Origin of the sequence: Ensifer sp. BR816, from assembly GCF_000378985.1 — a bacterium.
In the GTDB taxonomy this organism is placed as follows: domain Bacteria; phylum Pseudomonadota; class Alphaproteobacteria; order Rhizobiales; family Rhizobiaceae; genus Sinorhizobium.
This window is the reverse complement of the sequence record NZ_KB905370.1, coordinates 2,803,684-2,859,016: the sequence shown is the minus strand read 5'-3', so window position 1 is coordinate 2,859,016 and position 55,333 is coordinate 2,803,684. Positions and strand designations below refer to the sequence as shown.

Annotated in this window: 56 protein-coding genes (2 of these 56 running past the window's edge); 24 read left to right on the top strand and 32 right to left on the bottom strand. The window is 62.5% G+C overall.

The genetic code is table 11. The features are described from left to right. On the bottom strand, nucleotides 1-587 hold the 5' portion of the coding sequence (locus RHIBR816_RS0113810) for a DUF475 domain-containing protein (RefSeq protein WP_018237145.1). Its footprint begins 511 nt before the window's first position; 587 of the gene's 1,098 nt are visible here — the first part of the coding sequence; it begins with the start codon at nucleotides 585-587; its stop codon lies beyond the left edge, outside the window. 377 nt (nucleotides 588-964) lie between these two features. Between RHIBR816_RS0113810 and RHIBR816_RS37105 the strand changes: the two genes are divergently transcribed. The 6 genes from RHIBR816_RS37105 (at nucleotide 965) to RHIBR816_RS0113780 (ending at nucleotide 4,170) form a co-directional block, all read left to right on the top strand. After that, the gene (locus tag RHIBR816_RS37105) at nucleotides 965-1,216 is read left to right on the top strand and encodes a DUF982 domain-containing protein (protein WP_018237144.1); all 252 of its coding nucleotides are present in this window, start codon (nucleotides 965-967) and stop codon (nucleotides 1,214-1,216) included. 172 nt (nucleotides 1,217-1,388) lie between these two features. After that, a complete protein-coding gene (locus RHIBR816_RS0113800) occupies nucleotides 1,389-1,676 on the top strand; it encodes a DUF982 domain-containing protein (protein WP_018237143.1) in 288 nt (95 codons plus the stop codon). 165 nt (nucleotides 1,677-1,841) lie between these two features. After that, nucleotides 1,842-2,264 (top strand): low affinity iron permease family protein, encoded by a 423-nt coding sequence (locus RHIBR816_RS0113795; RefSeq protein ID WP_018237142.1) that lies wholly within the window; start codon nucleotides 1,842-1,844, stop codon nucleotides 2,262-2,264. Nucleotides 2,265-2,414: 150 nt separating this feature from the next. Beyond that, a complete protein-coding gene (locus tag RHIBR816_RS0113790) occupies nucleotides 2,415-2,789 on the top strand; it encodes a hypothetical protein (RefSeq protein WP_018237141.1) in 375 nt (124 codons plus the stop codon). Nucleotides 2,790-2,791: 2 nt separating this feature from the next. After that, entirely contained in the window at nucleotides 2,792-3,574 is a 783-nt protein-coding gene (locus RHIBR816_RS0113785; RefSeq protein WP_018237140.1) for an SDR family NAD(P)-dependent oxidoreductase, read from the top strand. A gap of 287 nt (nucleotides 3,575-3,861) precedes the next feature. After that, a complete protein-coding gene (locus RHIBR816_RS0113780; protein ID WP_026186972.1) occupies nucleotides 3,862-4,170 on the top strand; it encodes a DUF6074 family protein in 309 nt (102 codons plus the stop codon). 26 nt (nucleotides 4,171-4,196) lie between these two features. On the opposite strand, the gene RHIBR816_RS0113775 is transcribed toward RHIBR816_RS0113780, so the two are convergent. The 3 genes from RHIBR816_RS0113775 to RHIBR816_RS0113760 all read right to left on the bottom strand — a co-directional run bounded on the left by RHIBR816_RS0113775 (nucleotide 4,197) and on the right by RHIBR816_RS0113760 (nucleotide 5,617). Next, on the bottom strand, nucleotides 4,197-4,478 hold the full coding sequence (locus RHIBR816_RS0113775) for a DUF982 domain-containing protein (RefSeq protein WP_018237138.1): 282 nt from the start codon (nucleotides 4,476-4,478) through the stop codon (nucleotides 4,197-4,199). Further along, a complete protein-coding gene (locus RHIBR816_RS0113770; RefSeq protein WP_018237137.1) occupies nucleotides 4,466-4,948 on the bottom strand; it encodes a CBS domain-containing protein in 483 nt (160 codons plus the stop codon). Before RHIBR816_RS0113770 ends, RHIBR816_RS0113775 begins: the two co-directional genes overlap by 13 nt. 390 nt (nucleotides 4,949-5,338) lie before the next feature. Then, nucleotides 5,339-5,617 (bottom strand): DUF1236 domain-containing protein, encoded by a 279-nt coding sequence (locus RHIBR816_RS0113760; protein WP_018237135.1) that lies wholly within the window; start codon nucleotides 5,615-5,617, stop codon nucleotides 5,339-5,341. A gap of 148 nt (nucleotides 5,618-5,765) precedes the next feature. On the opposite strand from RHIBR816_RS0113760, the gene RHIBR816_RS0113755 reads away from it, so the two are divergent. After that, on the top strand, nucleotides 5,766-6,287 hold the full coding sequence (locus RHIBR816_RS0113755) for a sigma-70 family RNA polymerase sigma factor (protein WP_018237134.1): 522 nt from the start codon (nucleotides 5,766-5,768) through the stop codon (nucleotides 6,285-6,287). 25 nt (nucleotides 6,288-6,312) lie between these two features. Here RHIBR816_RS0113755 and RHIBR816_RS35920 read toward each other — a convergent pair whose 3' ends face one another. The 4 genes from RHIBR816_RS35920 to RHIBR816_RS0113735 form a co-directional block, all read right to left on the bottom strand. Further along, the gene (locus tag RHIBR816_RS35920) at nucleotides 6,313-6,471 is read right to left on the bottom strand and encodes a hypothetical protein (RefSeq protein WP_018237133.1); all 159 of its coding nucleotides are present in this window, start codon (nucleotides 6,469-6,471) and stop codon (nucleotides 6,313-6,315) included. 194 nt (nucleotides 6,472-6,665) lie between these two features. After that, a complete protein-coding gene (locus RHIBR816_RS0113745; protein WP_018237132.1) occupies nucleotides 6,666-6,854 on the bottom strand; it encodes a DUF3008 family protein in 189 nt (62 codons plus the stop codon). Between the two features lie 132 nt (nucleotides 6,855-6,986). Further along, nucleotides 6,987-8,315 (bottom strand): hemolysin family protein, encoded by a 1,329-nt coding sequence (locus RHIBR816_RS0113740; RefSeq protein WP_018237131.1) that lies wholly within the window; start codon nucleotides 8,313-8,315, stop codon nucleotides 6,987-6,989. Between the two features lie 129 nt (nucleotides 8,316-8,444). Then, nucleotides 8,445-9,785, bottom strand: a complete 1,341-nt coding sequence (locus tag RHIBR816_RS0113735; RefSeq protein ID WP_026186970.1) for an MFS transporter — start codon at nucleotides 9,783-9,785, stop codon at nucleotides 8,445-8,447. Between the two features lie 269 nt (nucleotides 9,786-10,054). On the opposite strand from RHIBR816_RS0113735, the gene cyoA reads away from it, so the two are divergent. From cyoA to RHIBR816_RS0113710, 5 genes are all read left to right on the top strand, one after another. Next, entirely contained in the window at nucleotides 10,055-11,212 is a 1,158-nt protein-coding gene (gene cyoA / locus RHIBR816_RS0113730) for a ubiquinol oxidase subunit II (RefSeq protein WP_026186969.1), read from the top strand. 47 nt (nucleotides 11,213-11,259) lie between these two features. Next, entirely contained in the window at nucleotides 11,260-13,263 is a 2,004-nt protein-coding gene (cyoB, locus tag RHIBR816_RS0113725) for a cytochrome o ubiquinol oxidase subunit I (RefSeq protein ID WP_018237128.1), read from the top strand. 4 nt (nucleotides 13,264-13,267) lie between these two features. Further along, on the top strand, nucleotides 13,268-13,897 hold the full coding sequence (gene cyoC, locus RHIBR816_RS0113720) for a cytochrome o ubiquinol oxidase subunit III (RefSeq protein WP_018237127.1): 630 nt from the start codon (nucleotides 13,268-13,270) through the stop codon (nucleotides 13,895-13,897). After that, a complete protein-coding gene (gene cyoD / locus RHIBR816_RS0113715) occupies nucleotides 13,894-14,295 on the top strand; it encodes a cytochrome o ubiquinol oxidase subunit IV (RefSeq protein WP_018237126.1) in 402 nt (133 codons plus the stop codon). The genes cyoC and cyoD overlap by 4 nt, the downstream gene beginning before the upstream one ends. Nucleotides 14,296-14,498: 203 nt before the next feature. After that, entirely contained in the window at nucleotides 14,499-15,257 is a 759-nt protein-coding gene (locus RHIBR816_RS0113710; protein ID WP_026186968.1) for an SURF1 family protein, read from the top strand. A gap of 25 nt (nucleotides 15,258-15,282) precedes the next feature. On the opposite strand, the gene RHIBR816_RS0113705 is transcribed toward RHIBR816_RS0113710, so the two are convergent. The 3 genes from RHIBR816_RS0113705 to RHIBR816_RS0113695 form a co-directional block, all read right to left on the bottom strand. Then, nucleotides 15,283-15,813 (bottom strand): DUF992 domain-containing protein, encoded by a 531-nt coding sequence (locus RHIBR816_RS0113705; protein ID WP_018237124.1) that lies wholly within the window; start codon nucleotides 15,811-15,813, stop codon nucleotides 15,283-15,285. Between the two features lie 226 nt (nucleotides 15,814-16,039). After that, on the bottom strand, nucleotides 16,040-16,636 hold the full coding sequence (locus RHIBR816_RS0113700; RefSeq protein WP_018237123.1) for a DUF922 domain-containing Zn-dependent protease: 597 nt from the start codon (nucleotides 16,634-16,636) through the stop codon (nucleotides 16,040-16,042). Between the two features lie 86 nt (nucleotides 16,637-16,722). Next, nucleotides 16,723-17,175, bottom strand: a complete 453-nt coding sequence (locus tag RHIBR816_RS0113695) for an Lrp/AsnC family transcriptional regulator (RefSeq protein ID WP_018237122.1) — start codon at nucleotides 17,173-17,175, stop codon at nucleotides 16,723-16,725. Nucleotides 17,176-17,308: 133 nt separating this feature from the next. On the opposite strand from RHIBR816_RS0113695, the gene RHIBR816_RS0113690 reads away from it, so the two are divergent. After that, nucleotides 17,309-18,358 carry an ornithine cyclodeaminase gene (locus RHIBR816_RS0113690; RefSeq protein WP_018237121.1) on the top strand — a complete coding sequence of 350 codons (1,050 nt, stop codon included), beginning with the start codon at nucleotides 17,309-17,311 and terminating at the stop codon, nucleotides 18,356-18,358. Between the two features lie 14 nt (nucleotides 18,359-18,372). Next, the gene (gene ctlX / locus RHIBR816_RS0113685) at nucleotides 18,373-19,395 is read left to right on the top strand and encodes a citrulline utilization hydrolase CtlX (protein WP_018237120.1); all 1,023 of its coding nucleotides are present in this window, start codon (nucleotides 18,373-18,375) and stop codon (nucleotides 19,393-19,395) included. Here ctlX and RHIBR816_RS35915 read toward each other — a convergent pair. After that, nucleotides 19,341-19,502 (bottom strand): hypothetical protein, encoded by a 162-nt coding sequence (locus tag RHIBR816_RS35915; protein WP_084811065.1) that lies wholly within the window; start codon nucleotides 19,500-19,502, stop codon nucleotides 19,341-19,343. The two genes, ctlX and RHIBR816_RS35915, sit on opposite strands and share 55 nt — an antisense overlap. A 228-nt stretch (nucleotides 19,503-19,730) precedes the next feature. Here RHIBR816_RS35915 and RHIBR816_RS0113675 point away from each other — a divergent pair, with 228 nt between their 5' ends. The 4 genes from RHIBR816_RS0113675 (at nucleotide 19,731) to RHIBR816_RS0113660 (ending at nucleotide 26,480) form a co-directional block, all read left to right on the top strand. Then, nucleotides 19,731-21,266, top strand: coding sequence for a M10 family metallopeptidase C-terminal domain-containing protein (locus RHIBR816_RS0113675; protein ID WP_018237118.1), 1,536 nt, complete (start codon nucleotides 19,731-19,733; stop codon nucleotides 21,264-21,266). Between the two features lie 242 nt (nucleotides 21,267-21,508). Continuing rightward, nucleotides 21,509-22,117 (top strand): TetR family transcriptional regulator, encoded by a 609-nt coding sequence (locus RHIBR816_RS0113670; RefSeq protein WP_018237117.1) that lies wholly within the window; start codon nucleotides 21,509-21,511, stop codon nucleotides 22,115-22,117. Nucleotides 22,118-22,159: 42 nt separating this feature from the next. After that, nucleotides 22,160-23,299 carry an efflux RND transporter periplasmic adaptor subunit gene (locus RHIBR816_RS0113665; protein ID WP_018237116.1) on the top strand — a complete coding sequence of 380 codons (1,140 nt, stop codon included), beginning with the start codon at nucleotides 22,160-22,162 and terminating at the stop codon, nucleotides 23,297-23,299. A 28-nt stretch (nucleotides 23,300-23,327) separates the two neighbouring features. Beyond that, nucleotides 23,328-26,480 carry an efflux RND transporter permease subunit gene (locus RHIBR816_RS0113660; RefSeq protein ID WP_018237115.1) on the top strand — a complete coding sequence of 1,051 codons (3,153 nt, stop codon included), beginning with the start codon at nucleotides 23,328-23,330 and terminating at the stop codon, nucleotides 26,478-26,480. 142 nt (nucleotides 26,481-26,622) lie between these two features. Here RHIBR816_RS0113660 and RHIBR816_RS0113655 read toward each other — a convergent pair whose 3' ends face one another. Next, nucleotides 26,623-27,060: a helix-turn-helix domain-containing protein gene (locus tag RHIBR816_RS0113655; protein ID WP_018237114.1), complete on the bottom strand. Its 438-nt coding sequence runs from the start codon at nucleotides 27,058-27,060 to the stop codon at nucleotides 26,623-26,625. A gap of 758 nt (nucleotides 27,061-27,818) precedes the next feature. On the opposite strand from RHIBR816_RS0113655, the gene RHIBR816_RS0113650 reads away from it, so the two are divergent. The 4 genes from RHIBR816_RS0113650 (at nucleotide 27,819) to RHIBR816_RS0113635 (ending at nucleotide 31,533) form a co-directional block, all read left to right on the top strand. Beyond that, nucleotides 27,819-28,832, top strand: coding sequence for an AraC family transcriptional regulator (locus RHIBR816_RS0113650; RefSeq protein WP_018237113.1), 1,014 nt, complete (start codon nucleotides 27,819-27,821; stop codon nucleotides 28,830-28,832). 175 nt (nucleotides 28,833-29,007) lie between these two features. After that, entirely contained in the window at nucleotides 29,008-30,426 is a 1,419-nt protein-coding gene (locus RHIBR816_RS0113645; RefSeq protein WP_018237112.1) for a TadE/TadG family type IV pilus assembly protein, read from the top strand. Beyond that, nucleotides 30,423-30,953 (top strand): TadE/TadG family type IV pilus assembly protein, encoded by a 531-nt coding sequence (locus RHIBR816_RS0113640; RefSeq protein WP_018237111.1) that lies wholly within the window; start codon nucleotides 30,423-30,425, stop codon nucleotides 30,951-30,953. Before RHIBR816_RS0113645 ends, RHIBR816_RS0113640 begins: the two co-directional genes overlap by 4 nt. A 10-nt stretch (nucleotides 30,954-30,963) precedes the next feature. Next, on the top strand, nucleotides 30,964-31,533 hold the full coding sequence (locus RHIBR816_RS0113635; protein ID WP_018237110.1) for a TadE/TadG family type IV pilus assembly protein: 570 nt from the start codon (nucleotides 30,964-30,966) through the stop codon (nucleotides 31,531-31,533). A 545-nt stretch (nucleotides 31,534-32,078) separates the two neighbouring features. Here RHIBR816_RS0113635 and RHIBR816_RS0113630 read toward each other — a convergent pair. The 12 genes from RHIBR816_RS0113630 to RHIBR816_RS0113575 form a co-directional block, all read right to left on the bottom strand. Continuing rightward, a complete protein-coding gene (locus tag RHIBR816_RS0113630) occupies nucleotides 32,079-33,884 on the bottom strand; it encodes a methyl-accepting chemotaxis protein (RefSeq protein WP_026186967.1) in 1,806 nt (601 codons plus the stop codon). A gap of 297 nt (nucleotides 33,885-34,181) precedes the next feature. Then, nucleotides 34,182-35,204 (bottom strand): capsular polysaccharide biosynthesis protein, encoded by a 1,023-nt coding sequence (locus RHIBR816_RS0113625; RefSeq protein WP_018237108.1) that lies wholly within the window; start codon nucleotides 35,202-35,204, stop codon nucleotides 34,182-34,184. A 118-nt stretch (nucleotides 35,205-35,322) separates the two neighbouring features. Beyond that, entirely contained in the window at nucleotides 35,323-37,494 is a 2,172-nt protein-coding gene (locus RHIBR816_RS0113620) for a glycoside hydrolase (protein ID WP_026186966.1), read from the bottom strand. 2 nt (nucleotides 37,495-37,496) lie between these two features. After that, on the bottom strand, nucleotides 37,497-38,495 hold the full coding sequence (locus RHIBR816_RS0113615) for a glycosyltransferase family 2 protein (protein WP_018237106.1): 999 nt from the start codon (nucleotides 38,493-38,495) through the stop codon (nucleotides 37,497-37,499). 59 nt (nucleotides 38,496-38,554) lie between these two features. After that, nucleotides 38,555-38,992 carry a VanZ family protein gene (locus tag RHIBR816_RS0113610; protein ID WP_371259054.1) on the bottom strand — a complete coding sequence of 146 codons (438 nt, stop codon included), beginning with the start codon at nucleotides 38,990-38,992 and terminating at the stop codon, nucleotides 38,555-38,557. Beyond that, the gene (locus RHIBR816_RS0113605) at nucleotides 38,989-40,335 is read right to left on the bottom strand and encodes a glycosyltransferase family 4 protein (protein WP_018237104.1); all 1,347 of its coding nucleotides are present in this window, start codon (nucleotides 40,333-40,335) and stop codon (nucleotides 38,989-38,991) included. Before RHIBR816_RS0113605 ends, RHIBR816_RS0113610 begins: the two co-directional genes overlap by 4 nt. Before the next feature lie 127 nt (nucleotides 40,336-40,462). Then, complete coding sequence (locus RHIBR816_RS0113600) at nucleotides 40,463-41,707, bottom strand: glycosyltransferase family 4 protein (protein ID WP_018237103.1); 1,245 nt, start codon at nucleotides 41,705-41,707, stop codon at nucleotides 40,463-40,465. 9 nt (nucleotides 41,708-41,716) lie between these two features. Beyond that, on the bottom strand, nucleotides 41,717-42,472 hold the full coding sequence (locus RHIBR816_RS0113595; protein WP_018237102.1) for a polysaccharide deacetylase family protein: 756 nt from the start codon (nucleotides 42,470-42,472) through the stop codon (nucleotides 41,717-41,719). After that, nucleotides 42,465-43,793 carry an O-antigen ligase gene (locus tag RHIBR816_RS0113590; protein ID WP_026186965.1) on the bottom strand — a complete coding sequence of 443 codons (1,329 nt, stop codon included), beginning with the start codon at nucleotides 43,791-43,793 and terminating at the stop codon, nucleotides 42,465-42,467. Before RHIBR816_RS0113590 ends, RHIBR816_RS0113595 begins: the two co-directional genes overlap by 8 nt. Nucleotides 43,794-43,808: 15 nt before the next feature. Next, on the bottom strand, nucleotides 43,809-45,401 hold the full coding sequence (locus RHIBR816_RS0113585; protein ID WP_018237100.1) for a GumC family protein: 1,593 nt from the start codon (nucleotides 45,399-45,401) through the stop codon (nucleotides 43,809-43,811). A gap of 133 nt (nucleotides 45,402-45,534) precedes the next feature. Next, on the bottom strand, nucleotides 45,535-46,644 hold the full coding sequence (locus RHIBR816_RS0113580; protein WP_018237099.1) for a hypothetical protein: 1,110 nt from the start codon (nucleotides 46,642-46,644) through the stop codon (nucleotides 45,535-45,537). After that, complete coding sequence (locus RHIBR816_RS0113575) at nucleotides 46,634-47,941, bottom strand: lipopolysaccharide biosynthesis protein (protein ID WP_026186963.1); 1,308 nt, start codon at nucleotides 47,939-47,941, stop codon at nucleotides 46,634-46,636. Before RHIBR816_RS0113575 ends, RHIBR816_RS0113580 begins: the two co-directional genes overlap by 11 nt. A 211-nt stretch (nucleotides 47,942-48,152) precedes the next feature. Between RHIBR816_RS0113575 and RHIBR816_RS0113570 the strand changes: the two genes are divergently transcribed. Further along, nucleotides 48,153-48,866 carry a class I SAM-dependent methyltransferase gene (locus RHIBR816_RS0113570; protein ID WP_018237097.1) on the top strand — a complete coding sequence of 238 codons (714 nt, stop codon included), beginning with the start codon at nucleotides 48,153-48,155 and terminating at the stop codon, nucleotides 48,864-48,866. A 1-nt stretch (nucleotide 48,867) separates the two neighbouring features. Then, complete coding sequence (locus RHIBR816_RS0113565) at nucleotides 48,868-49,986, top strand: hypothetical protein (RefSeq protein ID WP_018237096.1); 1,119 nt, start codon at nucleotides 48,868-48,870, stop codon at nucleotides 49,984-49,986. 19 nt (nucleotides 49,987-50,005) lie between these two features. Here RHIBR816_RS0113565 and minE read toward each other — a convergent pair whose 3' ends face one another. The 7 genes from minE to asnB form a co-directional block, all read right to left on the bottom strand. Beyond that, nucleotides 50,006-50,266: a cell division topological specificity factor MinE gene (gene minE / locus RHIBR816_RS0113560; protein ID WP_015887983.1), complete on the bottom strand. Its 261-nt coding sequence runs from the start codon at nucleotides 50,264-50,266 to the stop codon at nucleotides 50,006-50,008. Then, nucleotides 50,263-51,078 carry a septum site-determining protein MinD gene (gene minD, locus RHIBR816_RS0113555; RefSeq protein WP_018237095.1) on the bottom strand — a complete coding sequence of 272 codons (816 nt, stop codon included), beginning with the start codon at nucleotides 51,076-51,078 and terminating at the stop codon, nucleotides 50,263-50,265. Before minD ends, minE begins: the two co-directional genes overlap by 4 nt. A 33-nt stretch (nucleotides 51,079-51,111) precedes the next feature. After that, nucleotides 51,112-51,861 (bottom strand): septum site-determining protein MinC, encoded by a 750-nt coding sequence (gene minC, locus RHIBR816_RS34120; protein WP_018237094.1) that lies wholly within the window; start codon nucleotides 51,859-51,861, stop codon nucleotides 51,112-51,114. A 294-nt stretch (nucleotides 51,862-52,155) separates the two neighbouring features. After that, a complete protein-coding gene (nadE, locus tag RHIBR816_RS0113535) occupies nucleotides 52,156-53,163 on the bottom strand; it encodes an NAD(+) synthase (RefSeq protein ID WP_018237092.1) in 1,008 nt (335 codons plus the stop codon). Then, the gene (locus tag RHIBR816_RS0113530; protein WP_018237091.1) at nucleotides 53,160-54,707 is read right to left on the bottom strand and encodes a class I adenylate-forming enzyme family protein; all 1,548 of its coding nucleotides are present in this window, start codon (nucleotides 54,705-54,707) and stop codon (nucleotides 53,160-53,162) included. Before RHIBR816_RS0113530 ends, nadE begins: the two co-directional genes overlap by 4 nt. Before the next feature lie 28 nt (nucleotides 54,708-54,735). After that, complete coding sequence (locus tag RHIBR816_RS0113525; RefSeq protein ID WP_018237090.1) at nucleotides 54,736-54,999, bottom strand: acyl carrier protein; 264 nt, start codon at nucleotides 54,997-54,999, stop codon at nucleotides 54,736-54,738. A 22-nt stretch (nucleotides 55,000-55,021) separates the two neighbouring features. Beyond that, nucleotides 55,022-55,333: the 3' portion of an asparagine synthase (glutamine-hydrolyzing) gene (asnB, locus tag RHIBR816_RS0113520; RefSeq protein ID WP_018237089.1), read on the bottom strand. The gene runs 1,626 nt beyond the window's last position; 312 of the gene's 1,938 nt are visible here — the last part of the coding sequence; its start codon lies beyond the right edge, outside the window — the gene reads right to left on this strand; it ends in the stop codon at nucleotides 55,022-55,024.

Below are 55,333 nucleotides of genomic sequence, written 5' to 3'. Positions count from 1 at the left end.
CCCTCGAGCAAGGTCGAGAAGCCGAGAATGAGAGCGAGGACGAAAGCGATCTCGATGCCCTTGATGGTCGCAAAGCGCGCCATCTTGCGTTCGATCCAGGCAATCCAGTGCACGTCCTTCTCATGATCGAAGAAGTAATTCAGACCGACCATCATCAGGAAGGTTCCGCCGAAAGCGGCGATCGGCAGATGCGCATCGTGCATGATGCGGGCATACTCTTCTGGACGAGCCGCAGCGAGGATGATCGCGTCGATCGGTCCGATATTTGCCGCGATCACCACGATCAACAGCGGAAAGACGATGCGCATGCCGAAGACGGCGATGATAATGCCCCAGGTGAGGAACCGATGCTGCCAGACCGGCGTCATGTCCTTGAGCTTGTTGGCGTTGACGATTGCGTTGTCGAAAGACAGGGAGATTTCAAGCACCGCGAGGACGGCACAGACGAAAAAGACCGTCATCATGCCGCTGAGAGTACCGGTCGATTGCCAACCGACCCAGGCGCCGAGGATCAGACCGGCAGCTGTGGTGAGAAAGGCCCACTTGAAGTAATCAAGGGCGCCTGTTTGCGAGTTCGAGTGTGTCATGGGCGGGCCTCTCCTGTCCGCGAGCAAGTCGCGTTTGCGAATGGGAGGCTGTTGGAAAGGAAAGAACGCACGGCCGAACGGGCACATGCGTGAGGCATGGGTTGAATTTTCATGGTAGCGTTTTTCCGCCGGCTGATTTGCTGGCGGTACCGACATCACGAGAGCGCCGTAAAAAACTCTCGCCAGAGGGGCCCGGCACCAATGTTCCTCCCGCGATCTGATGTCTGAAGACGGGAGCGCTTCTTTACTTAGCGACATCGTGTTCCACGTCAAGGGGAGAGCCACCTGTTCACGCGCGTCATTACCGTTGGAAGGGAACTAAAGGCCGGCTCGATCAGTTTGATGTCCACTGGCAACCAGCTGCGAGGCAAGGCGTCATGCACTGTTTCTGGTGGGATAAATGCGTCGAATTGGAGCTCGGCGAAACAGGCGGATACCGCGCCGTAAAGAGCACGCGGGAAGCCGTCGAATGCCTGTTGTCGCGCTGGCCGCAACCGGGTGGCCGGGCGCTCGCGGCCGCCAAACGCACTTGCCTCCAGGCCCTGGACGGCAAGGTCAAGTCTGAGAAAGCCCGCAGGGCATTCATCAAGGCGGCGGAAGAGGCACACCTATCGATTCGCAGCCAATAGAGGCGCATACTCAAGCGCCGGAAAAGAGCCGGCAGCCGCGACGCAGAGATAGCACCTACAGCGCCGTGCATCTGTTCAGACGCACAAAGACTCGCAGTAGCTCGTTGAATTGCTGCATGTTTATCCTTTGGCCGCTCCAAGGAAGCATGCAGGAGGATACGAAAGGACAGCCATGCGCGAGATCCCATGGGAGAAACCCGTCAGCATCACCATGCTGGACGGCAAATGCCGCACCATCATTGGACCGCTCGATGCGATCAAGTGTCTGCAAAGCGAGTGGCCGGTACGGCACGGCGCCTATTACGGCTGCGCCCTGCGCGCGTGCAATGCGGCGCTGAAGCAGCGGAAGAAACCTGAAGACGCCCGCGCCGCCTTCCTCTCCGCTTCCCGGGAGGCCTTCCTGACGATCGTCACGGAAACCGGACAGGACAGCGGAGGTGATGCATACGGGCTGGAGTGAGCCTGTGCCTGCTGCACCGGCGACCCTGCCTTCTCCCCCGCCGGGAACTCTTTTTTGGTTTCAGGCATTTACAGCAAACCAATGGGAAACTTCGCCTTCGGATTTCTCCGGCGACGGCGGCGTGACTATCCATGATCGTCAAAATGCAGTGGGCGGGTCTTTAGAATGGCGAATAGCTTCAGCAAGTTCTCGACAGCCGTCGCGAGATATGCCGGCAGGCCGGTCACCTTCGTCGTCGCAGTTGCCCTGATTGCCGTCTGGGGCATTTCCGGTCCGTTCTTCGGCTTTTCCGAGACATGGCAGCTCATCATCAACACCGGTACGACAATCGTCACCTTCCTGATGGTCTTCGTCCTGCAGAATTCCCAGAACCGCGATGGCACTGCGGTGCAGGCGAAGCTGGATGAGCTTATCCTGACGAGCGGCGCCGAGAACCGGTTCGTCGGGATCGAAAAACTCGACGAACGCGAGCTGAAGCGCCTCAGCGAAATTCTCAAGGAACACGCCGCGACAGAGGACGACCACGCGCTGCACAGGAAGATAACCAAGGCGGCCGGACGGCCGCAAAAAACGGGCGGCGCCCGTTGAGGCTGCGCGTCTCGGCCAGTGGAACCAAAACTACCCATGGCCGTTTGCCTGAGGCAAAGGCCCGCAGGAAAGGCAGCCGGCTTCCGCCCCGCGGATGCTCCCTGTCATCGTTCAAGTCGGGCCTGGAAGCGCGACCAGGAGGATGAGTTTATGCACGTTGTCGGCACACAGATTATCCCGGAACAGGGCGGACGGGCCGGTTTCACCGTGGAATTCGTCGGCGAGGGAGGTGAAATCGTCTCCGTGTCGCTTCGCAACGACTCCGACCGCAGCCTCAACCGCATGAATGCGCTGGAGCGGGCCAAGGCAGTCATGATGGAGCTTGCTAACACGGACACCAAGACGCTCGAAAACGGCGACACTGGTTCGGACCGGCCGAATATGCGCCGCAGTGCGCGCGCCACCAAGGACACGGACGAAATGGAAAGGCAGCTCGACGAAGGACTGGAGGACAGCTTCCCGGCCAGCGATCCCGTCTCGGTGACCGTTTCCACCATCCCGACCGACCGCGCGAAGAAGCAGTAGCCATGGTCGGTCGGTCGTCTGTCGCACTCGTCACGGGTGCCGGATCCGGCATCGGCAGGGCTACGGCATGCCTGCTCGCTGCAAAAGGTGCCAAGGTGGGGGTGCTGGGCCGCACGCGGTCTGAACTCGAAGAGGTCGCGACGCAGATCAGCGCCCAGGGCGGAGAGGCGCTGGTCCTCCCGGCAGACGTGGCTGACGAAATGCCGATGCGAGAGGCGGTGAAGCACCTTGTTTCGACGTTCGGTGGTCTCGATATCGTCGTTGCAAACGCCGGCATCAACGGCGTCTGGGCCCCCATCGACGATCTAAAGCCGTCCGAATGGGACGAGACCATTGCCGTCAACCTCCGCGGCACCTTTCTCACTCTTCACACGACAGTCCCCTATCTGAAACAGAACGGCGGCGGCGCCATCGTCGTCGTCTCGTCGATCAACGGCACGCGGACGTTCACGACGCCCGGCGCCACGGCCTACACGGCCACCAAGGCGGCCCAGGTCGCGATCGTCCAACAACTGGCCCTGGAACTGGCAAGGCACCACATCCGCGTCAACGCCGTCTGCCCGGGCGAGATCGACACCAGCATTGCTGAGAATACGAGCCTGCGCCACGAGCAGGAAACGGCGATACCGGTCGAGTGGCCGGAGGGCCAGGTTCCGATTACCGGCGGCCGGCCCGGATGCAGCGAGGATGTCGCCGACGTCATTGCCTTCCTCGTCTCGGACGAGGCGCGGCACATCACCGGCAGCCCCATCTGGATAGACGGTGGACAGGGGCTGCTGCGATAGATCTTTCCGACTTCTGATCGGCACAGACCAAAATGAAGCCCCGCCAGTTGGCGGGGCCCACTATTCGCATCATCATGGAATGCCCGGAACCTCAGGGGCTTGCGGAGAGGGAACTGTTCCAGGCATTCCGCTGGCTAAACCGGATGCAATCCGATTTGTTCCCCGTGACGAGAAATAATCGCGGACTTCGCCAGCGCGAACACAGTTGAGCGGACGGAGCGCCCAGCGAATGAATCGTTAACCATCTTGCCGATAGACCTTGCGTAATGCGAGTGCGGGGTGATTCGATGGAAGCTGAATTGAACGAGCGGAAGAGTATGTCCAAAGCAGGCAGGGTCATCGCATTTCCTGTTGAAGCGCGCACGGCCGAAATCGATCGTTGCGCCCGGGAGCTCGATCGGATTCATGGAAATTCCGCTTTGCAATTCTGGAAAGCAGAGTGCCGGAAGCTCGCCGACGAGCTTTCACAGCTCGGCCTCGCGGAAGACGAAATCCGCAGCCAGATCTTCGCCTTTCAGGCGGAAGTCCAGTCCGCCATGGCGCGCCGCTACGATACGCCTGCTGTCGGACGAAACCGTTCCGACAGCAGGTCTTGACCGCCCTTCTCCATTGAAAGACGGCATCAGCCGCCGTCGTTGCTTGTCCAACTATGGACGGAGAATTGAGCTTCCTCGGCTGCCTTCATGAAGGCAGCCCGGGCAGCATCCGGCTCGTCCTCACCGTCGATCACGCGGTCACAGGCGGCAAGTGCCTCTCGCCTTGCGCTGCCCTCTCCATCCGGGAGTGGCCAATGGTTCTTGAGGCAAAGATATGCGTCGCGCGTACTTTGCACGCGAAGCACACGGTTCGGTGCTTCCAGGATCACCGCTTCGCTCCACAGGCGATCCTGCGTCAAGCCGGGCATGACGTTATCCCTTCATGGTGCTCGTTTTCCGACCCCTGGCGGGACATGCCGTCAAGCACGAGGCCACCGAGTTCCGGGCTCACGCGAATGATGTCCGCCAGCGCGATGATGCCGGCGGCGTGACGCTTTTCGTCCACGACGACGAGCTGCCGTATCCTCAGATCATGCATCTTCTGGGCGGCGAGCAGGATGCTGTCTCCTTCCTCGCAGGATTCCGCCGCCACGGTCATGAATTCGAAGACCGCCGTCGATGTCGACAGTCCCTGGGCGACGACCGAGGTCAGGATGTCGCGATCGGTGACGATACCAAGAATCGTCCCCACCCCCGGAACTTCCACGGGCAAAGCGCCGACCCCAGTTTCCTTCATCAGGCGCGCGACGGACTGTGCGGTGTCCGTCGGCGAAACGGTATAGACTTGGCGAGTCATCACGTCGCGGACGCGGATCGCCTTGTCTTCAGGGCCGGCCATCAATGAGACTCCTGCCGTTGACCGAGGCCGGCACTGCGATTTCCTCGTCGGGTGTCTTCTTGAGGGTGAGGTCGACCCGGTGCGGCACGGTGACCTGCGGTTGCCATGAATTTCGCGGTGCCTTCTTGTTCGGATTTGGATTTTCGGGCGGGCGGGCAAACCTCGGACGCATTTTCTTCAGTCGTTGTCGCACGATTCAATCCCTTCTGTTGACGTGGACTGCGCGGCAAAAACCGCGGACTGTTCGTTAACGCGCCAACAGAGAGTGCGGTTCCTTACAAATTCGCTCGGCTTTTCTGGTGAGACGGTTCGCGGCGCGGCGCACATCATGCGTCGCGTTGAGGACAAAGGGCGGCATGGGAGGCAGTCCCCATGCCGCATTCTCCAAGTTTACTGGAGAACCTCCACCACCGTGTGGGTCTTCGGATTTATGATGACGCGTTTTTCGTTGACAATCGCATAGGCAAAATCCGGTTGATCCGGAATCGTATGTATCTCCACGGTTTCCGGCAGCGGCTGCCCGACGACGACCTCGCCCTCATATACGACGGACGGCGTCTGCTGCTCCATCACATAGGTCCTGACCTCGCCCGGAAGCACGACGGTCGTTTGAGCGATCGCCGATGCCGGCAGCAGCAGGGCGACACAAATCACGGCAAACTTCTTCATGGTTTTCTCCTCTTCAAGGCTTACCCAACCGACAGTGGGGCCTTTGGTTCCCGCGGCACTTTTGGCTCCCCTAGGAACCAAAGCCGCGGACAGGCATTTCCTTCGCGTCACCAGAAGAATACTCACGGCAAGAAGGGCGATATTCGATATGCCTGCCACCGCCGGTCACGCGTCGCAGCCATCACCGCAGATTGAAGAGCAGGTCGTCGACCTGATCCCGGCGTTGCGGGCCTTCGCCCGGACTTTCACGTCGGCGTCGTTCGAGGCGGACGATCTCGTGCAGGAAACGCTGCTTCGCGCCTTGCGCAGCATCCATCAGTTCGCGCCTGGCACGAGCCTCAAGTCGTGGCTGTTCACGATCATGCGCAACGCCTTCCGCACGCAATACAAGATCCGCACGCGCGAAAGCCCCGGGAGCACCAACTGCGCGGAATTGCCGATACCGACAGCGCCGTCCCAGGAGTGGTCCGTTCTCAACGGCGAGCTTCAGACGGCTTTGGGGTGTCTTTCCGCCGAACACCGCGAAGTTCTGGTGCTCGTCGCAGGGTTCGGGATGAGCTACAAGGAGGCGGCCGATATTTGCGATTGCGCGATCGGGACGATCAAGAGCCGGCTCAGCCGCGCTCGGAATGAATTAACTGTGCAGATGCACGGGAATCCCTTGAACTAAACAATGGTTGCGCGCCAAGGCCCGGTCACTTCCTGCGCGCATTGAGCGCTTCCTGCAGCTGCTGCGCCAGTTCAAGCAGACGTTGCGGCACCGGCTCCTGCTGTATCCTTCCCAACAGGAATGCGATCCGCTCCTCGACGGCACTGTCTGCGTCCGCATCTGCACGGGCTTTGGTTTCGCTCATTCCGTCCGTCCTTCTGACCGGGTGCCGATCCTAAAATATGGTCCCCGGTTGCTGGTGTAAATCACCAAAGCGAAGCCGACACGAAACCTATCCCTTTGAATTTGGGATGTCTTTGCCGCCCTGGCATGGATGGACCCTCGAGGGTTGAGGACTCGCGTCGCTTGCAGACAGTGGCAAATCGGCCTTGTGGGCACTCAAGACTTCGAAACGTGCTCCTTCTTACCCTTGCGCTTGGTCGAGGCCATTTCCTCGAGTTCCTTCTCGCTCATCGACTCGGCCATGCCCTTGGAAGCGCCCTTGAGATCGCTCTTCTTCATGTCGCCGCGCTTGGCGGCAAGGGCCGCGCCGGCGGCCTTCTGCTGCGCCTTCGATTTTGCAGGCATCTCTTTTCCTCCGCTCATGCGAGCCGGCGACGGACGAGCGTTTTTCGGCATTCCGCTCCGGCTATCGATGGACGCCCTCGGAACCGGCGAGACTCGAATATGTTCCGCGATCGCCGCCGGCATCGGAGCGGATTATTCCGCTTCGGCGAGGCTCGTCGCCAGGATCTTGTCTATCCGCCTGCCGTCCATATCGATGATCTCGAATCGCCAGCCGCCGAATTCGAAGCATTCCCCGACATCGGGCAGATGCCCGAGGATATGCAGCGCGAAACCTGCAATCGTGTGATAGCCGCCATCCTGCGGCCGTTCGTGCAGCTTCAGCCGGTCGAAGGCGTCATGCGCCGGCATCATGCCGTCGATGAGGAGAGAACCGTCCTCGCGTTCGATGACCGTCCGCTCATCCGCCTCCATATCCGGCAGTTCGCCGGCGATCGCCTCCAAGAGATCCGTCTGCGTGACGATCCCTTCGAGACTTCCATACTCGTCGACGATCGTCGCGAGGCGAACGGGCGCGGACTTGAACCGCTCCAAGACGCGGAAAACCGGCGTTGCCTCGTGCAGGATCAAGGGTTCGCATACGACGCTGAAGGGGTCGAGCGGCCTGCCGTCGAGCGATTGATCGAGCAGGTCCTTCTTCAGGACCATGCCGATCGGCTCGTCGATATTGCCCCTGGCGATCAGCAACTGCTCGTGTCGGCACTCCCGGATCGTTCTGAGTATCTCCGCCGGCGGATCGTCGGCATCGATCCAGTCGACATCGACACGCGGCGTCATGAAATCGGAAATGCGGCGATCGCCAATGCTGAAGATGCGCTGCACGAGTTCCTGCTGGGCGACATCGAGGAGCCCGGCCTGATGGCTTTCGGCGACGATGAGCTTCAGTTCCGCAGGCGAGTGCAGCGAGGCCTCCCCTGCTCCCGTCCGCAAGCCGGCCAGACGCAGGACCAAGTTGCCGAGGCCATTCAGCACCAGGATTGCCGGCCGGAGCAGAAACAGAAAAAGACCGAGCGGCCGGACGACTGCAAGCGCAGTGCCCTCGCTGCGCTGCAGCGCCAGGCTCTTGGGCGCCAATTCGCCGAGCACGATATGAAGCGCCGTGATGATCACGAAGGAAATGACCGAGGCGATGGCATGCGATCCGGCCGTGGCCCAGAACTGTGGCAGGATCGACAGCAAGGGCTCGATCAGATGGGCGAGAGCGGGCTCGCCGATCCAGCCGAGAGCAAGCGACGAGATGGTGATGCCGAGCTGCGTTGCGGCGAGATTGGCATCAAGATTGTCGACAGCGCGTCGAAGGGCGGTCGCATTCATCCGCTTCTGCGCCACCAGTTCCGTGACGCGACTGCGCCTAACCGAAACCAGCGAGAATTCGGCCGCGACGAAAAAACCATTCGCAGCCACGAGCAAGAACACCGCCATGATTCCGAGGAAATCGAACAGGCTACTGTCAGGGTTGGGCATGTGCTCCTTTCGGGCCGCGAGCGGACCCAGCCGTTTCACCGACAAGGAGTGTAACACGCCGCTTCCAGGCGGGCATGCCGTCAAATCGGCATGCCCTGCACCTCTAAACCGAACGGATAGGTCCTGACCTTAGTCGTTATGGATCTCGAGCGTCTTGCTAAAGATCAGCGCAGCAATGGTGCAGAGTGCGCCGGACAGGAGATAGTAGCCTGCAAAAGCCAATCCGAAGCGGCTGGTCAGGCCCAGTGCCACCAGCGGCGCGAAGCCGGCACCGATCAGCCACGACAGGTCCGAGGTGAGTGCCGCCCCCGTGTAGCGATAGGCCCGGCCGAAGCGGGATGCGACGGCACCGGCAGCCTGCCCGAAAGACAGGCCCAGGAGGCTGAAGCCGATGATCACGAATGCGTCCCGGCCGGTGGCGCCGGCCTCGAGCAGCATCGGGGCGACAAAGCTGAAAATCGCAATCAATACCGCGCAGACGCCGAGGTGATAGCGCCGGCCGATGCGATCGGCGACAAGCCCGGAGACCACAATGGCGACGATGGCGCAAATGGCGCCAAGGAACTGGACCATCAGGAACGAACTGGCGCCGTGGTCCGTGTAGATCTCTACCCAGCCGAGTGGAAAGACAGTGACAAGGTGGAAGAGTGCGAAGCTCGCAAGCGGCACGAAGGCGCCGATGAGGACGTTGCGCCCATGCAAGCGCAGCACTTCGGTGACCCGCCTTGCCTGCAGTTCGTGCTCTTCCAGCAAAGTTCCAAATTCCTTAGTCATCACGAGGCGCAACCGCGTGAAGAGGGCCACGACATTGATCGCGAAGGCTACGAAGAACGGATAGCGCCATCCCCAGCCGAGGAAATCAGCCTCGGAAAGAGACATGAGGAAATAGGCAAACAGCGCGCTCGCCAGCATGAAGCCGATCGGCGCACCGAGCTGCGGGATCATCGCATACCAGCCGCGGTGATGCTGCGGGGCGTTGAGCGCAAGCAGCGAAGCGAGCCCGTCCCAGGCGCCGCCGAGCGCAAATCCCTGCCCCAGCCGGAACACCGACAACAGCACTATCGACCACACCCCGAGCGTCGCATAGCCCGGCAGGAAGGCAATCGAAGCGGTCGAGCCGCCAAGGATGAAAAGGGCAATCGTCAACTTCACGCCGCGGCCGTAAGTTCGGTCTACCGCCATGAAGACGAGGGAGCCGACGGGCCGCGCGATGAAGGCCAGGGAGAAAATGGCGAAGGAATAAAGCGTTGCGGTCAGCCGGTCGGGCGCGAAGGGAAAGAAGAGTTGCGGGAAAACGACGACGGAGGCGATGCCATAGACGAAAAAGTCGAAAAACTCGGCGGCCCGACCGATGACGACGCCGATCGCGATGTTGCCGGCCGATACGGGCCTGTCGTCGTGGATGCGCCGCGCATCGCGCTCCATCGAAGAAGAAGACGGGCCCAGGGACTGTTGCGTGACACTGCTCATTGACGGCCTCCCACCACTCGGAGCCGCTTTGCCCTGCGCCTCTCAAGGTGGATGTTGATCAATCAATCGATCATATCAAGTGTTGAATTGCGAAATTGCGGCTTGCCGTTCTAAAAAATACGATCTCCCGGGGCATGGATACCGGCATCGGGCTGCACCGCTTCGCACCGCGATGCACAAGATTGCTGCGGTGCGACCAAAAACCTCATACCGTTTGCGCCACTCCTACTTTAGTCGCAGGGTGGTCGTCATCAGAAGGGCTCAGGGACGTGCCAGCATTTCTGAAGTTTACCCGCCGCCTCGCCGCCGTGTCGCCGTTCCTGCTCCTTGCGGGCTGTGACCTGGTGGTCATGGCACCCTCCGGCGACATTGCCGTGCAGCAACGCGACCTCATCGTCATTTCGACGATCCTGATGCTGCTGATCATCGTGCCGGTGATCTTCCTGACGCTTCTCTTTGCCTGGCGGTACCGCCGATCGAACAAGGATGCCACTTACGATCCGGACTGGCACCATTCGACGGCGCTCGAAGTGGTGATCTGGTCGGCGCCACTCGCCATCATCATTGCGCTCGGCGCGATCACCTGGATCAGCACCCACAAGCTTGATCCCTATCGCCCGCTCGACCGGCTCGATGCGGCGCGGCCGATACCGGCAGACGCAAAGCCGCTCACGGTCGAGGTGGTCGCACTCGACTGGAAATGGCTGTTCTTCTACCCGGACCAGGGAATCGCGACGGTCAACGAACTCGCCGCGCCGGTGGATGTGCCGATCAACTTCAAGATCACCGCCGCCTCCGTCATGAACTCGTTCTATGTCCCGGCGCTCGCCGGCCAGATCTATGCCATGCCGGGCATGCAGACGAAGCTGCACGCGGTCATCAACAAAGCGGGAGAATACGAAGGCTTTTCCGCGAACTACAGCGGCGACGGCTTCTCGCACATGCGCTTCAAATTCCACGGCGTCGACCAGCAGGGCTTTGACGCCTGGGTCGCCCGCGTCAAGTCGCAGGGAACGGCGCTCAACCGCGACGCCTATCTGAAGCTTGAAAAGCCGAGCGAGCGCGAACCGGTCCGCTACTTCGCCACCGTCGAGACGGGTCTCTACGACGCGATCCTCAACCTGTGCGCCACGCCCGGCAAGATGTGCATGCACGAGATGATGCACATCGACGCGATGGGCGGCGCGGGCGAGGAAAGCGCCGAAAACCACGAGCGTCTCGAATACGACAACAGGCACGCCCCCGAAGAGGGAGCGCCGGCGGCAACCTTCCCGGCAACCGGCACGCCTGCGCGCAGCGAGGAGCAACCGCAAGGCACGAACGAGCCGACGCAGCACAACATGCCGGGGATGGGAGGACACGAGGGACACTCGATGCCGGGCATGCAGGATGGTAGCGCCCCGGCACCGGCGCAGCCCAGCAACTGAATCCCGGCGCTCCAGCGTCGCAAAGACACCAACGAACGGGTTTCCCCATGTTCTCCGATCCAGATCTCCTGAAGTTCGTCTTTGGCCGGCTGACCCTCGAGGCGATCCCCTATCACGAGCCAATCCTCGTCGCGACGTTCGTCGCCGTGGCGATCGGCGGCATCGCCCTCGTCGGACTGATCAGCTACTACCGGTTCTGGGGAACGCTCTGGCGCGATTGGCTGACCAGCGTCGACCACAAGAAGATCGGCATCATGTATGTCATCCTGGCGCTGGTGATGCTGCTGCGCGGCTTCGCCGACGCGATCATGATGCGCCTGCAGCAGGCAATGGCCTTCGGTGGCTCGGAGGGCTATCTGCCGCCGCATCACTACGACCAGGTCTTCACCGCGCATGGCGTCATCATGATTTTCTTCATGGCGATGCCCTTCGTGACCGGACTCATGAACTTCGTCGTGCCGCTGCAGATCGGTGCCCGCGACGTGTCCTTCCCATTCCTCAACAATTTCAGCTTCTGGATGACCACCGCCGGGGCGATCATCATCATGCTGTCGCTCTTCGTCGGCGAATTCGCCCGCACCGGATGGCTCGCCTATCCGCCGCTGTCCGGCGTGGACTATAGTCCCGGCGTCGGTGTCGACTATTACATATGGGGACTGCAGATCGCCGGCATCGGAACGACGCTGTCCGGCATCAACCTCATCGCCACCATCGTCAAGATGCGTGCGCCCGGCATGACGATGATGAAGATGCCGGTCTTCACCTGGACGTCGCTCTGCACCAACGTGCTGATCGTCGCGACCTTCCCGGTTCTCACCGCGACGCTCGCCTTGCTTTCGCTCGACCGCTACGTCGGCACGCACTTCTTCACCAACGACCTCGGCGGCAATCCGATGATGTATGCGAACCTCATCTGGATCTGGGGCCACCCGGAAGTCTACATCCTCGTCCTGCCGGCCTTCGGCATCTTCTCGGAGGTGGTCGCCACCTTCTGCGGCAAGCGCCTCTTCGGCTACGCCTCGATGGTCTACGCGACGGTGGTCATCACCATCCTCTCCTACATCGTCTGGCTGCACCACTTCTTCACCATGGGTTCGGGCGCCAGCGTCAACGCCTTCTTCGGCATCACGACGATGATCATCTCGATCCCGACCGGCGCCAAGATGTTCAACTGGCTCTTCACCATGTATCGCGGGCGAATCCGCTACGAGGTACCCATGCTGTGGACGGTCGGCTTCATGGTGACCTTCGTCATCGGCGGCATGACCGGCGTCCTGCTCGCCGTTCCTCCCGCCGATTTCGTTCTGCACAACTCGCTGTTCCTCATCGCCCATTTCCACAACGTCATCATCGGCGGCGTCGTCTTCGGGTTGATGGCCGGCGTCGTCTACTGGTTCCCCAAGGCTTTCGGTTTCCGGCTCGATCCGTTCTGGGGCAAGATGTCCTTCTGGTTCTGGCTGACCGGCTTCTACTTCGCCTTCATGCCGCTCTATGTGCTCGGCCTGATGGGCGTTACCCGCCGCGTCAGCCAGTTCGAGGATCCGTCGCTGCAGATCTGGTTCGTGATCGCCGCCTTCGGCGCCTTCCTGATCGCGCTCGGCATCCTGTCGATGCTCGTCCAGATCGTCGTCAGCTTCATAAGGCGCGAGGAACTCCGCGATACGACCGGCGATCCGTGGGATGCCCGCACGCTCGAATGGTCGACCTCGTCGCCGCCGCCGGACTACAATTTCGCCTTCACGCCGGTCGTCCACGACCAGGATTCCTGGTGGGACATGAAGAAGCGTGGCCACAGCCGGCCGCTCGGCGGCTTCAAGCCGATCCACATGCCAAGGAACACCGGCACCGGCGTCATCCTCGGCGCCGTCAGCGTGGTCTTCGCCTTCGCCATGATCTGGTACATGTGGTGGCTCGTCGGCCTCTCCTTCCTCGCCATGGTCGTGATCGCCATCGGCCACACCTTCAACTACGACCGCGACTTCTACATCCCGGTCGAGGACGTCGTCGAAACGGAGGGCAAGCGCACCGAAATGCTTGCCGGCGAGGCGTGAGACAATGACCGAGCTTACCGATCATTCCCTACACGAAGGCCAGGCGCCCACCTTCTACCTGAAGGAGGAGCATCATCCCGAAGGGAGCACGATGCTCGGCTTCTGGCTCTATCTGATGAGCGACTGCCTGATCTTCGCCGTCCTTTTCGCCACGCATGCCGTCCTCGGCCGCAGCTACGCGGCCGGTCCCTCGCCCGCCGATCTCTTCGACCTGCCGCTGGTCGCCATAAACACGTCGATGCTGCTTTTCTCGTCCATTACCTATGGCTTCGCCATGCTGGAGATGGAGAAGGGGAACAGGAGAACGACGCTTGTCTGGATGGCGGTCACCGCCCTCTTCGGGATCGCCTTCGTCGGGCTCGAACTCTACGAGTTCGCGCATATGATCCACGAAGGCGCCGGGCCGCAGCGCAGCGCATTCCTGTCTTCTTTCTTCACGCTCGTCGGCACCCACGGCCTGCATGTGACCTCCGGCATCGTCTGGATGTTCGTGCTGATGGCCCAGGTCGCAAGACGCGGACTGATCCTGGAAAACAAGCGCCGGCTGATGTGCCTGTCGATGTTCTGGCACTTCCTCGACGTCGTCTGGATCGGCGTCTTTTCCTTCGTCTATCTGCTGGGAGTACTCGGATGAGCACGCACGCACCTTCGCACGAGGATGCATTTGAGGCGCATCACGGGCACAGCCACGGCCACGAAGCCGGCCACGGGTCGCTGAAAAGCTATGTGACCGGCTTTGTCCTCTCCGTCATCCTGACGGCCATTCCGTTCTGGCTGGTGATGGCCGATGTCCTCGATAGTCCCGTCCTGACGGCCGTCATCGTCATGGCGCTCGGCGCTATCCAGATCGTCGTGCACATGATCTTCTTCCTGCACATGAACACGCGATCGGAAGGAGGCTGGACGATGATGGCACTGATCTTCACCATCGTCCTCGTCGCCATCACGCTTTCCGGCTCGCTCTGGGTCATGCATCATCTCAACGTGAACATGATGCCGATGAGCCCGGAGATGATGAAAAATATGCCGTGATGACGGGCGGGAACGTCTCAGACCGGCCCCTCTCCTCGGGTTTAACCCGAGGACCAACCCTCTGGCCGCTCGCGGGGAGAGGGAAGCCCGGGCGGGCGCGGCGAGCCCCTTCTCCCCGCCTGCGGGGAGAAGGTCGCGGCAGCGGGATGAGCGGCAGAGCCGACGGAATGCCTTTCCGCCTCCCTTCAAATCGCTGATGCCTCATGAGCGATCCCAGGATGAAAGCTACGTCCCGGCCACGCTCCCGACGGTCACCCACCGTCATAAACGCCTTCGGGCTTCTCTTGATCGCCGGCCTGTTGGCGCTCGGTACATGGCAGGTCAAGCGGCTCTTCTGGAAGCTCGACCTCATCGCCCGGGTCGAGGCCCGGGTCCATGCCGCGCCGGTCGCCGCACCGGTTCGAGGCCAATGGTCCAGCATCAACGCCGCGGGTGACGAATATCGCCGCGTGCGGCTCCGCGGCCGGTTGCTGAACGACAAGGAGACCTTGGTCTATACGGCGACCGAACTCGGAGCCGGCTACTGGGTCATGACGCCGCTCGCGCGCGATGACGGCACGACCGTCCTCGTCAACCGCGGCTTCGTGCCAACGGAGAGGCGTGCGTCGGCGGCACGGTCGCAGGGTCAAATATCGGTCGAGACCGAGGTCATCGGCCTCATGCGCATGAGCGAGCCGGGCGGATCATTGCTCCGTTCGAACAGGCCGTCGGACGACCGGTGGTATTCGCGCGACGTCGCGGCGATCGCCGCGACGCGCGACCTATCGGACGTCGCGCCCTATTTCATCGACGCGGACGCTACGCCCAATCCGGGGGGATTGCCGGTCGGCGGCCTGACGCGTGTCGTGTTTGCCAACAACCATCTCGTCTATGCGGTCACCTGGTACTGCCTGTCCGCCATGGTCGCCGGCATGCTGATCCTTGTCTGGCGGTCCGGGCGAAGCGACGGATCGGACGGCTAAGCCGACCGGGCCGAGCCGCCGTGCGTCAATTGACGGAGTTGAGGGTCATCGAGGTGCCGGCCGCGGCGACGTTCAGCCCGAGCTGCCCAGTGACGCTGACCGTCTGAAGATGAATCGAGCCGGATGTCCCGCCGATCAGTACGTTGGCACCCACGCCGGCGCCGACGGTTGCCTCTGCGGTCGCACCCTTGTACAGCCCGCTCAGCGAGCCGTGATGATACCCGGCCGTCGGCGCGAAGACGGCCCAGAGAAGCCGGCTGCGCATCGTAAAACCGATATCGACGCCGAGCTTGCGAATTTCACCGGTATAGCGATCCTCGATCTCATCGCCGCCAAGCGACCGGAAAACGCATTCGATCTCCTTCGACGAACCGAGAACATAGCCGGCGCCACCGCCGATATCGCATTCGAGATAACCGATCTTGACGCCGTTCTGCTCGTCCAGCACCGGCGGCGGCGCTGGCTCGCGATAGGTCGTGAGGTCGGCGGCATTGGCGGCGATGCCGACCAGAGACAGGGACGCGGCGGAAAACGTCACGGCAAGAGATTTGTTCATGCATATTCTCCTTCTCGAACGTGCGAACGGCGCTCGCTCATCCGACAATAAATTCAGCAATCGATGGCCCGCATCGTCGCGAAGGATCGACGACCGCACGGGTGTAACGCCGCGGCACAGTTCAACTCCATTGAGACAATTCGGGGGCGTGTTTGTGGCCTTCACCAGCTTTTTGCGTGTATCTATTGGGGCCGACGGCACGCTCGCGGCCCACCCGCGAAAGCCCTTATCCTCCGTTCACCAGATCGAGGATGAGCTGATGAACCTGGCCGCCGTCGCTCAGTTCGGCGCGATCGAAATCGCGGCTCTGCTGGCGCTGCGCATTGGACAGCGCGCCGAGCCGCTTGGTCATTTCCGACTTGATCTTTCGGCATTGCGGATCGGAAGGGACAGTGAGCCCGACGGTGGCGCTCTCGATCTTCTTCACCATCTCCTTGATGAAATCGCCATGCACCAGCTCATGCTTATGGACGCCGGCGATGAAGGTTTCCCAATGGTCCCGGGTGGCGCCCGCCAGGGACTTGGCCGGTTCTGGCAGGGTGTAAGTGATCGCCAGCTTGGGCCGGGCCGAGACGAGAACGCAGGCATCGCCCTGGGTCTCGTATTTTCGCGACCAGGTGAGCTTGAAGCTCGTATGTGCGATGGCGCGCGTTGGCCCGAGCTTCGGCCCCCGCTCGCCGATCGAGGCATAGAGTTCCGGACCGGATTGCCCGGTGATCGCGTAGGTCTGCACCTTTTCGACCGCCTGCCAGTCCGCGTTGGCGGCCGAAGGCGTTGATGCCAGACAGGCCAGCGGGAGTAAAAATCGATGGCCTCTCTTCACGCGAATATCCCCGACCGAACCCAGTTGCGGCGGGAAACTAATCGGGACAGGCCTGGCTTTCAATTGCCGATTTCTCAGTGAGCCGATCAGACACTGCTCAGCAGAAGGCTGGTTTCGCTGTTGGCCACGCCGTCGATCATGCGCACCTCGCGCAGGATGCGGTCGAATTCGGAGAGGTTCGCGGCGCGAATATTGGCAACCAGATCCCAATTCCCGTTCGTCGTATGCAGCGTGTGGATTTCGGGGATGCCGCGCAGCCTGCGGATCACCTGCGTCGTCGACTTGCCCACGACTTCGATCATCATCACCGCATGGACGGTGTTGAGGTCATAGTCCTCGCGAACACGGACCGTGAACCCCATCAGCGTCCCGGTTTCGATCAGTCGGTCCAGGCGGTTCTGTACCGTGCCGCGCGCGACGCCGAGCGCATCCGAGAGCTTGGAAAGCGAGGCGCGTCCGTCGACGCGAAGATGGGCGATGATACGGCGGTCCAGGTCATCCGGCGTGTACTTCGCGATGATCGTATCTCTCGACGCCATATTGGATAACTTGCACAATCGAGTTGGTAAAACTGCTCAATTCGATGACGAAAATAGCACAGCTTTGCGCTTTCCACCAGCAGCTGCTGTCACTAACCTTTTGGGACATTCAGCACCTCCAGGAGGAACCTCGATGCTTTCACCGCTCCCGTCCGCCAAGGCCATGGTGCCCTTTGTCAGCGTCGAAAACATGATGCGCCTCGTCCACCATCTCGGGGTCGAGACCGTCCTGGGGGAGCTCACGGACGCGATCGAGGCCGATTTTCGCCGGTGGGAGAGCTTCGACAAGACGCCGCGCGTCGCCAGCCACTCTCGTGACGGCGTGATCGAGTTGATGCCGACCTCGGATGGTGCCGTCTACAGCTTCAAATATGTCAACGGCCATCCCAAGAACGTCGTCGACGGGCTGCAGACCGTGACCGCCTTCGGCCTGCTTGCCGAAGTTTCGACCGGCTATCCGGTGCTGCTGACGGAAATGACGATGTTGACGGCGCTCAGAACGGCCGCGACCTCGGCGATGGCTGCGCGCCACCTCGCGCCGAAAGGCGCGCGCACCATGGCGATGATCGGCAACGGTGCCCAGGCCGAATTCCAGGCGCTGGCGATGAAGGCCGTCTGCGGTATCGACACGGTTCGTCTCTACGACATCGACGCTCGCGCAACCGAGAAGACGGCGCGTAACCTGGCGGGCTCGAGCCTCGAGATCGTCTCCTGCGCGTCCGCTCAAGCCGCGATCGAGGGGGCCGAAATCATAACCACCTGCACCGCCGACAAGCAGTTCGCAACGATCCTCACCGACAACATGGTCGGGGCCGGCGTCCATATCAACGCGATCGGCGGCGACTGCCCCGGCAAGACGGAACTGCACCGTGACATCCTCACACGCTCCGACGTCTTCGTCGAATATCCGCCGCAGACCCGCATCGAAGGCGAGATCCAGCAGATGGCTGCGGATTTTCCGGTTACGGAAATGTGGAAGGTGGTCACAGGTGCGGCAACGGGCCGTCGCGACGCTCGTCAGATCACGCTCTTCGATAGCGTCGGCTTCGCCATCGAAGACTTTTCGGCGCTGCGTTACGTGCGCCACCGCCTGTCCGGCACCGACTTCTATCAGAATCTCGACATGATCGCCGATCCGGACGATCCGCGCGATCTGTTCGGCATGCTGCAGCGCGCGAAATAAGGGCGGACAATGCAATGCTTGGTCGCTCCACCTATTCCATACAGGCTCCCGCCGCGGTCGTGATGGTGCGGCCACATCATTTCACGGTGAACACGGCAACCGCGGCCGACAATCGCTTCCAGGCCGGAGCGGCGACAGGCGAGGACCTGGGGCCGCGGGCATTCGCCGAGATCACCCGCGCCGCGGAGACGCTGAAAGCCCATGGAGTGGAAGTCCATCTCTTCGACGATGCGAGCACCGAAACGCCGGATTCGGTCTTTCCCAACAATTGGTTCTCCACGCATGCCGGCGGCCACGTGGCGATCTATCCGATGAAGGCGGAAAGCCGCCGGCGGGAACGGCGCAGCGACGTTGTCGAGATGCTGAAGACCCGCTACCGGGTGCAGGAAGTGATCGACTATTCCGGTCTCGAGCCCGACGGGCTCTTCCTCGAAGGGACCGGCGCCATGGTTCTCGACCACATCGACCGGGTCGCCTATGCGGTCCGCTCCGACCGCACCAGCCCGATCGCGCTGGAACGCTTCTCGACCCACTTCAACTTCGAGCCGATGGTGTTCGACGCCTGCGACCGCGACGGCGTCCCGATCTATCACACCAATGTGCTGATGTGCATCGCCACCGATTTTGCGATGATCGGGCTCTGCATGCTGACGGATCCGGCAAGGCGCCGGGAGATCGTCGCCCGGCTGGAGCGCTCCGGCCGCCGGGTGATCGCTCTTACCAACGACCAGATCGCCCGCTTCGCCGGCAATGCACTTGAACTCCAAGGGCGGCAGGGGCGCGTCCTCGCCTTGTCGACGACGGCACTTGGGGCACTGGAGGAAGATCAGATCGCCGCGATCGAGGAGAGCGCGTCGCTTGTGGCCCTTGACATTCCGACCATCGAACGGGCTGGCGGATCGGTCCGCTGCACGCTCGCCGGCATCCACCTGACGCCGCGCGGAAAAGTCGGCCCAGTAAGGAGCGCGGTCTTGCCCCAGCGCTACTTCTTCTTGAGCCGCGCCAGCGCTTCTCGCGCCTCCTCGACCAGTGGATGATCCGGATGGCGCCGGATGAAGCGCTCGTAGGCTTCCACCGTATTCTCCGCCTTCACCTGCTCGAATTCCGCCCGGACGGCCGCCTGGTGATCCGGAGGCTTTTGCATATCCAACCCGCTTGCTTTTGCCGCGCCTGACGCTATAGGTGCAGCGCACATCGCCGCTACAATCACTGCGGCAAGGCACGACGGCAACCTGATGAACGGCACGATTCTTTCCAATCTTATCGAGTTCGTTACAGCAATCGTAGGTGCTCGGAGCCTAACGTCGCCGGCACAATCTGCATTTTCTGAGCGCGAGGCAACGGCCGCGGGCTTTTCTGGTGGGAATTTAGCATGAGCGGTACCGGCAAAACTGGCAAGATCTTGAATACGACGGGCAACAGTTTGATCGACGGCGTGCTGTCGGGCTACGCTTGGACAGGTACGATCACCTATGCCTTTCCGGCGTCGAAGAGCAGCTATAGCTACAGCGGCGAAAAGGACAACGGCTTTGCCGCGGTCTCACAGGCCCAAATAAACACTGCGCTCTTTGCGATGGAGCAAAGCTTCGGTTCGGCCGCCAATGACGGCTTTTCCGTCGAGGGCTTCACCAACGCTAATTTCACTGCCGGAAGCGCATCCAGCGCAACGATCCGGTTCGCGCAGTCGAACGAGCCGGATACGGCCTGGGCTTATCTGCCTGGCGCCTATGCCCAGGCCGGCGACATCTGGTTTGGCACCGAATATGCGGGCACGGTTGCCGACTATCGCAAGCCCGTCGCCGGCAACTATGCCTGGCATACGCTGATGCACGAACTCGGCCATGCGCTCGGCTTGAAGCATGGGCATGAGGCGGAGGGAGCCTTCAACGCTCTGCCGTCTCAATACGACTCTATTGAATATTCGATCATGAGCTACCGCGGCTATGTCGGCGGTTATGGCTACGCCTACGAACAATACGGCGCGCCGCAGACCTTCATGATGGCCGATATCGCCGCCCTGCAAGAAATGTACGGCGCCGATTTCAGCACCAACAGCGGCAACACTGTCTATAAGTGGACGCCCAACAGCGGGGCCACCCTTGTCAATGGAGCCGTCGGCATTTCTCCAGGCGCGAATCGGATCTTCGCCACCATATGGGACGGCGGCGGTAGCGACACCTATGATCTCTCAGCCTATGCGACCGGGCTCAAGATCGACTTGCGCCCGGGCAAGGCCTCGACCTTCAGCATAGACCAGCTTGCCTGGCTCGGCGGCGGCTCCAACAAGGGTTACGCCGCGGGGAATGTCTTCAACGCCCTGCTCTATCACGGCGACACCCGGTCGCTGATCGAGAACGTCAAGGGAGGCTCGGCCGGCGATGCGATTGTCGGCAATCAGGCCGCTAACAAGCTGTGGGGTAATAGCGGCAATGATACGCTCTCGGGCGAAACCGGGAACGACTTGCTCTATGGCGGGACTGGTAACGATAGGCTCTATGGTGGCAATGGGAACGATGCCTTGTACGGTGAATCGAGTAACGATTTGCTCTATGGCGGCGGCGGCGCTGACAAGCTAACCGGCGGCAGCGGTTCCGACACATTCCAGTTCAAGGCATTGACGGAAAGCAATGTCGCTTCAACCGGCCGCGACACGATCTATGACTTCCTCGCCTCGGAGTCCGATCGTATCGATCTTTCAGCGATCGACGCGAACACGACCGTGACCGGCGATCAGGCTTTTACCTTCGTCGGAACTGCCGCCTTCAGCGGCAAGAAGGGCGAACTGAGATACGACCGCGCCTCCTCCGATACCTACATCTATGGCGACGTCAACGGCGACAAGAAGGCCGATTTCGCGATCCACCTCGACGACGCGGTCACCCTGCAGAAGGGTTACTTCGTCCTTTAAGGCACCTGCCCCCTCGTGCACTACGCCGCGCCGACAACTCGTCGCGGCGACGTCAACGTGTGCACTCTTCGCTTGAGCTGCCCCCAGCCTGCTGCGGATCGCCACCAGCGTTGCTGTGGGCATGCCTGGAATGGAGTGCCCCTGGCGGCTCGATCGCACCTCGCTCGGTGCGATTGACAAATGTTGCTTGTCGGATTATGACTGACGAAATTCAAAAATCGTCAGTCATCATAGATGTAACCATGAGCGACACGACAGACAGCGGCATAGACACGACCCGGCAGGAAAATATTGCGCGGATTCTCGAAGCGGCAGAGCGGCTTTTCCGGCATTACGGCTACACCAAGACGAACGTGGCCGACATTGCGCGCGACCTCGGCATGTCGCCCGCCAACATCTACCGCTTCTTTAGCTCCAAGACGCAGATCCATCAGGCGCTTTGTGCGCGGATGCTGGAGGCGAGCTATCAGCAGGCCTACGAGATTTCCCGCCTCCCCGTGAGTGCTACCGAGCGCCTGCGGCGCTATGTGCTGGCGCAGCACAGGATGACCGTCGAAACCATGCTCGATCAGCAGAAGGTGCACGAGATGGTCGTCGTGGCGATCGAACAGGAATGGCACGTCATCGAGAAACATCTCGACCGCATCGACAGGCTTCTGGCCGGTGTCATTGCCGAGGGCATCGAGGCGGGCGAATTCGCCGAACAGGAACCGGAGGTTGCCGCCCGGTGCTTCGGGGCGAGCATCGTCACCCTCTGTCACCCGCAGATCGTCGCCCAGTGTCTGGCGAAGGAAAATCGCCCCACACCCGACGAGCTTGTCGAGTTCGCCATCAGAGCGCTGAAGAAATAAGAGCGGCCGCACACGCCAATTCCCGGATCAGGAGTCCGAACGATGTTTTCACTGACCGCTTTCAACCGGCCGTTCATTGCCCATGTCCTGGCCACGTTCGCTCTCACCGCCGTGCTATCGGGCTGCGCGGAAGAAAAAGCGGAAACCAAGGAGATCATACGGCCAGTCAAGGTCGTCGAGGTTGCCGGGACGGGTGAGGCACGTCGGCTCGACTATGCCGGCACGGTGAAGGCACGCACGGAGATGAATCTCGGCTTTCGCGTCGGCGGCAAGATCACCGAAAGGCTCGTCAATGTCGGCGACCGCGTGAAGCCGGGCGATTTTCTCGCGCGCATCGATTCGACCGACTATGAGCTTGCCGTCACGAGTGCCGAGGCGACGCTCTTCGCCGCCGAAAAGCAGGTGCAGACGACATCCTTGACGAAGCAGCGGGCCGAGCAGCTCTTCACCAGATCCTTCTCCTCCAAGGCCGAACTGGACCAGGCGGCTCTGCTCTACGATCAGGCAGTTTCCACGCGCGACGCGGCCGCCTCCAGCCTGAGCCAGGCGAAGAACCAGGTCGCCTATGCGGATCTCAAGTCCGACCAGAGCGGTATCGTCACGGCGATCAATGCCGATATCGGCCAGGTCGTCAGCACCGGCACGCCGGTCGTAACGGTCGCCGTCGAGGGCGAGAAGGAAATCGAAGTCGCCGTTCCGGAACTGGACATTATCGAGTTCAAGCCGGGCAAAGCCGTCAAGGCGCGCTTCTGGTCCAACGACATGCTGACGCTCGACGGCCACGTCCGTGAAGTCTCCGGCAGCGCGGAGCGGCAATCTCGGACATTCTCGGTGCGCATCAGCCTGCCCAGCGATCCGCGCGTGCTGCTCGGCATGACCGCAACGATCGAGGCGGCGGCTGCGAATTCCGAACCCCTCGTCGCCATTCCCTTGAGCGCGCTTGCGCGGAAGGACGGCAAGGACATCGTCTGGGTGGTCGATCGCAGCGCCTCGACCGTCCATGCCCGCCCGGTCCAGCTCGCCGACTATGCCGGCGATCAGGTACGCGTCGCCGAGGGGTTGAAGCCGGGTGATCTCGTCGTCGCCGCCGGCACGCAATTCATGGCCGAAGACCTGAAGGTCATGCTGCCCATCGCCGAGCAGCAGTCCGCCCGCGCCGATACGCGCGAAATCATCCGCTAAAACAAGTTCCAGCAGATCGGAAACGCCGATGCACGCCTCCACCGGGGACAAGAAGCCGTTCAACCTGTCGCGCTGGGCAATCGGTCATCCGAGCATCGCGCGTTTCCTGTTTGGTCTGATCATCATCACCGGCGCGCTCGGCCTCGTTCGTATGGGGCAGCGCGAAGATCCGGAGTTCACCTTCCGCACTATGGTCGTGCAGGCCGCCTGGCCCGGCGCATCGATAGAGGAGATGCAGGACCAGGTCGTCAACAAGATCGAGCGCAAGCTGCAGGAAACGCCGCATCTCGATTTCGTCCGCTCCTATACCCGCGCCGGCAGTGCTGTTATCACCGTGCAGATCGAGGGTGACACGAACGCCGACGACGTTGCCGATGCCTTCTACCAGGTGCGCAAGAAGGTGGGGGATATTGCCAATGAGCTGCCGGACGGCGTCCTCGGCCCCTATTTCAACGACGAGTTCGGCGATACTTTCATCACGCTGCACGCGATCAGCGGCGACGGCTACAGCTATCCCGAACTGAAGCGCTTCGCGACCGAAGGCCGCGACATGCTGTTGACGACGCCCGGCGTCGAGAAGGTCGTCATTCTCGGCGACCAGCCGCAGAAGATCTATATCGATGTCTCTTCCAAGCTGCTCGCCGCCCGTGGACTGACCCTCAACGATCTGCGCAACGCCGTCGCCGGCCAGAACAGCGTCGATCCCGCCGGCACCGTCGATACGGGCGTCCGCTCGGTTCGCATCTCCGTCGACGGCGATGTCGGGCGTGCCGAGGATATCCGCGAGCTCAGATTGCGCGCCGGCAACGAGACGATCCGGCTTGCCGACATCGCCACCGTCACCTCGGGGCTCGAAGATCCCTATTCGCGCAAGTACCGCTTCAACGGCCACGACAGCGTTCAGATCGGCGTGGTGATGGCCAAAGGGCACAAGGTCACCGATGTCGGCAAGGCAGTCGAAGCGACCTATGAGCGCTTCGAGTCCTCCCTTCCCTATGGCGTCTCGGTCGAACAGATCTCCAATCAGCCGGAGGTCGTGACCGAGGCGATCAGCGAATTCAGCCATGCGCTCGTCGAAGCCCTGCTCATCGTGCTCATCGTCTCGTTCCTGTCGATCGGCTGGCGTTCGGGCCTGGTTATCGCCATTGCCATCCCGCTGGTGCTCGCCGCCACCTTCGCGATCATGTACGAGCTCGGTATCGACCTGCAGCGCATCTCGCTTGGGGCGCTGATCATCGCGCTCGGCCTACTCGTCGACGACGCGATGATCGTCGTGGAACAGATGGAGCGGAAGCTCGAGGAAGGGCTGGTGAAGATCGAGGCGGCGAGCTTTGCCTATTCCTCCACCGCCTTCCCGATGCTGACGGGGACGCTGATCACCACGGCCGGCTTCATCCCGGTCGGCTTTGCGGAATCGACGGCGGGCGAATATGTCCGTTCGCTGTTCTACGTCGTCGGCATAGCGCTCGTCGTCTCGTGGTTCGTGGCGGTCTATTTCACCCCCTGGCTCGGCTACATGATCCTGAAGCAGCGCCACCATGCGGGCACCCATCACGATGCGTTCGATACCCGCTTCTACCGCCGTCTCCGCGCGACCGTCGGCTGGGCGGTGCGCCACCGCGTCATCGTCCTTGTCCTGACGCTTGCGACCTTCATGGGAAGCCTTTGGGCCTTCCAGTTCATTCCGAAGAACTTCTTCCCGCAGTCCTCGCGGCCGGAGATCCTGGTCGACCTTTGGCTGCCGGAGGGCACGAGCATCGCCGAAGTCGAAAAGCAGGCCAAGGCGCTCGAGGCGCGGATGATGGGCGACGAGGACAAGCGCTTCATCGCCACCTATATCGGCGAAGGCATACCGCGCTTCTTCCTGCCGCTCGACCAGCAGCTCCGCAATCCCAACTTCGCGCAACTCCTCGTCATGGCGAAGGACGAGCCGGCCCGCGAAAGACTGATTGTCAAGCTGCGCTCGATCCTCGCCGAAGATTTCCCATCGGTCCGTGCCAAGGTCGACCGGCTCTTCCTCGGCCCGCCGACCGGCTGGCCCGTGCAGATCCGGGTGATGGGGCCGGATCGGCAGGAAGTGCGGCGCATTGCCGATCAGGTGAAGGCGAAGTTCTATGAGAATCCGCTGCTCGGCGCGGTCCATGACGACTGGCTGGAGCCCGTGCCGGCGATGAAGCTGGTGATCGACCAGGACCGTGCCCGCGCCCTTGGCGTCACCTCGCAGCGCATTCGCCAGATGCTGCAGGCGGCGATGTCCGGCGTGCCGCTCGACGATTTCCGCGACGGCGAAGAAACCGTCTCGATCGTGGCACGCGAGCCGGACGGCAACCGCCAGCTGCTTTCGGCCGTCAACTCGGTCTATGTGCCGACGGATTTCGGCAGCTTCGTGCCGGTTTCCCAGGTGGCCAAGGTGGTCCCCGTCATGGAGCAGGGCATCGAATGGCGCCGCGATCGCCTGCCGACCATCGCCGTGCGGGCAACGCTGCCGGACGGTATCCAGCCGAACGACGTGACCCTCAAGCTCTATGACGAGCTCCAGGGCCTGCGCGACGGCCTCGCCCCCAGCTATAAGGTCGAGATCCAGGGCGGTGCGGAAGACAGCGCAGAAAGCCAGGCCTCGATCGCCGCCAAGGCGCCGATCATGCTGCTCGTCATCGTCATCCTGCTGATGGCGCAGCTCCAGCACTTCGGCAAGTCGATGCTGGTGCTCGCAACCGGGCCTCTCGGCATCATCGGCGCGGCGGCGGCCTTGCTCATCAGCGGCGCCCCGTTCGGCTTCGTCGCCATTCTCGGCGTCATCGCGCTGCTCGGCATCATCATCCGCAATTCGATCATTCTGGTCGACCAGATCGACCAGGACATTGGGGCGGGCATGGAACGCTCCGAGGCGATCATCGGCGCAGCGGTACGGCGCTTCCGGCCGATCGTGCTGACGGCGCTGACCGCCGTGCTCGCGCTGATCCCGATCTCGCGCGGCGTGTTCTGGGGACCGCTTGCCTATGCGATGATGGGCGGCATCCTCGTGGCAACGGTGCTGACGATCCTGGTGCTGCCGGCCGGCTACGCCCTGTTCTTCGGCAGGGAGCCCAAGGCAGGCGAGCCGGAAGGCGAAACCGCCGAGCCGCGCACGGAGGCGCCCGAGGGGCGCTCCGCCTATCCAGCGCCGATCGCCGCCGAATAACCTGCGGGCTCATCAGTGCCGCGCGCTCGGTATCGCGGCGGCAACCTCATCCAAGGCGAGCCGAAACGCCTGACTTGCGGTACGCATCTTCGATCGCGCGCAGTGCTCGATAGTGTCGTGATCGGCCGCCGTGGCGGTGGCCCTATTCCGCTGCGATCGGTGCCTCTTCCGCGGCCGGCACCAAGGCCTTCACGAGCGCCACGATCCGGCGGCGAACCTGCGGATCGCTGAGCCGGGCAAAGGCGCGATTGAGAGCAACGCCCTCCTCGGTCGCAAGAAACTGCAGCATTTCATCGCTGGAGGTCGCCGCGGCATACTGCTCCGAACCATTCGAGGTTTCGGGACCGCCTTCGAAGAAATAGGACACCGACACGCTCAGGACCTCGGCGGCGCGCTGAAGGCGGCTCGCCCCGACGCGGTTCAGGCCCTTTTCATATTTCTGCACCTGCTGGAAACTGACGTCGAGCGCCTCGCCAAGCCTTGTTTGACTCCAGTCCAGGGCCAATCGACGCAAACGGATGCGGTTGCCTACATGTATATCGATCGCGCGGGGTTCTTTCTTGTTCGGTCTGGCCTGCATTCGTTCTCGTTCCCACTTTTTTTCGGGCGCCCTGCGTTTATCACCCAAGCGCCGTCGATTGCCCCGCATGACACCACGCTCAGTAGAAAGCGGTGCCGGAGCGAGTAGTTTTCAACTTAAATTTACGACTTCCTTGAATATGTCGGGCGGCTTGCAAAAGACATATGCAAACAAGCTTTCCCGTATCCGCATAGCGCATGCCTTATCCCGAAGACGACGCTATCCTTCGGCGATGATCTCAGGCGGTCACCGGCAATGCTTCCCGCATGGGCACGGGCGTCATGCTCTGCCTCTTCGAACGGCCCGGAATGAGTCGCTGCCCCGCCCTATCCCACTCCCTGGCGGGCGCTCGTATTGAGGGTCGCTTCCGGCCCCCGGGGCCTCCGGATGGCGCCGAACCGTCCAACACGGCGAAGCTGCCGCCTGACGCAAATCAAGGTCCGTGAGCCCGCGTCGTTGCGCCGCCTCCTGCGGCAGACAGCAGATCTTATCTCGCCTAAGCGCAACCTAGGCGTGTTATACAGGCGCTTTCCACCGGGGCGGTACGTACATCAATTTGTGCGAGATACGGCTGCGTTTTTCGTTTTTTGGATAGTCTGGTCCACAATAACGCTTACGACAAAGCTAATATACGTTTATTTGTACGACAATTGCAGTCGCGGCAAACGCCCTAGAAAGGGAGGTGGCGTGAACCTGTTACGCACAAATACCGGATGGGGCGCCAGCCTGCTCAGCGCCTTCCTTTTTTTGAGGCTTGAATGAGGTACGCTCCTCATCGCCCAGCATTCCGCATCGTCGAAGCCGATGCGGACGAAATGTCCGAGCACTATGCCAGGACATTGTCACCCGCGACGGTTGAACCCTTGGAACGGGGCGGGAGCATATCCGTCGAGGATCGACACTACACTTCCGGGCCCTTCAGCATCTGGTCGGGCATGTGTCATTCGGGCATGAAGGTCACATTCTCCGAACCGTCCGATGCCTTCGTCCTCTACCTGCCCCATTCGAGCGCCATGGAGTTCGACGTCGGTCGCAAGCGCCTTACGTCAATCCCGGGAACCGCGATGGTCGGCAATATGGCGCGCTTCGATAAGATGACAATTCACGAGAACCGCGGCCATATCGGCATCGCCTTCGACAAATCGGCGATGGTCGGCCAACTCAGTCAATTGCTCGACGCCCCCGTTCTGGGAGACATCGACCTTTGTGCGACCTTGGAGACGGCCTCAGCCGCCGGCTCGCGGCTCGCCGCTGTCGGAAGCCTGCTCTGGGAGTGCTTCGACGTCGTCGGCGACGACCGTGTTTCCACCACGGCCACCGATCACCTTTTCCGGGCAGCAATGGTCATGATCCTTGAATCTTTTCCCCACAACTACAGCGCTCGCCTAAATCGGCCAATGTCGCCCGCCATGCCGCGAAACCTGAAAAGAGCGATCGAATATATGGTCGCCAATATCGCCCAGCCGATGGGCATTGCGGAGATCGCCGGCGCGGCAGGCACGAGCGTGCGGGCCCTACAGGCGGCCTTCCAGCAGTTCAAGGACACGACGCCCTTGAATTTTCTGCGCCAGATGCGACTGGAGGGGGTTCGCAAGACCCTATCCGACGATGCCAATACGCTCTCGATCGCACAGGTGGCGCGCGCCTGGGGCTTCACCCACATGGGTCGGTTTTCAGCGGTCTACCATGACGCCTTCGGCCAGACGCCGTCGGAAACCGCCAAGCTTCATAGCCGGCGCGGGATCGGTGTTTCGCCGGACCCGAGTCGCTGAGATAGCCGCCGGCCCGCCGTCTGTCGAAGCCGCGGCACCGGCAAGAGTCGCTTTCCTGCGTAAAGCGGATAGCGCCGCGCCAATCGGCTAGCAGAACGTGACGCTAATTTACGCACGAATAATATTTTCCCACGCACGATCGGCCCGTGAAGAAACTGAGCTGGTCAATAGAAACATGCATCTCGATTTCGGCTTTTTCCGTCAGCTGATTGCCAACCGAATGGCAGCCTTGGTCAGCGACAGGAGCGGCAATGTCGCCCTGACGGTGGCAATCTGCATCGTCCCCATGATCCTCGCCGTCGGCGCCGGCCTCGACTATGCGCGCGCCTACAACGTTCAGAGCCGGATGCAATCGGACCTCGACGCGGCACTGGTGGCCGCCATCAAGGAGATCGACGAATACGACGAGGACGAGATAGCCGCAAAGATCAAGAAGTGGTTCGACGCCCAGTCGGAGAAACAAAGCGCCACCTATGACCTGACCGAAATCACCGTGGACAAGAGCGGCCACACGATCCAGGCGTCCGCCAGCGGGACGGTGCCGACGACGCTAATGACGCTGGCGGACATCAAGACCGTCCCGGTCGGGGTCGTCAGCGCCATCGAGGGGCCTGCTACGTCTTACCTCGAGGTCTACATCGTCATCGACAAATCGCCTTCGATGCTGCTTGCGGCGACAAGCGAAGACCAAGCGATGCTGCGGGCTGACAAGAATATAAAGTGCGAGTTCGCCTGCCATAGCACGGCAGACCCCGTTCGCAAAAACAACAACAAGAAGAACGCTGTCATCGCGCCCACGTACTACGACTACATTGAAAACCTCGGCGTAAAGCTTCGCACCGACGTGGCACTCGACGCGGTCGAAGAGGTGCTCGACATGGTCGACGCGGCAGATGAGAACCATGCAAGGATCAAGGTCGGTCTCTACAGCCTGGGCGAAACCATTACCGAGGTTCTCAAGCCGACCTATTCCACCAGCACGGCGCGAAAGAAACTCTCCGACGACGACTCCGGACTGACGAGCGCAACGTCCATGACCTCGACCGACTTCGAGACAGCGCTGGAGGCTCTCCAGGACAAAGTTGGGAAGGCCGACGACGGCAGTTCGGCTGATAAGCCACTCAAGCTTGTACTGCTGCTGACCGATGGCGTGCAATCACATCGCAATTGGGTTATCGAGAACGTCACCTGGACCTGTACCGAATACAAGAATGGCACCTGCATCCGCTACAAATACGGCAAGGACTGGGGCATAGTCACGCCGCTCAATCCCACCTGGTGCGACGACATCAAGGGGGATGAGGCCACGATGGCGGTACTTTACACCGAGTATTTGGCCATCCCACTCGACTGGGGCTATAACGCAACCCTTGCCGACACGATGGCAAACAGCAAGTGGACCTCCACCTGGGGTGGCACGCTGCATAGCGGCGTCAGCGGCACAACGTCCAGGCTGGACTATATCCCGATCGCGCTGCAGGACTGCGCCTCTTCCTCCGATCTCTTCATCTCGGCCGCCTCGGAAGACGAGATCACCGCCGGCCTTTCCACCCTCTTCAACCAATATCTGACCTCGGTGCGGCTGACCCAATGATGAGACGCACGAGATTCAGGCAACTGCGCCGGCTGCTGCGCGACAGGTCCGGTGTCGCCGCGATCGAATTCGCGCTGCTCGCCCTGCCGCTGTTCACCATTATCTTCGGCATTCTCGAATGTGCGGCGATGTTCTTCATCGACTCGGCACTCGACGCTGCGGTTCACAAAGCCGCTCGCCTCATTCGGACCGGGCAGGCGGCCGAGGGCAATATGAGCCTCACCGGGTTCAAGACGGAGATCTGCGGCAACCTGCTCTATGTGCTTAACTGCGAAGACAAGCTGCTGGTGGCCGTCGATACGCTGACCGACACGTCCTCTTCCGGCGCAATGAAGGCGATCAACAGCAGCGGCGCCGTCTCGATCACCGAAGGCTTCGAGATTGGCAAAGGAAGCGATTACGTGATGGTCCAGGCTTTCCTCCCGTGGAAGCCGATCGTCAGCCTCTACTCGCTTTCGAGCTCCACGCTTGCGGACGGCAGCTACCTGATGGGCGCCTCGGTCCTGTCTCGCAATGAACCGTTCTGAGGATGCCCCGATGACACCGATCCACAAGAGAATAGGCGCCTTCATGCGGACTTTCTGCCGGGACCGCGATGGAGCGTCAGCGATCGAGTTCGCTTTCCTTTTTCCGCTCATGCTGCTGCTGCTCGCCGGGCTGGTCGACCTCGGCCAAGGCCTGACGGTGCGGAGAAAGATCAATCAGATCGCATCGACGAGCAGCGAGATCATCGCCATGCAGAGCAGCTGGACGGAGGCGAGCGTCGAGTCGATCCTCGACGGCGTCAGCTCCATCGTGCAGCCCTACGACACCGCCGAACTCTCGATCGTGCTCTGCGTTATCGACGTCGACAGCAAGGGCAAGGCGACTGTCAACTGGTCCGCCGCCTACGGCACGACGGCCCCTTCCGCAGGCCAGGATTCACCCGTGGAGGTGCCGGAAGAATTACGCATAGAGGATGTTCAGCTGGTGGTGACGCGTGTCCAATACAAACTGGATACGATCTTCTCCAGCCTGTTCGAAAGTTTCACCGGCGGTGGAACCTACGAATATGACCAGCACTTCTTTATCCGGCCACGAAACGGAGACACGATCACCTACAGCTAACAAACCGCGCTGTGACTGTCATGCGCATTGGACTTGAAGGGGATTCGTACGATGGTTCAATCCCGATATCACGAATAACCCATGCGCGGTGAGCGCTGTTCCGAACTGTGCCGGAGTATCAACGGATATTCCTGGGGCCACAATACAGACATAGACTGACCGCGTTTCCACCACATCTTTCTCGCGAAGAGATCAATTACACGATTTAATACGCGACAGGAAACATTGCATCCTATTGTTGATATTCTACTGCGCACTTCACGCCGACTGGGATAGACCACGCAATAATGCGTTAACCGTACACCTTCTTCGCAATGCGGATATGGATTTAATCTTCAACTGTAGCCTAGCGCCGGCCACTCCGCATACACTCCTTCTCGTGGGTGCAGGGCAGCCTTGGGCATGATGCCCTGGGTATCGTGCCAGCGGCTTGGCTTGCCGCTGGCACGTGCCGCTTTTGGCGGCTGGTGAACCAAGTCAAATACCCTCTCGCCGTTCTCGCTCTGACCTGCAAAACGCCAAGGGTTCCGCCGATACTGCGGCAATCAGGCAGCGCGGCACTCGCGTGCCGCCTTCACCTGAAACCGCTCGGCGATTTTGTCGAGGTCCAGCACTTCCTCACTCAGCGCGCGGCAGGCGGCATTCGTCTGCTCGACCATGGCCGCATTCTGCTGCGTGACCTGGTCCATCTGCTGCAGCGCCGCATTGATGCCGTCGAGTGCGGAGGATTGCTCATCGGCCGCGGTGACGATGGCGCCGATCAGACCACTGACCTGCAGCATATGCCCTTCAATACCCATCAGCGCCGAACCGGTCTGGTTGACGAGTTGGACGCCGTCCGCAACTTCGCGGGCCGAGGTCTCGATCAGCTGTTTGATCTCCCTTGCGGCAGTGGCCGAGCGGCCGGCAAGCTCGCGCACCTCCTGCGCGACGACCGCGAAGCCCTTGCCCGCTTCGCCCGCCCGGGCCGCCTCGACCCCTGCATTCAACGCGAGCAGGTTGGTCTGGAACGCTATCTCATCGATGACGTTGAGGATTTGTCGGATGCGTGTCGAAGAACCGGCAATGCGTTCCATCGCCGCGACGGCATCGCGGACGACAGCCGCGGAACGCTCGGCGCCATGCTTGGCAGTCCCCATCACCAGGCTCGCTTCGCGGGCGCGCTCCAGCGAACTGCGCACGGTCGCGGTGATCTCATCGCAGGCGGCGGCCGTCTGCTCCAGCGACACGGCCTGGTGCTCGGTACGTTTTGCCAGATCGTCGGTGGCGCTGGCGATCTCCGACGAGCCGGCGCGCAAGCGGCCGGTTGCCTGGAGCACACCGGAAATCGCTTCGGACAGTTGCTCGACGCTGCCGTTGAATTCGCGGCGTAGCTGCTCGAAATCCGGGGCGAAGCCAACGTCGATTTGCGCCGTGAGATCGCCGGCAGAAAGACGTCCCAGCCCCCCGCTGAGCAGTTCGATGACGTTTCTCCGGTCCCTCTCCTCGGACGCCCGCTGCTCGCGGAGAGCCGTCTCCTGCTCTTCACGCCGGCGACGCTCCTCCTCGGCGCGCTCACGAATATTGCGACGTTCGATAGCCGCCTCGCGAAAGATGGCGACGGATTTCGCCACCACGCCAATTTCGTCGGCGCGATCCGAAAAAGGCACGGACCGGCTGTAGTCGCCGCCGGCGAGTGTCTCCATGTAGGACGACATCGCCGCCAGAGGCTGGACCGCACGGCGGCGGAAATACCAGAGACCGCCGGCGAGCAGTGCGACGGAGATCACCGAGCTTGTCGTCGCCGCCATGGACAGACGGTTCGTATCGGCGGCAGCGGCGGCTTCCTCGCCGGTCTGGAAAGCAACGGCCATCTGCACCAGTTCGTTCACGGCAACCTCATGGTGATGGAAGCCGTCCTTCAGGGCGTTCAGCGACTGACCGGCGGCGGCAAGATCACTTGCCTGCAGCGCAGGCAGGAACTGCCTTTCCATCACCTGCCAAAAGAGATCTGCCCTCGCGAGTACCTCGTCCTCCAGCTTCTTCATCAGCGCACCTGGAGCGGATGAGGACTTCCAATAGGCCCGCCGCTCGTCATAGGCGCGCTTCAGGGCGACGATCTTTTCCTGGTTCTTGGCAGCGAGTTCCGTACTGGAGATCGCCTCCATTGCGAGCATGTAGGACTCGACCGTGTAGAGCGGCGGTGGCAGGATATCGGCGACGAGATCCTTGCCGTAGACGATTTGCGTATAGACCGGGCCGTTCACCCTGAGCTTGTCGAAAGCATAGGTCTTGATGCCGATCGAGACCAACAGCCCGGCCGCAATGATACCCCCGAAGACAATCATGCCGCGTGCAATATTAAGTTTCATCTGTCTGCCCCGATTGCACTTCCCAGTAGGGACGCCGTGCCAAGAAATATCGATTTGCTATGCGGATAGCCGACCTCGGCGCCCACAACTTTCTAAAATTGGTTGTGGCATCTCGCGTCGCCGAATGGCATTTCGGCCCAGGAACAACCATGCCTGCGCTACAATAAATAGTTGCATTCCATGATTGCGGAATGGTTAAGAGGCGCGGCAGCACCGACCCAAATCGATATTAGCTGCGTAAACCGGACAGTAAGGACGCTTTTGCGTAGGCTGGGACGCACGCCGAAGGGGGCGCGTTCAGGCTCTTTGCAATGCGGCGACGAGGAGATCGATTGCCGCAAAGACGTCCATCAGCTCCCAATTGGCCGGGTTGCGGTAGCTCGGATAAAGCCCAAGCGCCGCAGCGGTCAGTTGGTCTGCTGTCGGCCTCGCGACGGTACGACGCGCCAGTGCGGACACGGCCTTGGCATTCACGCGATCGTCCGTCAGCCCCCATCCGGCGTAGAAGGGCACCGCATAGCAGCGTACCGGTATTGCCCTCAGCAGGGCATCGAAGCCGACCTGACTGGAAACGGTCCAGACCTCGTCGACGACGTCGAGAATTGAGGCAACCGAGACTTTGTCGGCGAGCAGGATGACGCCGGGGGTGCTGGCGGCGCGCTCCGTCATGTAACCTTTGCGATAGCCCGCCATCACGTCCGGATGGGTGCGCACGACGCATTGCGCCCCGCTCGCCAGCGCGTCGTCCAGCATTCGATCGAACGAGCCGCGGTTGCCAAGGGCGCGCGGCACCGAGACATCGCCCAGGACCTGATCCACGAGAAGGATGCGCCGTCGGCTGCTCGACTCTATCGACGGCTCGCGATGCGGCAGGTTGTTATATTTGGAAAGCCTGTGTTCGACCATCTGCTCACGGATGCGTCGGCCGAAGGCGTCGTATCGGCCACCGGCCGCCTCGGCGATCAGCAACTCGAGCCGCGACGCCCTGCCGCCGTCGACCGGCAATGCCAGGTCGTCGGCGATGATCGAGACCGGCGCGTCTCCATCCTTGCCGAGACCGACCGAACGCAGGAAGCCGTCCTCGAGGTGCCAGTGCGGCAGCCGTCGCGCGCGGGCGACCGCCATCGCCGTCTTTGCGGGGATACGCCCGCCCCAGGAGACGATGCCCTCGAGACGGGGCGAGAGCGTCGAGGCGAGCGACTGGCCGCCGAAATGGTGTCCGAGCCAGGGAAAGGCCTGACGCACGAAGAATGTCGCACCGAGGCGGCTGCCGGGCTTCGGCCACCAGGTCTTGCCGCCGATCTCGGGCAAGCTGTCCATCGCTTCACAACACTCCATGCATCTCGCGGCCGATGCGCGTCGTTCGATCGCCTGCCGGCCTCGGACCAAAATCAGGTTGAGCCGGGAAATGCAATCGCTAACTCGGTGCGCGACGAACTCAGCCGTCCTCGAGCTCCAGGAGGAAATAGGTCGTCGGCCCATAGGGCGTGTCGTTCGACAGGCGGAAGGCGACTGGACCCGCGCCGCTGCGCACCGGCGGATAGACGGTGCCATCGAGGCCGACCGGCGATATCGTCCATCTGGCGGCCCCTCTCGAAAGCGCCAGATCGACATGGCCCTTGCGGATCAGCACAGGCAGGCTGCCGAAATCCTCGATGACCTTCTCCTCGCTGTCTCTGAAGATCATGCCGCTGTTCTGGGCGTCCGTGGCAAAGATCAGCAGCATGCGGCGGCTTTGCGCAAGCGAAGGCTGGCGATCGATCGCGGAAAGGGCGACGAGCCCGTCTCCATCCGCCTGCTCGATGCGGAGAACGCCGAGATCGATCGGCTCGCGCAGCGAGGAGAATGCCGCCGCCTCGGTTGCCGGCGTCGAGACCCGCAGCTGCCCGGAGCGGCGATCAAGCCGGATCTGGCCGGTGTCGCTCTCATAAAGGCCCGCCTCCGTGTCGGTCTGATTGCCGCGAGGGAGTGAGCCGCTGTCGCGAAGAGCCGCCAGCACGTCCTCCGCTGCCTCAGTCCGCGGCTGCGCGATACCGACACGGTCGTCGATGCTGTCCGCAGAAAAGAGGCCGATGCCGCCGATCAAGGCGAGTTCTGTGAGGCGCTGGGGCTCCCGCGCCTGCATGTCCTCGCCAAAGTCCGCCTCGCCGCGCACGGCAAAGGGGACGGTGATGCCGGAGGTCGCCACATCGCCGCGACGGTAGAGAAGCGCCGCCAGGGTTTCGCCGACCCGCGCCACCGGATCGAGCGCGATCGCGTAGGGAAGCATCGCCCTCTTGTGCGGATACGGCTCGCCATAGGCAAGCACGATCGGCCCATGGCCATGCCGACAAAGCACGTCCCAGCCCTGCAGCGACGCATAGGCCGGCATGACGAGACCCGCCTCGTAGCGGTAGCGGTTCCAGAACAGGTGATCGTATTCGCTGACGATGAAGGGCTTTCCGATCCAGCGCGCAGCGGCGATCATCCGCATGTAGTTGGCGCCGTCGGCAATGGAACTCACCTGCAGCAGGGCACTCCCTGGCGCATAGCCGCCGACCCAGTCGTGATAGGTATTCATGGTGACCGCTTCGAGATCGCGCCGGCTCAGCGCAGTCTGGACCGTCGGCCAATTGTTATAGGTGCTGATCAGTCCCCTATAGCCGAGATCGCGCAGCACCTTGCTCATCCGGGTGGCCGATGCGCGCTCCAGTTCGGTGAAGAATGCCTGCAGATCGCGCATGCGGGGGCTGTCGGCGTAGCGATCGGGTGGAAGCCTTACAGCCCCCGTTTCTAGCCGCTCATCGTCGCCAAGCGCTCCCCAAGCCTGCGCCAGCTCGTCGGTCGAGGCGTAGCGCTTCGCGAGCCACCGGTTGAAGGGTGCGGCAAGCGCCTCGTCATAGGCGGGTTCGCCCGGCCGCTCATGCACGACGCTGTCGAATTCGATGCCGTTTTCATTGGCGAGGATCACCAGCGCCAGGGCATCGTCACGAATGGGCGCGACGCCAGTATAGGGATTGTCCCTCCCCAGGAACGTCTTCTGCAGCGTCTTCCAATGGGCGAACGCCTCCTCATCCACATGCAGGCGCAGCTTGAGATCGCCATTGGCCTCCCAGCGGTCGTCATGACCGCCATAGGCGCCGCGCGGCGACGAAAGCCCGTCGAAGATCCAGTAGATGCCGTTGCGCTTCAGCGCCGCGAGCAGGTAGTGGATGCGGTCGAGGGTCTCCGGATCGAAGTCGAAATCCTTCTGCCGGCCGAACATCAGGCTCGCATCGGCAAAATGCAGCCGGGCGATGTTGTAGCCGTGCAGCGCCAGCTGGCGCGCGTAGCGCTCCGCCGTCGCGTGATCCGGGAAGCCGCCCGAAGCCGGGCTCCAGGCGAGCGAGGCGCAGAGCATCCTGAGCGGCTTTTCCGGCGATGCCGCATAGGCCAGGCGCCCGCCCTCCGCGGCGACGAGCCGGTGATCCGCGTCGATCACGCCGTTGGGCAAAAAGGCGGAAAAATCGAGTGGGCTCCCGGGCTGGACCTCAAGCGAGACGTCGCGGACAGGAACCCATTGGTCGAAGGCATTCGCCCGCGGCGTGAAGCAGCCGAGGAAGATCGCCGCGGCAGCGAGCAGTAAACGCATCGTCACGCCGGTTTCCCGAGGATTCTGCTCTCGATCGGCTCGCCCGGTTGCCGGCGGCTTCTGAGCATTCCGACGGGCAGCGCCGCCGCATGGAAGAACCAGGCGACGACCGTGTAAAGCCCCATGCCGAGGCTGCGTTTCTTGACGCTCGCCAGGGCAACGACACCGGCGGTCATGGCGAGCACGATGCCGGTCGCCACGAGCTTGTTCGGCAGGAAGACGATCAGTGCAAGGCAGAACAGCCACCAGAGATACACAAGCCCCCAAAGCCTGAGTTCCGGCAGTTCGCGCAGAAGCTGGAGGAAATAGGGTTTGCCGAGCGAGGCGCGTAGGAGCTCGCCGATACCGTAGAGATACTTGCTCTTCCAGCGACGCACGAGCAGCCGGTAGGAATTGACCGTGTGGCCGAAGTGCTGGACGAACCGTCGATCGAGGCGGTGAAGGCCCCAGCCAGCGCTTCTCAGGCGGATACCGAGGTCAAATTCCTCGTAGCCGTGCAGGTTTCGGTCCGACAAGTAACCGACATCCTCGATGGCGCTGCGCCGGTAGAGCCCGCCGCCATTCATCCGGTCGATCGGCCCCGTCCGGTTTTCAGGAGCGTTGCGTTTGACGCGCCGCGCAAATTCCAGGTTCGAGACGTGCATCTCCTCGACGTGACCGGTCACGCCCGCGATCGCCGGGTGGTCTTCGAGGAAGCGGACGGCCTCGTCGAGAAAGCCCGCATCCAGCAGCATGTCGCCATCGATGAGGCAGATATAGTCGTGACGCGAATGTTGAAAGCCGAGCTGCGGGCCGATGCCGCAACTTGGACGCGCCGGCGGCGTGATCTGCGCAATGACGGTCGGATATCGCGAGGCGATCTCGACCGTGGCGTCGGACGATCCGCTGTCGGCAACAATGACTTCGCCGCCGTGGCCCTGAAGTGCCGCCAATGCGCTCTCGATCGTCGCGGCAATGCGCTTTTCTTCATTCAAGGTCTTGATTATGACCGATATTGCCAAGGAGCCCTCCAGGAAGGTCGCGCCGTATTCCGGCCCGCTGCCTATGTCGCCGGATTGTTTTAGCCGCGATGATTTGAGTTTTGGTTTATGCGCGCCAGCCACGGGAAACGGTGCCAGTGGCGCCCGGCGGACAAGGCTGCGCCGACGCCGCATGCGGCACCCGCCACCTTGACCGCAAGATCCTCCACCCGCGCATGACGATCGGCCAGGAGCACCTGCAGCAGTTCGAAACCGACCGCCGCTCCAAGCACCATGCCAAGAACAAGACGGACCCGCTGCGGATAGGCAGTCGCGAGCAGCAAGCCCATCAGCCCGTAGGCGCCGAACCGCTCGACGTGAACCAAAGTCCCGATATGCGGGCGCATGCCGATCGGCGACAGCGTCGAATAGGCGATCAATGCCAACAGCAGCCATCCGAATACTGCAGCCGCACGCCTGAATTTCATGGCCCGCTTCCACTTTCCGTTGGCCCGATCGGCGCAATGCGGCGGGGTCATCTGGTAAGCGTTCGATAGACCGCAAGGGTCTTTTGCGCGACGCTTGCCCAGCTGTGGGTCGATGCCACATGGGCCATCTGTGAACGGACCTGGTCGTCCGTCGGCGGGTTCTCGATCTTCCTGGCGATCGCGATGGCAAGGGCGTCGATATCGCCAAGCGGGAAATAGTCGTCGGTGGACAGGCCGAGCTCGCGATTGGCGACGATGTCGCTTGCGAGGACCGGCAAGCCATGAGCCAGGGCCTCCAGAAGCGCGATCGGCATCCCTTCGTGGCTGGAGGGCAGGACAAAGAGAGCCGCATTGGCGAAGAGCTCCGCCAGCCGGTCACCGGACTGGAAGCCCGTCAGGACGACGTCGGGCACGCCGGCGGCCGTCGCCCTAACCTCATCAGCGTAGGGCGTTTCGAACTCGGCGCTCCCCGCCAGGACGAGTTTGACGCCGGTATCGCCGAGCCTTGCGAAAGCCTGGATGAGATCGGTCTGGCGCTTTTCCGGGACGAGGCGCGCCGCAAGAAGAATATAGCGGTGCCGCGTCAAGCCGAATTCGTCGAGAATGCCCGTTCCGCCCTGCCCTTGCGAAACGGCGACGCCGTTCGGGACGAAAGCCACCGGCACCTTGTAACGCTCACCCATCGTCTCGACGATTTCCTTCGAGATCGCGATGCGCCCATTCGCAAGCCTCATTCCCAGGCGTTCGCCGAGCTTCAGCATGAGCTTGGCGAAAGTGCTCCATTTCTGCCGGTCGTAGTCATAGCCGTGATGGGTGACCACGACCCTCATGCGCAAGATCCGCGCCAGTGGAACCAGCAATGCGGGACCGACCGCATGAATATGCAGGATATCCGGACGGCGGAGCGCAGCAAAACAGACGCCGACGAAGGTGTGGACGATGGCTTCCAGCGCCATCAGCCGCGGCGCCCAGAGCGGAAAAACGCGAATCCCGCCCCAAGAATAGGAAGAGGATTGCGAAAGATAGCGTCGCCGCCCGATGACGTCGACGCTCCAGCCGTGGGCCACCAGCCTGGCGGAGAGCATCTCGACATGCTTTTCCACGCCGCCCTGCACGTCGGGTATCCCGCGCAGGCCGAGCATCATCACGCGCGGACGGGCGGCCGTCTTCTCGATGGACTGATGAAAGCCGTCGAACTCTTCTGCCGACAGTGCCGGGCCGAGGCCGGAGGATGCCCCCGCGAGCAGCGCGGCCGCCGCAAGGGCCGGCGCGTCGACGGAGAGCAGCTTTTCCGGAAACCGCCCCTCCCCGCCACGAGCGGGGTTGACCGACGTCGCCGAACCCCTCGTCTGCTGCGGAGCGTGATCCCGCGAGACTGCCGTCTGACTGCTCATGGTTGTTTTGCCCCGGAAGTTCCCTTTCGACAGCTTTTACGGGCAGAACACTTTCGCCGGGCGTAAGAAGACCGCTAAAGTTTTACGAGACTGGCCGGAAATCGGTCGTTCCGGGCCTTGCTCCAGCCTAAGCGGCGCCGAGCGACGCGTAGAGGTCGAGGGTTCTTGCCCGATAGGCCGCGGCTGAAAACTCTCCGGATATCCAGGATCGGCCCTCTGCGCCCATGCGTCTTCGCGCGTGAGGCGAAAGCGCCGCCATTTCGCTGAGCGCCCTTGCAAGGTCCTCCGGCCTGCCGGCGGCAGCAAGCAGCCCGGTTTCGCCTTCCCTCACCATCTCCGGAATGCCGCCGATTGCTGCACCGATGACCGGCCGCTGCAGCGCATAGGTTTCGAGAACGCTGATCGGCGCATTCTCGTACCATTCCGACGGAAGCACGAGGGCGCGGGATTCTCCGATGACGCGATGCAGCTTCTCGCCGGAAAGATAACCGGCAAAGGTGGCGTCGGCGCCCAATTCGGCCGCCAATCGGCGAAGGCTCGCCTCTTCCGGGCCGGTCCCGGCAACGATCAGCCGCTCTCCCGAAAGCGCGATCGCCCGGATCAGCGTCGCCAGCCCCTTTTCCGGCGCCAGGCGGCCGGCGAAGACAAAGTAGTCGCCCTCCTGCCAGTCGGTGCGAAAAGTGGAAACATCGACGAAATTGGCTATGTGGACCATCTGTTCGCGCGGCCAGCCCCATTCGGCGAGCTTTTCCAGGTAGAAGCGGCTCGGCACGACGAGCCTATCGACCTTGTCGCGATAAAGGCCGAGCAGACGGTGCAGCATCGTTTCCGCCAGCACAACGGCGCTCAAGGGGACTGAGCCCTTGATGCAGCGATGGCGCAGAACGTTGTAGATTTTCCCGCCACGACAATCTTCACAGACGCTGCCGTCGCGGAGCATCTTGTAGGAGGGACAGGCGAGCTTGAGGTCGTGAACCGTCATGACCACCGGGATCCCGGCGGATTTCAGGGTGGAGAAGATCGCCGGCGACAAATGGTGGTAGACATTGTGGGCATGGGCGATCGAGGGGCGGCTCTGGTCGATCAGCCGGCGGATATTGCGCTGGGCTTCGAGCGAATAGATGACGCTCGCCGCTTGAACCGCCTTGCGCAGCAGGCCTGTCTTTCGGCCGTATTCGATCTCGGAGACGAAATAGTCCGACCAGGGCGAATGCTCGTTCAGATCGTGGCGCATGGCGAAGGGTACGACGTCCCAGCCGATTTCGCCTAACATCGCCATATGATCGAAGAACACCGCCTCTGCGCCGCCGCGGCGATAGAAGTAGTTGTTGATCGCCAGCAGGCGCTTCCCGGCATTCTTGACCTCAGCCACCGCGGACCCCTACCAATTGAACTCGTCGAGCGCCTCGTCGACCGGCAGCACGCGACAGCCCTTCTCGACGGCATGGCGGACGAGACGGTCGAAAGTCTCCGGCGTGCAGCCATAGGGCGTCGGCCGCGGCGCAATGTCATGCGTGAAGAAGATGAGCCAGCCGGGCTCACTGACGAGCGCGTCGATCCATCGGGTCAGCGTCTTGGCATGCTGCTCCGGCTGGCGGATTTCGACGGCCTTGAGCATCAGCGGATCCACGGATCCGCGGTTGATGGCCTCGCCGCCGGCGCGGCAGGACCGATAGCGGCTGCGCAGCTCGGAGCGCGCCAGGGGCCAGGCGGCGTTATAGGGAAAGGCGAAGTTCCTCACCGGGGAGGCCATTCCGACGCTCTTCAGGTAGTCCGCATTGCGGTCGAGGTCGGCAGCGAGACCGCCGGCGCTCCGAACTCTGCGATGCGCAAAGGTGTGGCAGCCGATCTCGTGCCCGCGCGCGAGCAGCTCCGCGCATCCTTCCGGAGTGATGAGCGTGCGGTCGTTTTCGACCCGTCCCGCCAGCCCGCCAGCGATATAGAAGGTGCCGCGTGAATCGTATCGCTCGAGAATCCGCGCTCCCTCGTAAAGGGCGCTGTCGGGTACGTCGTCGAAGGTGAAGGAGACGAGCGGTATGTCCGTTTTGGTATCCCGCCGCGTGCGGGCGAGCCGCCAGATTGCCCGGTTAGCCAGCCGGTCGACGAGCCCGCCGATCTTTTCCTGAACATCACGCATGAGCGACACGCTTCCTTTTTTCCGGGACGGCATCTTCCGCCAGCACGGCGCTCGATTGCAGGTGCAGTCCGTAGAGGGCGAAGACGAAAGTGAACCAGACAAAGCTCCCGCCCTCGAAGAAGAGGGTTTCCAGGCCGGCGTGGAAGATCGTGTAGAGCCAGATGCGGACGTAGAGCCGCGTCAGCGGCGCCTTCTCGCGGTCGGGTGTAATGCGCGAAATGTCGCGAAGCGGCAGCAGGATGAGCCAGACGAGCGTCAGCAGTAGCCCCGGGAAGCCGGTCGTCAGGGCAATGTCCAGATAGGAATTGTGGCCGTTCGCAGCCGCCACCGCCCAGGTCTCGACCGAGCCGCCGCTGTAAACCAGCTCCTCCGTCTGCCAGAACGCCCGGAAGCCGTAGCCGGTCAGCGGCCGCTCGGCGAGCGCCGAGAAAGCGAAACGCCAGATGTCGGAGCGGTTGGTGAATGTCGCGTCGATGCCAAGGCCGCTGATGAACTCGCCGAGCGGCCTGAAAACCGCCGAACCCACGGCGAACAGATTGAACAGGCCGACACCGCCGATGACGATCGGCACACGCAGCGGCCGCATTTTTTCGAAAAGCCAGCCGAGGATCAGGATCGCCGGGAGCATTGCGGTCGAGGTTTTCCCGCCGGTATTGACGAGAAAGAGGAACGAAAGCGCGAAGATCGCAAGGCCCGCTATGCGCGACCAGGCGCTCGCCACGAACAGCCCGAAGAAGGCCGAGAGAACCATCGCGGAGGCGGCGCTGTTCTTGTGCGGAAAATGGCCGCGCCACAGTCCGGCGTTCATCGGCTCACGCAATTCGGACGCCTGATGGATGGCGAGCGTCGGCTTGAACAGGATGCCGTAATAGGCGAAGGCCAGCATGATCAGGCTGCCGATCCCCAGCAACTTGGCGAAGTGGCGCTCCGATGCCGGAAGTAGCAGATAGATACTGGCATTCAGCGTCATGATCGTCGAGAGAACGACGCCCTTGATGCCGAGCATCGGATGGGCGGAGATCAGCGAGACGAGGAGGAACCAGAAGGAGAGAATGGCGAGCAGCAGGCGCGGCTGTAGGATGATCTCCCGCATTGGATGAAGCAGGCCATAGCCGAGAATGCCGGCGGAAAGCAGCAGCGCCAGAATCTGGTTCAGGCGGTTCGAGTTGCCGGCGGAAGGATCGAGGATCGCCTCGCCCGTCAGGTCGACATAGGGGGTGATCGACACCCATAGGAAAAGGAACATCGCCATGAAGAGGAAGGCGCCGACGCGCATCCTCAAGACGTCTGACGCACTGGTCGTGTAGGGAGCGCTGGTCATTGCCGGCGTCGCTCCCTATCCGGCGACAGGCCGCTGACCGCGAACATAGCCCCACAGGCCAAGCGCCAGCGCGATCCCGATACCTGCGGCGAGGCCGAGCGCGGCGCCTGCGACAAGCAGGATGGAAGTCCGGGGCGGCCAGCTGCGCGAATTTGGCGGCAGAGCGCGCGAAATGACGCGGATATTGGTCGTATCGATCTGCTGGCGCTCGGTGATCTGCTGGGCGCGTGCCAGATGCGTTTCGTAGATCGTCGCCTTGGTGCGCGCGTCGCGTTCGAGGTCGCGCAGGTGGACCTGCGCCTGGTTGTCGGTGAAGACATTCGACTGCTCGTCGTCGGCCTTGGCCTTCAATGCGCCGAGCGCCGAACGCTCCCGATCAAAATCCGCCCTGGCGCGCTCGGCTATGCGGCGTGCTTCCTGGTTTATTGCGGTCTCCAGCGTTGCGCGCTCGGAGCGCGCCGCGGCAAGACGCGGATGTCTTTCGCCATAGGTGAGCTGCATCGCGCCTATCTGCTGCTGCAGGGCGTTATACTGCTGGCGGAGGTTCGTCATGTCGACGGACTCGAAGACCGAGGCGCTGGTCGTCTGTCCCTCAGCGATCGCCGCACTCATCTGCTTGTAGCGCGTCTCGGCCTGGATGAAGCGCTGCTGGGCGTCGAGGACCTGGGTATTGAGTTCGCTCGAGAGCTGATTGCTGACGAGTTCGCCATTGGCGGACAGCAAGCCGTTCTCGCGCCGGAAATCCTCCACCTTCCCTTCGGCCTCGGTGACGTTCCGGCGCAGTTCGTCGAGGCGGGCATTGAGGTTCTGTGCCACACGGCCGGCACTTTCAGCCGCCGATTGGAAAAGCTCCGCCTCGAAAGCCTCGACGATCGCATCGGAGAGGGCGACGGCCTTTTCCGGTTGCTCGCTCCAGACTTCGAGAACGACGACGAAGGAGCGCTCCTCGCGACGCGCCTCGACCCTTTCCGAGAGCGCGCGAATGGCCGCCAATTCCTTGTCGGCCTTGCTGTCTCCTGCTGAAAACAACGCCATCAACGATGCAAGCGGCGACGCTTTGACGAATTCCGGATCGTCCGTGAGCTGTAACCTGTCGATGACGCGCTTCAAGACGTTTCGCGACGTCAGGATTCTGAGCTTGCTTTCGACCTCCAGCAACTGCGCGTCGCGCTGCGGGTTGCTGATAAAGACGTCGTCGCTGACGACATTGAGATTGGACGGGTCCACGACAAGATCCGTATAGACGGTGTAGCGCGGCGTCGCCGTGACCGCATAGGCGAACGCGCCGGCGATGCAAAGCATGAACGCCAGGGCGATCCACCTTATGCCATCGCGCAGCCAGAGAATGATGTCGTCTATGCCGACACTGCCGAGCCTGTGAAGGTCAGGAAAATACGCGCCGACGATCGGGGGATTGGGCTGAGCGACCAGCACCGGTGGGGGAGGATCCGGCTGGTTGCGGGCGGGAATCTCCTGCTGTTGCGGCAGAGGCGCCGTTTCCTCGTGCATCGCCGGAACGAGGTCCAGCAGCGAGCCGCCGGCGCCGCGCCGCGGGTAGCGCGTCTCCAGGCGCAATCCTTGCTCTAAGGGCTCGCTCCGCCGATACATCCGTCTTTCCCCACGTATGCTCTTGAAGCCACCGAAGAGCACTGCCCCTGCTTGCCGCACCGTCTGTTAAGACTTAGGAGCGCAGGGTGAATATTCCGTTAAGTCTTCCCAGCGATCGGCAACCTTTGCGGGCTCAGAAATCGGTCAACAACCGGCTCCAGCTTTCGGATGCGAGGCCGCCGATATAGATGTCGTTGCCGAGCGCCGCCGCCTTCACCTCCGCGTGGCGGGTGACCATGCAGAAATAGCCGCGGTGGCGGAAAAGCAGCCATCGCTGACGCGAAATCGCGTTCATCAGGAACGGCTGCGCCATGCCCCGGGCGGCGGCATAGCCTTCCGCATCGAGGCAGGCGAACATCGCCGCCGTGACCTCGGCCTCGCGTCCTTCCTCACAAAGCACATTAAGCACGCTGGCCATGCCTCTGGGTTTTCCGAAGAAAAGGAAAGCGCCGATGGTGCGACCGTCTTCATGGATGACCTTCCTGCACTGCAGCGTTCCGAGGCACTTGTTCATCGAGGCGACGTTAAAGAGCCAATCGAACTCGGATTTTGACCAGGAGGGGCGGATCGAAAAACGCCGCAGCATCGGTGCGGCGCACAGGCGAAATTCATCCAGACTTGCCGGCTTCACCTGGCATCCAGGCGCTGCCGTTGGCTTCGATGACAGGCTCAACCGCCGCAGCACGTGGTCGAACGACCGCAATACGCCGAGGACGACGCGCGTCCGGAGGATCGGGATGCGCCGGCCGGCGATAACGGCGGCTGCCGTCAGCGGCCGGAAAAAGCGCTGCCATTCGAGGCTCTGGATCGGCAGGATGACGCCGCCGCCGGCAACGCAATGATCGGCACTTACCGGAGAGGAACTGTCGGAAAAGCAGAGGTCCTGGCGAGCCGCGCGCACGGTGCGGGCGAGACGCGCCGCGCCGGCCGCGCCTGCCTTGCCGTCGACCATGAAGGCGCAGAGGAGGCGGGCCACGATCGGGCGGTCATTGACAGTGAATTCCATCGGGACCGACAGAATGGCGCTGTCGATCTCGCCGGCGCTGTTCTCATGCACGATGCTGCCCTGTTCAGGGGCATAGAACGGGCTCCCAAAAAAGACGGTCTCGATGTATCGGCCGAGATCCACCCCGGGCGCGCGATCGCGTCTACGAAAGACCTTGCTGAACAGCCGCCCGACCGCCGGGATATCGCTGCGTGCCATGGCGCGCGTGCCGGCAATCTCGCGCGGTTCAACTCCCATGCGTTATACCCGCCTCTGCCCGCTCCCGGTCGCGCCGCACGAAGCGCAGGAAAACGCTCCAGGTGGCGACGACCATGGCGATCTCGATGACATAGAAGGAGACGAAGGTGCCGGCCGGCGGCGCATACCAGCTCGCCCCGGCGGCAAGGCCGGCACCAAGAATACTTCCGAGCCCCATGACTGCGGCGCGCGCCGCGTGATAGCCCGAGGCGCCCAGGGCCTCCACCGCCACTGACCAGATGGCGAGCGGCACGACAACCCACGAGAGGTCTCGTACAAAGCCGACCAGGGAGACGTATTCGTGCCCGAACAGATAGGGCAGCACCGGCGCCAGCACGAAGACAGTCAGCGCCGCTGCAAGGCTGATGCCGGTCGCGGCGGCAAGTACGCGAAGAACCCGTTGCAAGGCGTGGTGCAGGCCCGCTGTCGTGAGGCGTGCCGAACCCGGATAGATGAGGCGATTGAGCGCCTCGACGGACAGGAAGCTGCTCTCGAGCATCCGCCGTGCGACGCTGTAGCTCGAAACGATCTCGGCTGTGGTGACGAGGCTCAGGACGAGCAGGTCTGCGTTCTGCCTGAGGGCGCGCAGAATAAACGGAATGCTGAAATAGAGGCCCTGCGGCAATTCTTCCCGGACGATCCGGTAGCGCGGTGCGCCGAGATCCTTGATCGCCCAGGCGCAGGCCACAGCCACCAGCACGTGGCAGATGAATTGCCAGATGGCGAAGGACGCAACCGTCGAGACGCCGAAAGCCAGGCATGCGAGCGCCGCAGCAATGGTACGCGCCACGGCGAAGCCGACGACCACCTTGTTCGCACGGGCGAAGTCGGAATGGGCGATGAAGATCTGTTCGGCGAGGACGATGACGCGGACCAGGACGATGTTGGTGACCAGCATCAGCGCAATCGCCGCAAAGTTGGCAATCGGATCCGATGAGAGCGCGAAGAAGAAGGGAAGCGTCACGGCGCCGGCCAGCACAAGGACGAACCCGCTTGCAGCTGTCAGCAGGATGTTGTGGCCGAGCATTTCCGGATAGATCGCGCGGTCCCTGGCGACGCGCCGCACAAGGCATTCCATGGCGCCCAATCCGCATAGATGGACTGCGATGCTGGCGATTGCAGTGATGGCGACAAAAACGCTGAACTCGTCGACGCCGAGAAAGCGGGCGAGGATCGCGAAGGTGAGAAGCTGCGCCGCGGAGCTGAGCACCAGGCTTCCGCCGGATGCGACATAGGACAAAATCATCGGCAGGAAAAGCTTGTAGCCGCGCGATTCCGTTAAGCCTTCCGAAGACATCCAATCTGCCTTGTCGATATTGCGCCCCAGGGGTCGGGATCCGGAGCTGGCGTTGCCTCCCGCCATACCCCTTCACCGATCTCGGCACACACTATCGGACAGAGGTGTTTGGCCGGTTAACACACCTCCGACAATTGCATTTCAGCTTCCGTTTACCCGAGTGCGCTAGTGTCCGCGTCACCAAACACCATCCGCAACCGAAGGAGCGTTCGTGCTGCAGGTCGACAATCTTGCTGACGCCAGCCGGGCCGGCGGCCAATCGCCTCGCCTCGTTCGCTTCATGGACATCGAACTCGAACTGGCGCCCGACGTCCTCGTGCCACGCGAAGAGACCGAATTGCTCGGCCGGAACGCCGTTGCGCGGCTTCGCGACGAGGCCGGACCGGCGACGGTTGTCGATATGTGCTGCGGCTCGGGCAACCTCGCCCTCGGGATTGCCGCAGCCGTTCCGCTTGCGCGGGTCTGGGGCGCGGACTTGACCGACAGCACGGTTGCGCTCGCCCGCCGCAACGCCGAGCGCCTGTCGTTGCAGGAGCGCGTCCTGATCCGGCAAGGCGACCTGTTCGCGGCGCTCGAAGGGGACAGGCTCGAAGGCCGGGTCGACATGATCGTCTGCAATCCGCCCTACATCTCGACCTCCCGTCTCGAAGGCGACAGCGCCCATCTCCTCGAGAGCGAGCCGCGCGAAGCCTTCGACGGCGGTCCCTATGGCATTTCCATCCACCAGCGGCTGATCCGCGATGCCGTCACCTTCCTGAAGCCGGGCGGCTGGTTGCTGTTCGAATTCGGCGAGGGGCAGGAACGGCAGGCGGCAGCCCTCCTCGCCCGCGCCAAGGCCTACGAGGCCATGAGCTTCGCGCATGACGCGCAGGGAAAGCCGCGCGTCGCCATCATACGCAAGTTGAGCGCGGACGAGGTCCGGTGAGATGAGCGACATCCGTCCGCTCGAAAACGCCGATATTCCGGCCGTTGCCGGCCTGTTTCAGAAGATTTTCCGCAACAGCAACCAGGCCGCGCCGCCTGCACTCGTCGATTATCTGCGCCGCTTGTACCTCGAAGCGCCCGGCTATGACCCCGAGATCGCACCGCTCGTCCATGTCAACGACAGCGGCTGTATTTCCGGCTTCGTCGGCGTCAATGCGCTGCCGATGAGCTACAACGGCAGGCGTCTGCGCGCTGCGATCTGCGGCTCGCTGATGGTCGAAGGCCGCGACAGCGACCCGATGGCCGGTGCCCGGCTCCTGAAAGCTTTCCTCGCCGGACCGCAAGACCTCTCTTTCAGCGAAACCGCCAGCGAAGTCTCGACGCAAATGTGGACTCGGCTGCGCGGCACCGTCCTGCCGCAATACAGTCTCGACTGGATACGCGTCCTTCGCCCGGCCAGCTTCGCGCTCGACCTCGTCGCCCGCCGCATCGGTCCGGCGCGTGCGCTTCATCCGCTGGCGCGGGCATTCGATGAACGCCATCGGGGAAAAATGCGGCGCGGCGACCTGCGTTGGTCGGCCGTTCCCAAAGAGGGGAATCTGCCCGGAACGCTCCAGGTCGAAGATGTCGATGCTGGATCCTTTGCGGACCTGTTCGCGCCGCTGACCAGGCAATATGCCGTGCAGCCTGCCTGGGCGGAGGGCCAATTTGCCTGCATTCTGAGAGACGCAATCGAAAAGCCCGAATTCGGCGAGCCCCGCTTCGTCGCCGTCAAGACGCGCACCGCCGCACCGGTCGGAGCCTTCTTCTACCATTTGAAACCGGGGGGAACCGCGCGGGTTCTGCAGTTGCTTTCGCTGCCTGGGCAGGCAGGCCCCGTCCTCGATTGTCTGATCGATCACGCAGCCGCCCGCGGCGCCGTCGCAGTTCGCGGCCGCACCCAGCCGGCGCTCCTCGAAGCGATGATGGGCCGCCGCATCGGCTTCGTACACGCCGCCTCAACCGTCGTGCATTCCCGCGAGGAGGAACTCGTCGACGCCTTCCGTCACGCACGCGGCTTCGTGAATGGCCTTGCCGGAGAGCATTGGAGCCGCCTGATCGGCGGCTCCTTCGATAATTAATTAGGTCGACGCGGCGCTGTCAGGCCGCGCGCACCGCGTTCAGCGGGATCTCGATATCGACTTCCAGCGTCGAAACGGTCTCGCCGCGGTCCATCTTGACGGTGACCTTGTCGCCATCCACCTGGACATGCTTGGCGATGACGGCGAGGATTTCCTCCCGAAGCTTAGCCACGAGATCCGAGTGGCCCACGGAGGCTCGCTCGTGCGCAAGCAGGACCTGCAGACGTTCGCGCGCGGTCGGCGCCGACGTCTGTTTGCTGAAGAAACGGAATATGCTCATGCTGCCCTCCGTCCGAACAATTTGCCGAGAAGCCCGCGCCTCTCGCCCGGAATGGTCATCGGCACCGTTTCGCCGGCAATCCGGCGGGCCGCGTCGAGATAGGCGAGCGCCGGAGCGCTGCGGTTGTCGGCAAGCGTGACCGGTGCACCGAGGTTGGAAGCCTTGAGGACGTCCGTGCTTTCAGGGACGATGCCGACCAGCGGGATCGACAGGATCTCGAGCACATCGTCGACCTTCAGCATGTCGCCGCGCTCGGCGCGGGCCTGGTCATAGCGGGTCAGCAGCAGGTGTTTTTCCACCCGCTCCCCGCGCTCGGCCCGCTCGGTCTTGGCGTCTAGAAGGCCGATGATACGATCGGAGTCGCGCACCGACGAGACCTCCGGATTGGTGACGATGACGGCGATGTCGGCGTGCCGCATGGCGAGCGTCGCGCCGCGCTCGATGCCGGCCGGGCTGTCGCAGATGATCCAGTCGAAGTGCTTCTTGAGCTCGGTCATCACCTTCTCGACGCCCTCCGGCGTCAGGCTATCCTTGTCGCGGGTCTGCGAGGCCGGGAGCAGGAAGAGCGTGTCGAGCCGCTTGTCGCGGATCAACGCCTGCGGCAGCTTGGCATCGCCCTGGATGACGTTGACGATATCGTAGACGACCCGGCGCTCGGCGCCCATGACGAGGTCGAGATTGCGCAAGCCGACGTCGAAGTCGACGACAACCGTCTTCTCGTTTCTCTGCGCCAACGCCGCGCCGAGCGCGGCGGTCGATGTCGTCTTGCCGACGCCACCCTTACCCGATGTAACAACGATTACTTTCGCCATCTTCCCGCTCCTGTATGCTGGCCGGCCGCCGGCTCAGTTAAGTCTCTCTGCCATGATTGAATCGCCTTCCAGCCAGAGCTGGACAGCCTGTCCGCGAAGGTTGGGGGCCATGTCCTCTGCCGTCTTGTAGACGCCGTCGATGGCCAGGAGCTCTGCTTCGAGGCGGCGGCAGAAAATGCGCGCCGAAGCATTGCCCACCGAACCGGCGAGCGCCCGTCCCCTGAGCGTCCCGTAAACATGCACCGATCCGCCGGCGATGATTTCCGCACCCGAGGCGACCGAGCCGACGACGGTAACGTCGCCTTCCGGGAAGATCACCGACTGTCCGGAGCGTACCGGCTCGCGGATGACGATCGATGACATCCCCCGCGCCGCTTGCGGCTCCGCCGACACGTCCGGTGCCGTCGCCTTGGGCGAAGCGGTCCCAACCGGCTCGATGCTCGGCCCGTCCGGAATCTCGATGTCCGGAGCCGGGCGCCCGCCCTTCATGGCCGGCGGCATCCCGGGCTCGAAAAGCGACGGGCGGCCGCCTTCGATGCCCATGATCCGAACGTTGCGCTTGCCGAGCTCGTCGATCAGCTTCTTGAGCTCAGCCCGATCGATTTCGAGGTCTGCGACGTCGAGAACGACCGGTCGCCCCAGGAAAAACCCCGCGGATCGCGAGGCCAAATCGTCGAGTCGGGTGAGCCAGGCGTCGAGCGGCGGCTCCGGTGAAAGCACCAGCGCCAGGAACGAGCGGCCCTTGATGCGGATCGAGCGGGTGTCTGTTAGCACTTTGGTCATCTACGTTAATTTTTCGTTGCCTAGATGTAGGCGAGTCACGGTTAACAAATGGTTAATTTCGCTATCCTGCACGGAGCTGGAGTGCGGGTGCGTTCGGTCGAAAAATGTCTTGGAAGAGAACCTGCAAGAAGCAAACGCAGCGCGCCGACGTCGCCCGCGCCGCCATGCTTATCGCTCTGAAAGTGCTTAGATAAATGCGATTCAGACGCCTCGCCCCGGCGGCGAACGCTGGGCGAGACGTCGAAAGCTCTGCTCAAACAGACGGCTGGACAAAGACGCGTCCAGCGCTATGCCTCAATCGCCGATTTCAGCGACCGGCTGCACAAGCTGCGGCCCAAGGTGCAGGTAGCGAGTCGCCTTGCGCTTGGCGGCGATATCCGCCCAGACGCGTTCCACCTGCACGACCGATAGATTCGCTGCGCGCCCGACCTCTTCAGTGCTCAGGCCGTTATTGAGGCCATAGAGGCAGAGATCCATCCGCTCGTAGGGGAGCGAGAAGTAGAACTCTTCCTGCGTCTGCTCGAGCGAATAGGTATCGGTCGTCGGCGGACGGCGGCAGACTTCTTCCGGAACGCCGAGATGGGCGGCGAGTGCATAGACCTGCGACTTGTAGAGATGGGCAATCGGCTTGACGTCCGCCGCGCCGTCGCCATTCTTGACGAAAAAGCCCTGGTCGTATTCGAGCCGGTTCGGCGTGCCGAGAACGGCAAAGTTCAGCCGGTCGGCGTGGTAGTATTCGATCTGCTTGCGGGTGCGCTGCTTCATATTGGTCGCGGCGACGACGCCAAGATAGACCGAGGGCGACATGCGCAGCTTGGTGCGATTGCCCTCCGGATCCTGAACGACGAGGGAGGAAATATTGTAGCCGTCGCCTTCGAGCGCATTGGCGATGACGATTTTCGACGCCCAGCCCGGTCCATAGCCCGGCACCAGTTCGCGGATGAAGGCGTCGCGGCGCTGGTAGCAGCCCATGGCAGCGAGCGTCGGCCCGATGTCCTCGACCATCGCCTCGACGCCGAAAGTCTCGGCCACCAGCCGGCCGAGCCGGAGGCTTTCCGGGTCGGAATCATTTTCCGGCATGAAGAGGCAGAGGACGTTCCGGGCACCGACCGCACGAACGGCGAGCGCGACCGAAACACTCGAATCGATTCCGCCCGAAAGGCCGAGCACAAGCCCGCGTTTGCGCATGCCGCGCAAGTGCGCGCGCAAGCCCCCGACGATGCGCTCGGCTTCCGCAGCGTCGTCGATCTTCAAGCTATCGGCGGAGAAGGCGAACGTCTCCTGATCCGGACGGATGTTCATTCTGCTGCCTCCAATGTCTCGGCCGCCAGCCTGCGGCTCACCTTGCCCGTTTCCGTCTTCGGCAGCTCGGTGCGGAACTCGACGGTCTTCGGCACCATGAAATCCTCGAGGTGACGGGCGCAGTGGCGGATGATGTCCTTCTCGGTAAGCGCCGCGTCGGAGCGGACGACGAGCGCGCCGATCGCAGCCCCGAGCACCGGGTCGGGAATACCGATGACGACCGCTTCGGCAATTCCCGGATGCGCGTGAAGGACGGTCTCGACCTCCTTCGGCGCCACCTTCTCCCCGCGCGTCTTGATGATGTCGTCCTTGCGGCCGACGAAATAGAGGAAGCCCTCGTCGTCGGTGCGGAAGAGGTCGCCCGTATAGAGCACCTTTTCCCACGTGTTCGGACCTGGGCGCAGCATGCGTTCGGTGGCCGCCTCGTTGCGCCAGTAGCCCTGCATGACGTGCGGGCCGCGGATGACCAGTTCACCGGGGGCACCCGGCGGCACACGCTTGCCTTCCTCGTCGACGACGAAAGCTTCGGTGTTCGGAATAGCTATACCGACCGAACCCGGCCGGCCGTCGAGCTCCTCCGGCGGCAGGTAGGTGCAGCGCTTGCATTCCGTCAAGCCATACATGGAATAGAGCCGGGCGCTCGGGAAAAGCTCGCGCAGCCGCGCGATATGCACCGGCGGCAGCGCCGCGGCGGTGTTGGAGATGTAGCGAAGGCTCGGCAGGAAGTCAGGCTCGAGGTCGCGCATCTGCAGGATCATCGCGGCCATCGTCGGCACCAGCGGAAAGCCGGTGACGCCTTCGGCGCGGATCCGCTCGAAGATCGCCTGCGGGAAGGCAAAGGATTTTTCGAGGACGAGGGTGGCGCCGAGCCGGATCGCCATCAGCAACTGATAGAGGCCATAGTCGAACGCAAGCGGCAGGACGTTAAGAATGATGTCGTCCGGCGTGTTGCGCAGATATGTGGTGATCGACTCCGACGCCGCATCGATATTGCGGTGCGTCATCATCACGCCCTTGGGACGCCCGGTCGATCCGGACGTATAGATCAGCATGGCGAGATCGACGTCGATGCCGCCATGCAGGACGCGCAAGGGCTCAGCCTTCAGGCACTCTTCGAAGGAGGCCGAACCTTCCAGCGTGCTGCCGCCCGACGCCGCTGTCGAGCAGACGAAAAGCGGCACGGCGGGCGAAAGCGCGCGTGCTTCCGCAACGATCGGCATCAGCTTTGCCTGCGTCAGGATCGCTGCCGGCTCACAATCGGCAATGATATAGGCGAGCTTGTCGGCCTTCGTGGAGGCGTTGATCGGGCTGAAGGTCGCGCCGACCTTGAGGATGGCGAAGATCGCCACCGCCGCCTCCCAGCAATTGTCCATGAAGACCAGGACGCGGTCATTGGCATTCACGCCGCTTGCGGCGAGCGCAGCGGCGAGCCGGGACGAAAGGCTATCCAGTTCCTCGTAGCTCAGCCGCTTGCGATCGGTGACCAGCGCCGTCTTTGCCCCGTGGGCCGCGGCGTTCCTGATAAGGAATTGCTCGAACCGCATGTTCGTGATGCCCCCGCTCCGCCGTCGCTTACGCCGTGACCGGCACTGCTTTCGCCGCGATGAAGGCCGAGATGCGCGCCAGCGAATCGAGATTCGCCGGAACGATGTCGGCATCCGCCATCACGATGCCGAACTCGTCCTCGATGAAGGCGACGAGTTCGAGAACCCCGGTCGAATCGATGATGTCGTTCTCGATCAGCGAAGCGCTATCGGCAAGCTCGTAGGCGGTATCGCCGAAGAGAAAATTCTCGATGATGAAGGCCTTGACCTTCTCCCTGATCGCTTGCGTCATGATTTTTCCCTTTCCTTTCCCGTCAGGCCGCTTCGGCCTTGCGGATGCTGGTGCCCGTGAATGTCTGCAGCCACAGCTGCGTCGAGAGGATGCCGATGAAGGCGGCGTTGTCGCGGAAGCCCGAGGCCGGGCGCGCGCGGCATTTTTCGTAGAGCTTGGTCACCGCCCTGGCATTGAAGAGGCCGCCCGCGGCGACCGCCTCCTCGCTCAGGACGTCGCGGACGTAGCCAAGCTCGCCGGCGCCGCTGAAGGAATGGCTGTCGGGTGCGCGGTAGGGCTGCTTCACCCGCTTTCCGATGGCCGCCGGCAGAAGATCCTTCGTCGCCTCGCGCAG

Excerpts from the sequence above, each read along its gene's own strand:
- RHIBR816_RS0113760 (WP_018237135.1), bottom strand. The coding sequence starts at position 5,617 with ATGAAGAAGTTTGCCGTGATTTGTGTCGCCCTGCTGCTGCCGGCATCG.
- RHIBR816_RS0113770 (WP_018237137.1), bottom strand. The coding sequence starts at position 4,948 with ATGGCCGGCCCTGAAGACAAGGCGATCCGCGTCCGCGACGTGATGACT.
- RHIBR816_RS0113655 (WP_018237114.1), bottom strand. The coding sequence starts at position 27,060 with ATGCAGGCCAGACCGAACAAGAAAGAACCCCGCGCGATCGATATACAT.
- RHIBR816_RS0113590 (WP_026186965.1), bottom strand. The coding sequence starts at position 43,793 with ATGACCAGCGCTCCCTACACGACCAGTGCGTCAGACGTCTTGAGGATG.
- ctlX (WP_018237120.1), top strand. The coding sequence starts at position 18,373 with ATGCTTGGTCGCTCCACCTATTCCATACAGGCTCCCGCCGCGGTCGTG.
- cyoC (WP_018237127.1), top strand. The coding sequence starts at position 13,268 with ATGACCGAGCTTACCGATCATTCCCTACACGAAGGCCAGGCGCCCACC.
- RHIBR816_RS0113645 (WP_018237112.1), top strand. The coding sequence starts at position 29,008 with ATGCATCTCGATTTCGGCTTTTTCCGTCAGCTGATTGCCAACCGAATG.
- RHIBR816_RS0113670 (WP_018237117.1), top strand. The coding sequence starts at position 21,509 with ATGAGCGACACGACAGACAGCGGCATAGACACGACCCGGCAGGAAAAT.
- RHIBR816_RS0113625 (WP_018237108.1), bottom strand. The coding sequence starts at position 35,204 with ATGGACAGCTTGCCCGAGATCGGCGGCAAGACCTGGTGGCCGAAGCCC.
- RHIBR816_RS0113610 (WP_371259054.1), bottom strand. The coding sequence starts at position 38,992 with ATGACCCCGCCGCATTGCGCCGATCGGGCCAACGGAAAGTGGAAGCGG.
- RHIBR816_RS0113630 (WP_026186967.1), bottom strand. The coding sequence starts at position 33,884 with ATGAAACTTAATATTGCACGCGGCATGATTGTCTTCGGGGGTATCATT.
- RHIBR816_RS0113785 (WP_018237140.1), top strand. The coding sequence starts at position 2,792 with ATGGTCGGTCGGTCGTCTGTCGCACTCGTCACGGGTGCCGGATCCGGC.
- RHIBR816_RS0113745 (WP_018237132.1), bottom strand. The coding sequence starts at position 6,854 with ATGCCTGCAAAATCGAAGGCGCAGCAGAAGGCCGCCGGCGCGGCCCTT.
- RHIBR816_RS0113620 (WP_026186966.1), bottom strand. The coding sequence starts at position 37,494 with ATGCGTTTACTGCTCGCTGCCGCGGCGATCTTCCTCGGCTGCTTCACG.
- RHIBR816_RS0113705 (WP_018237124.1), bottom strand. The coding sequence starts at position 15,813 with ATGAACAAATCTCTTGCCGTGACGTTTTCCGCCGCGTCCCTGTCTCTG.
- RHIBR816_RS0113690 (WP_018237121.1), top strand. The coding sequence starts at position 17,309 with ATGCTTTCACCGCTCCCGTCCGCCAAGGCCATGGTGCCCTTTGTCAGC.
- RHIBR816_RS0113650 (WP_018237113.1), top strand. The coding sequence starts at position 27,819 with ATGAGGTACGCTCCTCATCGCCCAGCATTCCGCATCGTCGAAGCCGAT.
- RHIBR816_RS0113585 (WP_018237100.1), bottom strand. The coding sequence starts at position 45,401 with ATGTATCGGCGGAGCGAGCCCTTAGAGCAAGGATTGCGCCTGGAGACG.
- RHIBR816_RS0113800 (WP_018237143.1), top strand. The coding sequence starts at position 1,389 with ATGCGCGAGATCCCATGGGAGAAACCCGTCAGCATCACCATGCTGGAC.
- RHIBR816_RS0113710 (WP_026186968.1), top strand. The coding sequence starts at position 14,499 with ATGAGCGATCCCAGGATGAAAGCTACGTCCCGGCCACGCTCCCGACGG.
- RHIBR816_RS0113565 (WP_018237096.1), top strand. The coding sequence starts at position 48,868 with ATGAGCGACATCCGTCCGCTCGAAAACGCCGATATTCCGGCCGTTGCC.
- RHIBR816_RS0113780 (WP_026186972.1), top strand. The coding sequence starts at position 3,862 with ATGGAAGCTGAATTGAACGAGCGGAAGAGTATGTCCAAAGCAGGCAGG.
- RHIBR816_RS0113740 (WP_018237131.1), bottom strand. The coding sequence starts at position 8,315 with ATGCCCAACCCTGACAGTAGCCTGTTCGATTTCCTCGGAATCATGGCG.
- RHIBR816_RS0113530 (WP_018237091.1), bottom strand. The coding sequence starts at position 54,707 with ATGCGGTTCGAGCAATTCCTTATCAGGAACGCCGCGGCCCACGGGGCA.
- RHIBR816_RS0113635 (WP_018237110.1), top strand. The coding sequence starts at position 30,964 with ATGACACCGATCCACAAGAGAATAGGCGCCTTCATGCGGACTTTCTGC.
- nadE (WP_018237092.1), bottom strand. The coding sequence starts at position 53,163 with ATGAACATCCGTCCGGATCAGGAGACGTTCGCCTTCTCCGCCGATAGC.
- RHIBR816_RS0113675 (WP_018237118.1), top strand. The coding sequence starts at position 19,731 with ATGAGCGGTACCGGCAAAACTGGCAAGATCTTGAATACGACGGGCAAC.
- RHIBR816_RS35920 (WP_018237133.1), bottom strand. The coding sequence starts at position 6,471 with ATGAGCGAAACCAAAGCCCGTGCAGATGCGGACGCAGACAGTGCCGTC.
- RHIBR816_RS0113605 (WP_018237104.1), bottom strand. The coding sequence starts at position 40,335 with ATGAGCAGTCAGACGGCAGTCTCGCGGGATCACGCTCCGCAGCAGACG.
- RHIBR816_RS37105 (WP_018237144.1), top strand. The coding sequence starts at position 965 with ATGCACTGTTTCTGGTGGGATAAATGCGTCGAATTGGAGCTCGGCGAA.
- RHIBR816_RS0113775 (WP_018237138.1), bottom strand. The coding sequence starts at position 4,478 with ATGCCCGGCTTGACGCAGGATCGCCTGTGGAGCGAAGCGGTGATCCTG.
- RHIBR816_RS0113575 (WP_026186963.1), bottom strand. The coding sequence starts at position 47,941 with ATGTCTTCGGAAGGCTTAACGGAATCGCGCGGCTACAAGCTTTTCCTG.
- RHIBR816_RS0113525 (WP_018237090.1), bottom strand. The coding sequence starts at position 54,999 with ATGACGCAAGCGATCAGGGAGAAGGTCAAGGCCTTCATCATCGAGAAT.
- cyoB (WP_018237128.1), top strand. The coding sequence starts at position 11,260 with ATGTTCTCCGATCCAGATCTCCTGAAGTTCGTCTTTGGCCGGCTGACC.
- RHIBR816_RS0113790 (WP_018237141.1), top strand. The coding sequence starts at position 2,415 with ATGCACGTTGTCGGCACACAGATTATCCCGGAACAGGGCGGACGGGCC.
- cyoD (WP_018237126.1), top strand. The coding sequence starts at position 13,894 with ATGAGCACGCACGCACCTTCGCACGAGGATGCATTTGAGGCGCATCAC.
- RHIBR816_RS0113755 (WP_018237134.1), top strand. The coding sequence starts at position 5,766 with ATGCCTGCCACCGCCGGTCACGCGTCGCAGCCATCACCGCAGATTGAA.
- RHIBR816_RS0113795 (WP_018237142.1), top strand. The coding sequence starts at position 1,842 with ATGGCGAATAGCTTCAGCAAGTTCTCGACAGCCGTCGCGAGATATGCC.
- RHIBR816_RS0113665 (WP_018237116.1), top strand. The coding sequence starts at position 22,160 with ATGTTTTCACTGACCGCTTTCAACCGGCCGTTCATTGCCCATGTCCTG.
- RHIBR816_RS35915 (WP_084811065.1), bottom strand. The coding sequence starts at position 19,502 with ATGCAAAAGCCTCCGGATCACCAGGCGGCCGTCCGGGCGGAATTCGAG.
- RHIBR816_RS0113735 (WP_026186970.1), bottom strand. The coding sequence starts at position 9,785 with ATGAGCAGTGTCACGCAACAGTCCCTGGGCCCGTCTTCTTCTTCGATG.
- minD (WP_018237095.1), bottom strand. The coding sequence starts at position 51,078 with ATGGCGAAAGTAATCGTTGTTACATCGGGTAAGGGTGGCGTCGGCAAG.
- minE (WP_015887983.1), bottom strand. The coding sequence starts at position 50,266 with ATGAGCATATTCCGTTTCTTCAGCAAACAGACGTCGGCGCCGACCGCG.
- RHIBR816_RS0113660 (WP_018237115.1), top strand. The coding sequence starts at position 23,328 with ATGCACGCCTCCACCGGGGACAAGAAGCCGTTCAACCTGTCGCGCTGG.
- RHIBR816_RS0113580 (WP_018237099.1), bottom strand. The coding sequence starts at position 46,644 with ATGGGAGTTGAACCGCGCGAGATTGCCGGCACGCGCGCCATGGCACGC.
- minC (WP_018237094.1), bottom strand. The coding sequence starts at position 51,861 with ATGACCAAAGTGCTAACAGACACCCGCTCGATCCGCATCAAGGGCCGC.
- RHIBR816_RS0113695 (WP_018237122.1), bottom strand. The coding sequence starts at position 17,175 with ATGGCGTCGAGAGATACGATCATCGCGAAGTACACGCCGGATGACCTG.
- RHIBR816_RS0113640 (WP_018237111.1), top strand. The coding sequence starts at position 30,423 with ATGATGAGACGCACGAGATTCAGGCAACTGCGCCGGCTGCTGCGCGAC.
- RHIBR816_RS0113595 (WP_018237102.1), bottom strand. The coding sequence starts at position 42,472 with ATGCGTGATGTTCAGGAAAAGATCGGCGGGCTCGTCGACCGGCTGGCT.